Below are 50,048 nucleotides of genomic sequence, written 5' to 3' on the forward strand. Positions count from 1 at the left end.
CTGCATCAGTGAAGTCGCTGGAATACGCCATTAGCATTGGATTTTAGATGCTGAGGAGTACCTTAATTCAAAACCTCATAAGATGTCAAATGGGTTCTATATCGATACTCGTTAACACAAAACTGTGTCGATGTTTGCTTAACAGGTTTGACTAGACGCGAAGAAATTGATGCGGCGATTGCTGGAGTCCAACAAGGGAAGCTAACAGACACTGAAGTTGAATACTTAAACCTTTACGGTGATTTACATCGTAACAAGCTCAAAATTCCAGAAGTTTCACCTGAACAACTACTTTACCGAACTTAGAAGAAATTGCAAATGACAAACATTAAGATATTCAATTTTAAAGGAACAACAAACATATGACCGAAATTTTAGAAAAAAACGCCAATTTGCTGAATGTGGGGAACCCCTACAAGGAAGTAGCTGCGGAATTAGATTCCACAGAGAAATTTGTACTGCCAGAAATTTCCCTAGCGACAAATGAAGAAATTATTGCTTACCTGCGTCATTCTTATAAAATTGCTGAAATTGCAGTTTTAGCTGAACGCGATGAATTGGTTTTAAGTATGTGTGAGCAGTTTGACATCACTATTTCCGATGAGGAATTGCAAGCAGCAGGAGATACATTTCGCTTAGAACACAAGTTGCTAGGAGCTTCTGAAACCTTAGCTTGGCTTCAAAAGCAGCGAATCACTGTAGAAGATTGGACTCAAGGTATCAGAATGTCACTACTTACAAATAAGTTAAAAGAACATTTGTTTGGAGATAGTGTAGACTCTCACTATTTGAGCAATCGTAATCATTATAAACGTGTTGCTCTATCCCAGATTTTAGTTAGTAATCTAACAGATGCACTCAAAATTATCCATGTTATTAGAGAAGAAAATGCGTCCTTTTGTGCTTTAGCTCTGGAACACTCAAAAGGCAAACATTCAAAAGAAAATGGTGGCTTTGTAGGCATTCGTTTTGTATCAGAATTAATGCCAGAAATTGTACAGGCTATTGCCCAAGCAAAAGAAGGTGAAGTGATTGAACCTGTCCAAACAAAATTAGGGTACCACATCTTGAGAATTGAAAAATGGTTTCCTGCTGAATTAAATGAAATTAGAGAACAAATTTTAGAATTACTCTTTCAAGCTTGGATAAAAGCAGAAAGCATCTCCGTTTATCATACTGAACGGCATCAATAAGATGGTCAATTTCTAACAGAATTATTAATTGTAAATTTTGAACTTAAATAAAATTGCTACTCAAGCTTTTGCTCCATAGTAGTCAACAAAAAAGCTGTTTAATATAACTTTTGTACTTGCGGCTAATACCATTTCACTAAAAAAATTATGCAGAGAACGCCTGATTGCCATGCATTTAATCAGCACTCAGAGGGTGGATAATCATAAAAGGTAGTTTATATCGAAAGAAAAGAGCAATTTCATTGTTTTAGAGTGCAGCAATCTAATGTTGGTTTAGTGACAAAATTATTTAAACCAACAGCTTGTAATAGCATTTCCCAAGAAGTATCTCGTGGATTTTTCCGACGCAGTTCCTCAGCTTCGCTCAACGCGTCATGCCAAATACCATTGGCAGCATAAAGAGTTACACGCTGGCTTGGCGATGCCTTTTCCAATTTAGTTTTAAGAGTAGAATTCAATTGTTCTCGTTTTATATCTCCTTCCACATACGCAATAATTTGCCGATCGCTCTTACAGTAAATATTAAAATACCAATGATATTGTTTGCCTACTTCCAAAGGTTTTGCGCTTGATGGTAAGTCAAAACTAATCACTCCTGGTGTATTTGGCAAAGAAGCTTTATAAATAGACTGATTTTGTGCCTCATCTTCCAGGACAAACTCTCCATCAGCAAAAGAAGACAAATAAGGAACATAAAACCAAAAGCGAGGATGTTCTGTGCTTGCAGTTGCAAATACCACGTCTGACTTTGAATAAACAGGTACTAGGGCTGTAAGATGTTCTGACGCAGCAGAAGTTGAGGGTTGATTAATGTCTTGTTCACAACCACGACTACCTGCTTCCGCTCGCTTACCCGGTTCACCAACGCCTTTTGGTGGGGGTGGTGCAGTGAATATTAACGAGCGGTTTATTTGTGCTTGCACTTGTGTTTGGCTAAAAAATATTAAAATTATTAGAAAAAGTGGAATTTTATCTAAATAAGATTTCATGATTTTTATACCTCAATTTGTAGCAATTAATTGTTGCTGAGTTTGTGGTGACTTGAAGTAAAATACACTGCTTCCCGCAGTGATTACTAAAACCAATAGTGACGGAACAAAAGGAACCCAAACGCCAAAGTAAAAGAAAATTAAACAAAGCAAATATAAAATACTAATAGCACCGCTACTCAGTAATAATAGACGTATTCCTGAGCGATGCCTACGGCGGGCTGCGCCAACGCCCACTGCAATTACACCACCAATCACAGCCCAACTCCAAATCCATAACACTTCACCCCAAACAGGCCAAACAACTAATATAGACCGTCCATCTTTCACCGCACTCACAAGTTGGCTGACCATCTGTGCTTGCAAAATTACTCCAGGAATTTCCAGGTGAGAACCATCCTCATCTAGATAAGGAGTAGAAATATAATCGCGGAAGCTTTGAGCAGTAGTTCCAATCAGGACGATTTTATCTTTGACTTGAGCAGGATTTACTTTTCCTTGTAGTACATCTGTCAATGTGACTATAGGAGCAATCTTTAAAGGAGAATCCCCATAAGAACCGTAATTAAGTAGTATTTGATAGCCTCCTGTATCGGCTTGTTGATAACCGCCTTGATGCAGTTGCACTCGTTGAAAAAGAGTATTCCCAATCTGTAAATCCCCAGATTTTGTATACCGAGCAGAAATTCCTTCCTGCTGTAGATAGTGAAATGCTAGTTGAGCATTTAGGGCATAGTGTGCAGTGCAAGAGGATGTAGGTTCTGCTGGTTGCATTGCTAGTAAATGGCGACGCATCACCCCATCTGCATCTAAGACAATATCACTAAACCCTTGACGTTCTTGTGGTATCCCTAAAGGTGCTGGAATTCCGGGACGCTCTTTTGTGGGTTCTTTAACTTTGCAAATCGCAAACAAATTGCGCTCGGCAAAAGTTGCTGGATTAAGTTTAGATGGCTGATCACGATAGATGTCTAAACCAATAGTTCGTGGTTTTAATTGTGCAAGTTTCTCTAATAGTCGAGCTAGTGCTACATCGGATAAAGAACCGCTTCTTAACTTCTGTTCTGGTAGTTGAAAATCTTCTTCAGTGACAGTAACTATCAATAACCGCGAATCTTGCTTTTCTTGAGGACGCGATTCTCCAAAGGAGACACTTCGTGAACGCACTAATTGGTCATAAGCTTGCAATTCCCATGTCTGCAAAATTCCTTGATATCTTAATCCTAATACACCCAATGTACTCAACAAGCTCAAAATTAATAAATTCCTGAAGCGATAAATATTAAAAAATTTTCGCGGGTTGTTCCACTTCATCGGCACTATACCAGGATGTTCACAAATCACTGGCAACCAAGTAGCACCAGGATATTCTTTTTCTAGTCCAGCAAGCCGTTCTCTAGCAATGCGAACCGCCGCGTATATAGACTGTCCCGAAGAAAAAGCTTCGAGAAAATGTTTCAAAAATTTCTGAGCGACTAAATCTGGTACTGGCTCCCGCATAACAATAACTTGCGGAATTTGCAAATCTTGTAACTCTTTTGCTAAACCTAATCCATCACAAGAGTTAAAGATTGCTAACTGCAACCCTTGAGCAACAGCTTGTTTCAAAGCATACTTGAGGTCGGTAATTGTAATACTATCTGTGGCATTAATATAGATGCGACCAGTATCACCTTCTGTTTTACTATGACCTGCGAAAAATAAAATATTCCAGGGTTGTTTCCACAATTGGTCGTTAAGGTCTAAACGCTGAGGGGCTACTAAAAAAGTTGTAGTAGCACTAGGTAATTTCGTTAGTAATTGACGGTCTTGCTCAATATCAATACCTTCACTATCGCCCAAAATCGCTAAAATTTTAACTTTCTTTTGACGAGAAAATGATTGTAAGCCTGATATTATTTGCTCTGATTCTGGAACGCTCAAAGCAACTTCAGCTTTTGGATAATCCCTATCTACTAAATCCCATAAATGCCAAGGAAGTTTATTCAGTTGTGAACAAGCCGTGCGGATTAATATTCTAACTTCATCCTCTGGCATTAAGTGCTTCAGCCATTTTTCCCGCACGGGACGAAAAGATTCACAAAGTAACCATTGATTTAAATGCGATCGCAACTGGTGAGTTAAGTTGTAGCAATCCTCGCGTCGTTGCGAAATGGAACCATCATAAACAATTTTTTTAGCTTTAATCCGAGTAAATTTCCACAAACTACTATAGGTTGATTGCCACTGATCAATTGCCTTTGCTATGTCTGGATTTGGCGGTAAATGTCCTGAGATTTCTGTAGTGGGACGAAAGCCTTCTTCTCCAATCTCTAACGTTACCCGTACTCCGGCATTTAAATTACCATCTAGCTTCAGTACAACTAACTTTCTCATGACAGAACCTTTGTATCCGCTTTAGATGGCAAAATTTTCTATAGCACTAGTATCTTCCAAAACTAGTTTAACGCTGAAATGTTCTCCTATTTCACCGCTAAATTGTAATTGAATATTCTTATTAGTATTTCTGGTTTGGGCTTCCATAACACACACTCCCTCAAAGTCCAGAATCTGGAGTTGCAAATTGGCAGGTAAATACAGTTCTTTTTGTGTGGGATGTATTTCTACTATAATGTCAACTTCTTGTTCCGATTCTGGAGTCAAGGTGACAACTAAAACTACTTTTGGAGCGGTATCTCCTTGCCCCAATTCAACTAATTTACCTCGGCTTATAAAAGTGCTGCTAGTATTTCTGAGACTGCTATCTGCATAAATAGCTTGGCTACCTAAAAGATATTCAATTTCTTGCCAACCAGTATCAACAATATTTTCCAACCACTTTCGCAAGTTTACTAAGGAGTTATTTATTGGAGATTGAATGGCTGATTTTGCTATATTCAAGCCGTTTAAATATTCTAAATAGCTTAATAAATTTTCTAAAGAGCTTAATTGGCTAATTGCTAATAAATTAGTTGATGCTTCTTGAACAAATCCTAGCAGCTTTGCTTCTCGCAATGATTTATGAATTTGCACGACCACATAGCCAATTCGGTTAGTTAGTGCTTCGGGTGGCACATAGACAAACTCTTCCCCTTCTAACACCGGACGGCATTCTAAAGAACCTATATTTTTTATTGATAGATCAGCTACATCCATAAGTAACTGCTCTACAGGATTCCAAGAGTCACTTGCTTCTAAATTTGTCTCAAAGCCCATATATTGTAAATATGAATTTACAAAGCCTACAGCCAAAATATTTAAACAAACTTGTTCACCTTTTTGTGGTGTAGCTTGTTGACTAGATAATTTTTGTGCTAACTTGCTAGCACTGAGAGGTATAATCCCGGAATAAGTTAAAAAAGCTGTTTGGTTCCTCATAATTTTTCCTGTTTCGATGAAATGGAAGAAAATCTATACATATTCTTTTAATTTAGGGGCAAATTTTTTAACACATCTTTGAAAGAAAGTATTTAAGGTTGTGATTCCAATCCCCCATTCTTCCGATATATCTTTCCAGGAAACTCCAGAGTACCTTCTTTTCGCTATTGATTGAAAATTTACTTCTGGACGATTTTTTATGTGTTCTTTGGTAAAAATGCCTTCGGGATCATCTTCAATACATTGAATAATTTGTTCAAATATAGATACAGATTCAGAGGAGGAAAGATTCTCTATATGACTCTTTTCCAAAGATATTTCAGTTTTTTTCCCAATAATTTTAGGTATAGCTTCTGGGAAAAACCGTTTGCTAAGTAATACATTCACCCATGTTAAAAATTCTCCCCGCTCTGGATCGTATTTACTAATATTGTCATCTTGACAAAGGTAAAAGAATAAGTTTTGTACTGCTTCTTCATAAATATCTTCATAATTCATTAAAAATTGACCGCTATAGGGGTGACAAAGTTTACCTGATAGCCAAATGGTACTAATTAGTTGTGTTAAAGCTATGCGTCTCTCTTTGCTTAACTTTGAATGTTGTTGAGCAAAAAGTGCTAATTCTTTTAGTTGTTCATCTAGCTGTTTTCTTGACGAGTCGTTACTCATAAGCGGCCTCGAATACTATCGCACCCAGTAGCGAATCTCTATTTCTCTCTGCTATAAGGCGCAATTTTTACACAAACGATTGATAAATGTTACAAAAATATATATTTAGATAATTACCTACGCCCGCCCCAACGAGGCTGGTATCGAGCGCAGTTGTTGGGGCTGTATTTCCCCTACACCCCACACCCTACACCGCCCCTTTGGGGCTTGGTCAAAGCCAATTCCCTAACAAAACGTAAGGGGCCCAATATAGAGGGCGTTTATACTGTGGATTTTGTAAAAGAGCTAATTGAGCGCGTCGGAGAGCTTCAGCTTTAGTTATTTTTTTATTTGCCAGTTCTTGGTAAAATTTCCCCATTAACAGCGCAGTAGATTCATCATCCAAATTCCAGAGAGAAGCAATTGTACTGCGCGCTCCTGCTTGAAAAGCAACACCCGCAATTCCTAGTGCGGCTCTTGCGTCTCCAGCAGCAGTTTGGCAAGCACTTAAAACAAGTAATTCAATTGCTTCTGGTTTGTTTTGCTCTACAGTGCGGAATAAATTATTCAACTGTTTGACGTAAATGCGATCGTCCCAAGCTAGAATAAATGTTTCTTCAGCTTTAGAACTGAATTGACCATGAGTTGCCAGATGCACTACTGGGAAAGGTAGAGAATTAATGAGGTCTTGCAAAGACTTGCTAGTAAATTCTTGATTAAGAAGAATGCTGCTAGGTAACTCAGAACGAATTGTCTCTAATTCTTGTTTTACGTTTGGTAATGCAGAAAATCCTGAGCGTGATTCACTTAATCCCGCAGCGATGATTTTTAAGTCTTTCTGCAATGGTTTGGGTTCAATTAGATTCTGTCCAGGACTCAGGGCAACTGCATACTTCTCAATTAGATACTGTTTGCCATCATAGAGAGCCGCCATTGGAATATTTCGCAACCAACTATCTAAAACAAACACTAAACTAGGAATTTTATTCTCAACTAAAGCAACTTCACCAGGTTGAATCAACCAGTTATATACTTTTTGGGATAAAGATTGAACCTGTCGCAGTGTGTGGGGCTTGCGTAAATCTTCTTGGAGTTGTTTTAAAGTAGTTTGGACTTCTTGTTCATCGATAGTTGTACTGTAGTGCAACCAACGATTTTGCGGCAGATTTACTATGACTTCTACTCGGTCTGGCAAAATAAATGGATAGATAACTGCTGCTGTTTGATTTGTTTTTTTAGTTATAGTTCGAGTATTTAAACAGGTATTGCGGAAAAAGTTTTCCAGTTCTGCTATTTGCAGCAATTCTATTGTTTCGCTGGCTTTTTCGATATTTTCGGGATTGATTTGAGAATTGCCTTGGGGTTGCAATAGCAATTGTACTAGCTCTCGATATACAGGTTCGACTTCTTCTCGAAAGGAAAACCTGACTTGGGAATTTACTCTAGCTAAGTCGTATCGTAAAGCTTGGAGATAGTTAACAGCTTCAGTATATGCTGCGATGGCTGCGCCAACGTCTCCGACGAACGCTCCTTTGATATCTCCTCTAGCCTTGAGCAAACGCCCTAATTGCCATTGCCACCGATAAGCGATATCTTTAGCATCAATAGCTTGAGCCATTAACAAGGCTTGCTGAGTTAATTGTTGAGCATCATTCCACTGCTGAGTTTGTTCGTACACCCCACCCAAAACACCAACAGCATAAGATTGAGTGCGTTTATCTTCCAAGTTTTTGGCTTGTTCAATAGCAACTGATAATAATTGAGCAATATCTAACCATGAAAGAGTGTCGGTAGTATATTTTTTTTTAAATTGCGTCAGAGTTTGAGCAAAGTTGATGCGTGCAAAGATAGCTGTACGACTAGCTGGTAAATTGCTAAGTTGAGCTTGGATTTGAGATGACAACGCCGTTAAAGCTGGAATTTGCTCTGTTTCTAGCAATAGCCTCAGTTGATTAACTTGAGCTTGGATGCTTGTACTAGGGGAAGTGGCAGCATTAGCAGCTTGTTGGTAAAACTTGATAGCTGTTGGGATATCTTGTTCGGCACGGGCTGTGTTGCCTAAACTGAGTAAAATCTCAGCTACTGCTTGCTTGTCTTGTAACGATGAAGCTACTTCTAAACTTTGCTGTAATATCTGCCGAGATGTTGCTAAATCTCCAGTAACTTGTATCACATTGCCCAGACTACGTAACCCAGTGACTTTTAAAGGTGAGTTCGGTTGCTGTTGTAGAATTTGGATACTTTCTTCTAATGTCTTTTGGGCTTGGCGATAATAACCTAGTGTTTGTAAAGCTTGAGCGGAGTTGATTTGGTTACGAATAATTGCATTAGTGTCATCTATTTTTTGATAAATACTAGCTGCCTGTTGCCAAATATTTAGGGCATCTTCAGGTTTGCTTTGAGCTAATAGTAAACGCCCTTTGATATCTAATATTTGAGCTAAGACTTGAGGGTTAGGTTTTGTAGCTTTTAACAAATTCAGACTTTGAGATATGGCCTCTTCTGCGGCATTCCATTGTCCCAGTTGCTGATACGCTAATGATAAATTGCCCAAAGTCATGGCTAGTGTTAATTCATCTCCTTGAGCAAATGCAGAGATAGCTTGTTGCCAAGAAGCTGCTGCTTGGGCAAAGCGTTCAGCTTCATAATGTTTTCTTCCTTGATCCACCAAATTTTGAGCATCGGGTAAGCTTTGAACAATGGATTTTTCTGCTGTCGTATAGGCAAACGTGGGCGACAATAACCCTGTACCCAAGAGCATAACTAAAAACAGCATGATGCTAAACAGGCGTTTGATTTTACGTAATCTAAATTTTTTCCTAACCATCTTCTTGCCCTCATCTTAATTCTGACAACCAGCAGTGGGGCGAACATTAGCTATAAGAGTCACTTTACCATTGGTATCAATTATCCAATCCTGAGCGTTGACGGTAGAATTTGGTGTTGAAGAAACTGCTACTTTAGGATTAAGACTAACTAAATCTACCTGAACTGCATCAGTGTTGAGAGCTTCACCGGGGTTAGGAGGCAAGCCACCACGACCAACAATATTAAATTCGCTCTTAGCTATAGAACTACCCGCAGTGCAACCTTGGGCTATCTCTGTATCAACTGGTACTGCTGGCAAATTGACTAATCCACTGTTAGGGTCAAGGACAGGAGTGTTGAGTTCTACAGTACCTTGTGTACCAAATTCTGAACTAGCAGTAATGTCACTGAAGTTAGTTAGACTTTCACGGGGCTGAATACCATAAATCCCAAAAGCGTTGATATAAACTCTCCCACCTATGCCTGTAAAAGCATTGGCAATGATGTCACTATTTTCACCAGGCACGGCAACAATGAAGCCTGACGGGGCATCAATATTAATGTTGCCGCCGTTACCACCAGCCTGTGCTGTGCCTGCGGTAGTGGTAATTTGAGCGCCACGACGGAGAAGGAGTAAATCAGTTTGTAAGTTGATGTTACCACCGTTTCCCGATGCCGATTCGGCATCAAGTCTGCCACTGTTGTCTAAGGTAACTCTAGGTGAGGTAACTATAATATCTCCAGCAGTACCTGTCGGACTTTGGGAGTTAACGAACAAGCCACTGTTAAAGTTAGAGGCCTTGCCAGAAATGGTGAAAAAATCAGCAGCATTAACTTTAATTATGCCAGCATTTCCTTGCCCAAAAGTTTCGGCAGACAGTCCAGCACCATCTTGTAATGAGAAGGAATCAGAGTTAATAGTAATATTGCCACCATTACCAACTGTCCCTGTTTGCACCCGGCTGCGAATCCCACTGGGGAAACCATTTTTCTCTCCAGCAATATCAACAGCACCAGTAACATTAACATTGACATTCCCCGCATCTCCCCGTCCAGCTGGCTGGGTATCAGATGCACTACGAGTAAGAGTTTGCAGTTGAGCGCTATCAGTAAGTGACAGGGTTGCAGCATTGATGTCGATATTGCCTCCCTTACCTATACCTCCTCGTTCGACCGTGCTGAGGATGCTAGCATCTACAAGGGAAACAGCATCGAGTACACGCACTGTCACATTTCCTGCATTTCCTCGTCCTTGTGTTGAGGCAGAAAGTTGAGCGCGATCGCGTAATGAGAAGGAAGCAGCATCAATAGTAATATTTCCCCCATTACCTTGTGTCCCCATGCTGACAAAGCTAACAATCGCACTAACAAAACCATTTTTCTCTCCAGCAATATCAATAGTGCCAGTAACATTAACATTGACATTCCCTGCATCTCCCTGTCCTGCTGGCTGGATAGCAAATGCTTCACGAGTAATGGTTGCTAGTTGAGCACCATCTTTTAATGACAGGGTTTCAGCATTGATGTAGATATTACCTCCTTTACCTACACCAGAAGCTTCTACCGTGCTGAGGATACTAGCATCTGCAAGGGAAACAGCATCTCGTGCCTGCACTGTCACATTTCCTGCATTCCCTTGTCCAGAAGTTAAGGTAGCAAGTTGAGCGCCATCTCGTAACGAGAAGGAACCAGAATTGATGGTAATGTTACCCCCATTACCAACTGTCCCTGTTTGCACACTGCTGCTAATCCCAGTAACAAAACCATTTTTCTCTCCAGCAATATCAATAGCACCAGTAACATTAACATTGACGTTTCCTGCATCCCCCCGTCCTCCTGGCTGGGTAGCAGATGCACCACGAGTAAGGGTTTGCAGTTGAGCGATATCTTTTAATGACAGGGTTGCAGCATTGATGTCGATATTACCTCCCTTACCGACACCTCCTGCTTCCACCGTGCTGAAAATGTCACCGCTTTCAAGGTCAACAGCATCTCGTACCCGTACCGTCACATTCCCGGCATTCCCTTGTCCATAAGTTGAAGATAGAAGTCGGGAGTTATTTTGTAACGACAAGGAACCAGAATCGACAGTAATGTTACCCCCATTGCCTTGCGAGTTTAAGCGCACCAGATTGCTAACACTACTCGCAGTGCCAACAACTTTAATTGACCCGGTAGCATTCAGCGTAATATCTCCCCCAATTGTTTCAGGTGTCCCCAAACCTACCCCAATACCACCGCTTAAAAAACTTCCTCCCAATATCTCTAGATTAGAGGCATTGACTGCAATATTACCGCCACCAGCCCCTTCTACATATATACCTGCTTGATTGGTAAGAGATACCTCAGATCGCACAACATTCTCAGGAAATATCAAGCTAAGATCATTGCCATCTACACCTAACGCTACAGTACCAGGTTCCGCCAATCCCCCTAATTCAACTCGTCCACCATTAGCACTTAATTCTCCCCCATCCATGCTGACATCACCACCCACTAGCAGTAAACTTTTACCATCTGGTACTCGTAAACCAAATGCATAAAAGCCTGCTGGATCTTGTCCTGCAAATGCAACTGAGTTATTTTGAATCGCTGCGTTTTGATTAATCTGATTAAACAGCAATGCTGAAGGATTAATAGTCAACAACGGTGAAGGGATATTTTTATCAGTAGCACTAAAAAATCCGAGATTCCCAAATTGCAGTGCATTAGCTGTTGTAGCTACAAACGAACCGCCAACATCTAAACTGGCATTAAGTCCGAAAATGATGCCATTGGGATTCATCATAAATAAGTTGGCATTACCCAATACACCGAGTGTGCCTAAAATATTGGAAGGACTACCCCCTGTAACTCGGCTGAAAATATTGTTAATTCCATCTGGATTGCTGAAATAAGCTCCTCGTCCTTCATCAATATTGAATTCTCGAAAACTGTGGAATAGGTTTGCTCCTCGCTGTGCGCCACCATCAATCACGATGCTAGGAGTATTATTAATATTAACGTTGGGTGTAACGATAGAACTTTCAGAGCCTAGTGTATTATCAGGCGTAATCTGAGCTAGGGCGTAATCTGTCCAAAAAGCGATCGCTCCACTTATTGCTAAAAAGTTGAATATCCCTAATTTCCAGTCCCAAAGTTGCCAGTATTTATTTGTTCTGGACATTTTTCCCCCTTGATTAGTAGTAGTTTGCCAAACTACTACTCCTTCACGTTCAGTATGAATAAGTAGCTAACGGTGCGGTTGGCAAGCGATTATTACTAACATTTATGTTTGAACATTATCGGGAGCATCTACCGAAAGCATATCTTTGGTAGAGAGAGATTATTTTCCCTACAGATACTACAACTAATCTTTATAGTTTCCAAGTTTCTGTAGTAGTCTAATTTGAGCTATGAGCAGAGTTTTTAAGAGAATTTTTTAGAACTCCGAAGCAAACAGCAGAAATCAAGATTTTGCAAGTTGTAAGAATTCTTTAACTAATACTGAATTTTATTCCTAAGTAGGTCGTCGTGAATATTTATCGTCAGAATAAGGCAGGAGGCAGGAGGGAAGAAGCTTTTAGCTTAGTTAATCTTTCTTAACATAGTTAGGTTTTTTCTCACCGACTTACTTACACTTCATACTTCCGCCGTTTTTTTGATACGATGAAAACTCTGACCAACAGTTCTTTAAGGTAGAAACTCCCAGATTTATCTGTGGAATCAATCTCAAATCTCAAATCTAAAATCCACAATTATTTGACTCGTTACATAACGATAGACGTATGAGTAAAGGTACTTTATTTGATAAAGTTTGGGACTTACACACGGTTGGGACACTTCCTTCCGGGTTGACACAACTATTTATTGGGCTGCATTTGATTCATGAAGTCACCAGTCCCCAAGCCTTTGCTATGTTACGGGAACGGGGTTTAAAAGTTTTGTTTCCGCAACGTACTGTTGCAACGGTAGACCACATTGTCCCGACAGATAATCAGGCGCGTCCGTTTGCCGATACGGTGGCGGAAGCCATGATTCAAGCACTTGAACAGAACTGTCAAGAAAATAACTTAACTTTTTATAATATAGGTTCAGGCAATCAAGGTATTGTTCACGTCATCGCCCCAGAATTAGGATTAACTCAGCCAGGAATGACGATCGCTTGTGGTGATAGTCACACTTCTAGTCATGGTGCCTTTGGTGCGATCGCATTTGGGATTGGTACTAGCCAAGTGCGGGATGTTCTCGCCTCTCAAACCCTTGCCCTGGCTAAACTCAAAGTCCGCAAAATTGAAGTTAACGGCACACTCAACCCCGGTGTCTACGCTAAAGATGTGATTTTGCATATTATCCGCACCCTCGGTGTTAAAGGTGGTGTAGGTTACGCCTACGAATTTGCGGGAACCACCTTTGAACAGATGAGTATGGAAGAACGGATGACTGTCTGTAATATGGCGATCGAAGGTGGCGCAAGATGCGGTTATGTCAACCCCGATCAAGTCACATATAATTACTTGAAAAATAGAGACTTTGCCCCCAAAGGTGCAGATTGGGATCAAGCCGTGGCTTGGTGGGAATCAATCAAGAGTGATGCTAATGCCGAATACGATGATGTAGTCGTCTTCAACGCCGCCGAAATTCCCCCCACAGTTACCTGGGGAATTACCCCCGGTCAAGGTATCGGTATCAATCAATTCATCCCCAAAGCCGAAGAATTACCAGAAGAAGACCGCTTTGTTGCCGAAGAAGCTTATCGTTACATGGATTTGTTACCCGGACAACCCATCAAAGGCACAAAAATCGATGTCTGCTTTATTGGTAGCTGTACTAACGGCCGCATCAGTGACTTGCGAGAAGCCGCAAAAATTGCCCAAGGTCGCCAAGTTGCCGAGGGAGTCAAAGCCTTTGTTGTGCCTGGTTCAGAACGAGTTAAACAAGAAGCCGAAGCTGAAGGACTAGACAAAATCTTTGAGGCGGCTGGCTTTGAATGGCGTGAACCAGGATGTTCGATGTGTCTGGCGATGAACCCCGATAAACTCCAAGGTAGACAAATCAGCGCGTCCTCTTCTAACCGCAACTTTAAAGGACGGCAAGGTTCCGCCTCCGGCCGCACATTACTCATGAGTCCGGCGATGGTGGCGACTGCGGCAATTAAAGGTGAAGTCGCCGACGTGCGGGAATTGCTGTAGGAGGGGGCAGGAGGCAGGAGGCAAAAAGCTAATACTCAGCGTCACTCTGCGTTTACAGCTATTTTCTAGTAATCAACCCCAATCTTTTTTTATCTCACGCATTCGGCGGAAGCCGTTCTCGAAGAGTAGGCGCAAAGGCGCAAAGAAGAAAAAATTATGGACAGCAAAATTAAACAAATATCCGGGCGTGGTATACCCTTAGTTGGCGATGACATCGATACCGACCGCATTATTCCGGCGCGTTTTTTAAAAGCCATCACCTTCGATGGCTTGGGTGAAGGTGCTTTTATTGATGATCGTACAGCTTTGAAAGGCGAACATCCTTTTGATCAACCCCAATACCAAGGGGCAAATGTGTTAATTGTCAACCGCAACTTTGGCTGCGGTTCATCGCGGGAACACGCACCACAAGCGATCGCAAAGTGGGGTATTCAAGCGTTAATTGGTGAAAGCTTCGCCGAAATTTTCTTAGGTAACTGCGTCGCCATTGGTATACCTTGTGTGACGGCTGAGGCGGCTATAGTCAAACAGCTACAAGAACTAGTAGCAGCTAATCCCCAAGCAGCAGTAACAATCAATTTAGAAACCTTACAAGTACAAATTGGTGACTTTACAGCCCCAGTCTTGATTAATGAAGGTTCCAGAAATATGTTCGTTTCTGGTAGTTGGGATGCTTGCGGTCAGTTAGTTGCTAACGCTGAAAATATTCGAGAAACAGCTGCAAAGCTGCCTTATATCGGTTGGGGTAAGTTAGCCAGTTAGATTAAAGTAACTGGGTATAGAGGTATAAGGGTGTATATGTTCCACAGCCTTACATCCTACACCCTATCTGACTTTTCAAGTTATGTGGAAAAGTAAACTTGAAACCTAACCCCCTAACCCCCTTCCCTTCGAGGGAAGGGGGAACATTCAAAGCCTCTCTCCGCTTCGGGGAGAGGTTTGGAGAGGGGTTGTTCAAATCCCGTGAAAAGTCAGACACCCTTACACCTTTACACCTTTACACCCAATCTCAACAATCAGTCTGAGTGCGTAAGTTCTGTTTAATTAACTACTTGACTCCCATGAGTTCGGGGGTCAACTTGATTTGTCGGTGCAACTTGGGTGGAAACTTTAGAAGTTTTACCACTAGCTTGGGCGTAGGGTAAGGGCGAACCTGCTACTAACGCGTCTAAATTACTAGCCATGACAGTACGGGGTATATCACCGATCGCCTGGGCTATATCTTCTCCATCTTTAGATACAAATACAAAATGGGGAATACCATCTACGCGATATTTCAGCATTTCGGGTAGCCATTTAGTATTATCTACGTTCAGCATGACAAAATTCGCTTTGTCTGCATATTGCTGTTCTAATTGAGCCATATCTGGTGCCATTTTTTGGCAGACAGTACACCAGTCAGCATAAAACTCAACTATGGATGGTTTACCGTTACTTAAAGCCACATCTAGGGGTATAGAGTTTTTGCCTAACTCGGCCACAGATACAGAATTTGTCTCAGTTCGCAACCCTAAGAAGAGGGCAACGCTAAGGGCGATCGCTACAATTACAATTAAGAGGTTTCTGACTCGCGCCCCAAATGTCGATTCTGGCTTGGCGGGAGAATTAACGGGTGCTTCTTTTGACATAGCTAATTTATTAAAACTTATTAAGTATTGCCATTATTTAGTTTATCGTCTTCCTTCTGTGTAACCTCTATCTGCTAAATCTGTGAAAAAACGAGTTACTCTCACCTTTCCCAAACGCGCTATCCAAATGCCAGTAACTTATGTACTGGCAAAAGATTTTAATGTAGCTGCCAATATTATCCGCGCCCAAGTTGCCCCTAATCAAATTGGTAAACTCGTTGTAGAACTATCAGGAGATATCGATCAGTTAGATGCAGCGATTGAGTGGATGCGATCGCGTCATATCGGCGTTTCTTCTAGTTTAGGAGAAATTGCCATTGATGAAGATGTGTGTGTAGACTGTGGTTTGTGTACTGGGGTATGTCCCACAGAAGCACTCAGCCTCAATCCTGAAACATTTAAGCTGACATTCACGCGATCGCGCTGTATTGTCTGTGAACAATGTATTCCTACTTGTCCAGTACAAGCGATTTCTACCAACCTTTAACCTAATTGAAACACATCTGCGATGACGGTGCGATCGTCCACTAACCTAGCCTCGGCTGGAGAATCATACACTACCAACAACGAAGGCACTCCAGATATATCCTCAAATAACGTCATACCCTCGGCATGATCATCTCGATTTCCATAGGGAATATCTTGCACAAACTGAGGATTATTGAGCGTATTTTCTGGAGAATTAACAGCATTTTGCCAACGGTATATTTGCACTGGCCCATCTAAATCCATTGTCGGCCCAGCCAAAATTAACAAATCTTCGCCATCCAGGCAAAAATCTCGAATTCCTAACCCATTCAACCAAACAAAATGTTTTTTATATTCCTTCTTTTCCTCACCAATGAGCGTTAATTTCATCAACCCTGGCTGAGAGTCTTGTAACTCAATTTCCAGAACCATCGCCCAACCGCGCAATACAGGGCCGCGCAAACCCAAAAAAATTCGGTTTTGGTAAATAGCTAAACCTTCAATATCAAAACCATTATCCTTTCCTGGAATTGCTGCTTTAATAAACTGACCCAAATGAGCATCATTGGCTAAAGCTGTCATTAGCAAGTTGCCTTGTTTTGTCATCTCTATAACGGCAGATTTTAACTCTTTATTTGCATCTTCAGGATGAAGACAAGAACGAAATAACTTGCCATCTATCAAAGGAATCTTAGCTAAAATATAACGGTTGGGTTCTGATTCAATTTTTGCTAACCTTGCAATATTTTTCTGATCACTCTTATCCGACTTTGTTTTTTTCCGCTTATAGCTATGAGAACCAACCAGCCATAAGTAATAATCAGCATAAGCTATCCCTTCTATATCAATTTCTTCATCTTCCGATGCCGGTAAATTAATAAATTCGGCAACGCGAAATTGTTGATGATCTGTAAATTTATCTTGTGCAACTAAAGACAGCCTCTCTATTGTTGAAGTCTCATCCGAACCCAACCATAAATACTTTCCCGCCATCATCCTGACTGCTGAAATATCCGCCCTGTGTTCTTTAAAAGTATCAGTAAAAGTTAGATAAACTTTATGTAGTAAATTTTTTTCAGGCATTCTCTTACTTCTCCACCTCTAAAAGAGGTTAATTGGAATATTTTGATGTTTGATTTAATACTTAAGCTTTGAACGTTATATAAAATTTTTCTCAATTACGACGGCAAAACAAAAACAACAGCTTGTACTCCATCTTTTACAAAAGTATGAAGATGAAAAGTGAATACTAATCTATCTCACCATATTTAGAAGTTAAAAAAAAATATCAAAAGATAGATACAGATTTTTAACTAATGCTATTATGCAATAACCTAAATAAGTATGTAATTATTATCAATCATGAAATTAGATACAAAAACCGCAGTAAAAACCCTAGGAGAATACGCCTACCAAGCGATTCAAAAGCATTTTAATAAAACCTTAAAATGGGAAAAAACTGTTAAGAAAGATGAAGACCCTGAAGCACTCCACCAAATGCGGGTAGGTATGCGCCGTCTCCGCACAGCAGTTAGTAGATTTGAATTAGTCCTAGATTTACCAAAACCAGCCAGCGATAAAAATATTGGTAAAATTGGCCGTCGTCTTGGTAGTCTGCGAGACTTAGATGTATTAAAAGAAAGTTTAGAAACTGCTTACCAACCAAAATTACCTGATAAAGAACAAAAAGCTCTCCAAAAAGCGTTTCATGCTTTAGATAAACAACGGGAAGTTGCATCATCTAATGTGCAGAAGACGCTCAAAGATGAACTATACAAATCGTTTAAGCAAACATTAGAAGAATGGTTAGAAAAACCTAACTATCATCCTTTATCATCTGTGCCAATTAAGCAAGTATTGCCTGATTTATTGTTACCTGAAGTCAGTATTTTTTTCTTGCATCCAGGGTGGCTAGTCGGAACCCAAGTTGTCGAGTCTGAATTTACTATCCGCACAGACTGGAAACCAGAAAAAGTCGAGCAACATTTAAATAATAAAGGCGCAACTATTCATGAATTGCGTAAACAAGCTAAACGTGTGCGCTACCAAATGGAGTTATTTTCTGACTTATATGGAGAATCTTACGCAGCTAATATTGCAGAGGTAAAAAGTATACAAGACATCTTAGGCAGCATCCAAGATAGTGTAGTTATGGGAGAGTGGCTGACGGATGTTTTTAAATCAGAACTGCACACTCATCTGCCCACACTTGCCAATTTATTAGCAGAAAATCGTTACCAATTATGGCAGCAGTGGCAACCTATACAAGAACGTTATTTACAAGCAGAAAATAGGCAGAATTTTCATTTAGCAATTCTAAAGTATGAAGTGTGAAGTATGAAGTATGAAATTCATCTATCCAATAACAAGTGACTATCGTAAAGACAAACTAATTGGGGCTTCTAGAGATAATACATAAACACTACTTTGGGTAATTTGTACAACACGGGTATTTTCTGCTGAACGCAAGCCTGTTACTAATCCTACAGCACTGCCGAGCATGGCTCCTCGGTCAAATTGCTCTGGATCTCCTTGGTTTAAAAAGCCAAAAGTGCTGCCGCCGATTCTACCCCAAACAGAACCATTTTCAATCGCTTTTTCGTTAGCTCGCTTGTGCGTAATCGTAGTACCAGGAATCACTTGACTAGAGGCTTGAATGGAGACAATTCGACCGTTAATTACTAAAGACTGTGCCACAATTTTCGCACCCCCTTCTTTTGGTTTTAACACGATACTTACAGGTGTATTTTCTGAGGCTATCACATTACCTTGAGCATCTTTAATCGCACTAGCTAAAGGAACAGTTAGTGGATAATCTTTCTTTTGCCCAACATCTACGGTTACAGGTGCAGGAAAAGAAACGATAATTGCAGTATCTTGAGGGATAGCAATTTCTGAACTGACGGCTTGTGGTTGAGATGGTTCAGTTAGAACTGGTTGAGCATTCACGGGTAATGTAACTGCACCCAACAAGGAGATAGAACAAGCAATACTGAATAAAGTTTGTGTTTTCATAACCGTTTACCTTTTGATTTGAGTGTTTTCTTGGGGAAGTAAACCCTGCTACTCAATCAATAGGTTTGCGGTTACTGGTTTATGCAGTTTGGGTTCAACTCTGGAACTCGTCACAAAAAGCGTAGACGCGTTCGCGAAGCGTCTCCTATCGGAGAAGCGGCTTGTCGTAAGACATCGCTAACAGCAAGCATCAAGTAGTATCATAATTTACACAGCATCTTGTGCGATCGCTTTTCTTTTCTGATTGCCTATTGCCTGTGTTGCTTGAGAGCGTATTTACTTTACTCAGCACTAAGTAGATAAAACATCACACTAAATCTGTGAGCGATCTACAATAAGTTTGCTGCATTACACAATCTTATGCTGGATTTTAAGTTCTGAATTCTTCTTTAAAGGAGTCGCATCATGTCTAATATTCTTCGTGAAGAAATGCCAGTACTTTCACGCCATGAAGGTGATTGGATAGGAACATATACACTAGTAGATTTAGAAGGAAAAATTTTAGATAAACATGAATCTCATTTAAGCTGTCAGTTTCCAGATGATAGTCCTTATTCCTACTATCAAATCAATCGCTACAAATGGTCTGATGGTAAACAAGAAGAACATAAATTTCCTGGAACGTACCGTGATAAAGCAATCTGGTTTGATACAGAACGCATCGAAGGCAAAGCTTGGGAAGTAGATAATTCTACTATTATTTTGAAATTTTCTTATAAAACAGTCCCAGGCGCATACTTATATGAAATGATTCAAATTAATCCAGATAATAACCATCGCGCCCGCACATGGCACTGGTTTAAAAATGATCAACTTTACCAACGTACCTTGATTCAAGAAGAAAGGGTAAGATAGTAATTTCAATAGTTCCGAGATAATTTTTAATTTATTCTGGTGCGTTACATTGCGTTGACCAAAACTAGGGTGTAGGGAGAAAAGAAAAATTATGTCGTCGGGATACACTCTACCCACTACACAAAGGGAAGCCCCTACTGATTTCCCTACACCCTACACCCCACACCCTTCTTCTTGACGCACCATTTTATGAAAAAATAGGTAGTCCATCATATTTAATTTTAAATTGATAAAGTAGGCGCATGGCAAAGACTGACAAAATTAACTTTTCTACTCCTAGCGGTTTTCCTGAATTCCTGCCTAGTGAAAAACGCTTAGAATTATACTTACTAGATACCATCCGTAGAGTTTATGAAAGTTACGGATTTACCCCTATAGAAACTCCCGCAGTTGAAAGATTAGAAGTATTACAAGCCAAAGGCAATCAAGGCGACAATATTATTTATGGTATCGACCCTATTCTACCACCAAATCGCCAAGCAGAAAGAGATAAAGCAGGCGAAACAGGTTCAGAAGCACGCGCTTTAAAATTTGACCAAACAGTTCCTTTAGCCGCATATATTGCGCGCCACCTCAATGAATTAACCTTTCCCTTTGCCCGTTATCAAATGGATGTAGTATTTCGTGGAGAACGAGCAAAAGACGGTAGATTTCGTCAGTTTCGTCAATGTGATATTGATGTAGTTGGAAGGCGTGAACTAAGCTTATTATATGATGCTCAAATGCCAGCAATTATCACCGAAATTTTTGAAGCAGTGAACATCGGTGATTTTGTGATTCGCATCAATAACCGCAAAATTCTTACAGGATTATTTCAATCATTAGGGGTTGCAGAAACTCAAATCAAAACTTGTATTGTTATTATTGATAACCTAGAAAAAATTGGTGAAACTAAAGTAAAACAAGAATTAGAAAAAGAAGGTATTTCAGCAGAACAAACTCAAAAAATTATTGATTTTATTAAAATAGATGGTGCTGTAGATGAGGTATTAGATAAACTCAAACACCTGTCACAAAATCTCCCAGATGCCGAGCAATTTAGTTTAGGTGTTAGCGAACTAGAAACAGTAATTACAGGTGTGCGTAATTTGGCTGTTCCTGAAAAGCGTTTTTGTATTGATTTGTCTATTGCCCGTGGTTTGAATTACTATACTGGCACAGTTTACGAAACAACTCTCATCGGCCATGAAGCTTTGGGTAGTATTTGTTCTGGTGGCAGATATGAAGAATTAGTTGGGATGTTTATCGGTGAGAAAATGCCAGGTGTGGGCATTTCTATCGGCTTAACTCGCTTAATTAGCAGATTACTCAAAGCAGGAATTTTAAATACTTTACCTGCAACACCAGCCCAGGTAGTAGTAGTAAATATGCAAGAAGATTTAATGCCAACTTATTTAAAAGTTTCGCAACAGTTACGTCAAGCAGGCATTAATGTAGTAACGAATTTTGAGAAGAAGCAATTAGGTAAACAATTCCAAGCAGCAGATAAACAGGGGATTAGATTTTGTGTAATTATTGGTGCTGATGAAGCAGCAGCCCAAAAATCATCGCTCAAAGATTTGCAAACAGGCGAACAAATAGAAATAGCATTAGCCGATTTGGCTGAAGAAGTAAAACGCAGGCTAATGTAAATCCCAAATTTATCAGGGTGCTGGTTAATTAGCCTACGCTTTACAGTAGGCGATCGCACCTATGAAATGAAATATATTTTAGAATATTTACGTACTAAAATGTTTTAGCTGAAGGATTACTCCCACATCAAATGGATAAAGAAATATTAAAAGAAGCTCTTCAAATTGACTATCGATTACGCTCTACCTTTTTCTATAGAAAGTTATATGAACTGGGTTTCAATAGCTTCTTGGCTGAAATAGATAAATTAATAGAACTGTCAGAAAACTTTAACTGGGAATCTAGACACAACTGGGGAATTTCTGAAACTGCTTGGAATATTTTGGAACAGAGCGGTATCCCTAAAATTTCTGTCTTTGCCCACCCTAGAGTACTTCAAGAACAGCCAAAACTTTCCGGCTACTATCGAAGTGTTGCAGTTCTTCCACAGAAAGCCGCTAAAAAATTAGCTTTTTCCAGCATTGATTCTATAGAAGAAGGAAAGGGAAAGTTATCTCAAGACAGAGCATTAATCCTCTGTCAACTTTATAATTCACATTCAAGCCTAATTATTGAAAGTACTAATGAGTATAGCCAAACTGATATGCAGGCATTAATGTATGCATCTGCTGGCGCACAAATTAATGGTGCTTGGTTAAACAAAATTGGAGAAGAAGCGGAATTATTAACAAGGCGAATTCTTATTCGTTCTCTCATTGAAGAAGAATATATTGTTGCTGCAATTCTAAAAGATGGTTCTTCAAGATTAGATGCGGAATATTTAGAAGATCTAGTTGATAAAGTAGATTTACTTTCTGGTGTGCGCCTAAAAAATCAAACTAGTATTCTTTTTTCTAGCGAACCGGACTTATCCTTATTAAATTCTGCTGGTGAAGCAGTAGCAGTTATTGAAGTAAAAGGTGGAAAAGATACAGCAGGGGCTTTAGAGAGATATGGTGCAGCCAAAAAGAGCTTTGAACAAGCTAAAAGAATTAACTCTAAAGTTGTTACAATACTTCTAGCTAGTTGTATAACTGATGAAGTTTATCGACGTTTGCAAAATGATGAAGCTGTTAATCATGTTTATAATTTAACGCAAGTTATTACTAGCGAAGACACTAGATATCGCTTTGCTTCTGATGTGCTTAGGTTTATAGATATTCATATAGAAATTAATAATAATATTCAGAGCAGTAACTCTAGCAAGATTTCAAAAAAAAAAGTGAAACAACTAAATCTCCCAGTTGAGGTTTACACAAAATCTAGCTCGAATTTGAAAATAATAAATTTTTCCAATGAACAAGTTTGTAATGAATCAGCTAGACTTGATTTAGAGAACCGATATGCTGAACTTCTGGAGGAAACTGAAGATTTTAATCGTAAGTTAGTAAGTTACCAGGGCAATAAAGGAGAAATTGCTCATGGTTGGATTCGATATAAAGAAGGATTTTCATTTAAACTAGTGGAAACTTTAATAAAAAAATTTGGAATTCAGCAGAGCGATACAATACTAGAACCTTTTTCTGGTTCTGGTACAACCTTACTTGTATGCAAAACTTTAGGAATTAATGCCTTGGGTTTTGAAATTCTTCCTGTATGCCATTTAATGTGGGAAGCAAAATATTATCTTGATGAGTATAATATCGAGGAGTTAATGTATCTCTTCGAGCAACTGAAAGAAACTAAACCTGATAAAACAGAATTTACATTTCCTCATATATCTATCACTAAAGATGCGTTTTCTCAAGAAACAGAAAATGACTTGATGTTCTTCTCAAATTGGATTAATACTCAACAAGTATCAAAAAAAGCAAAAGTTTTATATCAACTATTAATAACCAGTATTTTAGAAGAAGTTAGCTATACTAGGAAAGATGGTCAATATTTAAGATGGGATTATCGCTCTAATAAAGTTCAACAGAGAAATCAATTAAGAATTTCTCAAGGTAAAACATCTATCAAACAATTTTATAAAGGAGCAATTACAACTGTTAAAGAAGCTTTATTACAGATATTCAAAACAGTACTATTGGATATAAAATCAATACGATATAGTTTACCAAGTGACAGTTTTCAGGATGTGATAAATGGTAGTGTTCTAGAAAACTTACCAAAGTATGAAAGTGAAAAATTCTCTGGTGTAATTACTTCACCACCCTATTGCAATAGATATGATTATACCAGAACTTATGCTTTGGAACTTGCTTATTTAGGCACAGATGAGTTGGAGATTCGTAAACTACGACAAAATCAGCTATGCTGTACTGTTGAAAATCGATCTAAATTACATAAGCTCGAACAGATTTATAGAGATATAGGTCGAATTGATAACTTTAAAGCTATTTGCAAAGTTATTACTGAAAATAGTGTTTTTCAAGAAATCAATTCTGCTTTGAAAATCAGACAGGAGCGTGGAGAAATTAATAACCCAGGCATACTATCTATGGTAGAAGGTTATTTTTATGAATTAACCTTTCTATTTGCTGAGATATTTAGAACTTGTAAAAAAGGTGCTTACGTTGCCTTTGTTAATGACAATGTACGCTATGGTGGAGAAATTATACCTGTTGATATGCTTTGTACAGAGATAGCAGAGACTATTGGCTTTGTCCCGGAAAAAATATATGTCTTGCCTCAACGTAAGGGTAATAGTAGTCAACAAATGGGGCGATTTGGAAAAGAATCACTGCGTAAAAGTATCACAGTTTGGAGAAAACCTTAGAAAGAAAAATAAGGGTTTGAACTAACTAGATTTTGTAGAGATTACTCTAAAAATATCTATTTGTTTTTAGTGATGCTGCATAATAATTAAGCTGATTTGGAGTGTGACGGATTATGTTTAGACCTAATAGACTGAAAAAAATGCTCCAAGCCGGTTTTCAACCAATCGGTTGCTGGATTTTTTTCTCAGATAGTGACTCAATAGAACTTCTTTCTATGTGTGGGTTCGATGCCTTTATTATCGACCACGAACATGGTGCTATGGAAATGGGCATCTTAGTAGAGCAACTCCGCGCCGCCCAAGCCACAGATGTTACCTGTATTTTGCGTGTGCCTTCGCACGATCCAGTCTATATTAAGCGAGCCTTAGACATGGGCGTGGAAGGTATACTCGTTCCGACGGTAGAATCAGCCGATGAAGCGCGAGCAATTGTCGCCGCAACCCGCTATCGACCTCATGGCGGACACCGAGGAGTTGGTTATCCTGAGAGCCGAGCCGCTAACTGGGGTTTAGCAGAGCTAGAGTATCCTGCTAATTATCGGGAGAATCTACTTGTAGCCGTGATTGTTGAAACCCGTCGGGGTTTTGAGAATGTTAGGGAAATTGCCGCAGTTGACGGGATCGATATGGTAATTTTAGGAGCAGGCGATCTGATGGCAGACATTGCAGACGATTTTGCTGCACTGACTAAGTTAGGAACTTACAATAATTCAGAACTTGACCGATTGTTAGCGGAAGCCGAAGCAATAGTTCGCTCCACTCCTGATTGCTGGCTTGGAGGTGTTAGTCGTCATGTCGCAGGAGGTCGCGAACTGTTCGCTAAGGGCTATGATTTCGTACTACCTGCTGCTGATGGCTGGTTGCTGGCTGATGCGGCGCGTTCTGTGGTCACTGCCATGAGAGGTTAAAAAAGTATACAGTAACCTTGGAAAATTAGCGGCTGAACTATTCTAATTGTGCAAAAACTGAATTACTACCTCTGCTACTTTTTCAGGTATTTGATTCATCATGCAAATTGTTCCTTCGGGAAATTCAGCTACTTTGCCATGCGGAATTGCTTGAGAAAGAAAATAGCGATCGCCAGCTTTTGCTAAACTCAATCTTTCAAATTCTTTGACATCATCCATTCCCCAAATAATTAGAGTTGGACACTTGATAGAGCGAAATCTTTCGGGTGCATCTAGACAGTAATTACCTACAGCCCAAACTGCATACAAAGGATGACCAAAACATTTTAAATCGTCTAAAACCCAACGGTGATTTAACTCAGCAGAACCTACATATCGAGAACGGGCTAACCATCTTTGCATGAGGTGAGAGCCATCTTCTTTGATTTTAAAACCTTCCTCAAACATTCTGAATAACTGTGCTTGCCCACCTTCACCAAAACCAGCTACATTTCCTAAAATCAGTTTATCAATGCGATCGCCATATGCTGCTGTGACTTCTCCAGCTACAAAAGCACCTGTATGGTTGCCCATAATGCTAGTTTTTTCTATACCTAATTCATCTAAAAGTGCGATCGCTGTTTTTGCGTAGTCGGCGATTGTATACATTCTGGGTGGTTTATCCGAATCACCAAACCCCATTAAATCCATTGCTATAACTTGTCTATGTTCAGCAAGGATAGGCATGAGTTCGCGGTATTCATCACTACTGCGGGGGTTCATGTGCAGTAAAAGCAGAGGTTCACCCTCTCCACCGATGCGGTAAAGAATTTGACCATCTTCTGTGTCTAGAAAAGCTCGTTTAATTTTTTGTGTCATATTTTTGGGCGATCGCAGTTACATAGTCCTTTAAGTGGGCATTGCCCACACTAAATTATTTATGAGTTGGCAGTTGCATAATCTTCCTTTCGGGAAGTTCTCGGCGACATCTTCAAAATCTCGCGCGCCTGTGCTGGCGTTGCAACTTCCCGACCGACAGTGTGTGCCATCTTTGCAACCATCTCAACCAACTCGCCATTATGCGGCTTGCCAAAGCGAGTGTAAGCATAATCTCCCAATCCAATGCCGACGTGTCCACCCAGAGTGATTGCCCAGGCTGCCACTTTCATCACATCACCGTTCCAGCAAAGAGCCAACCACTGATTTCCCGCAGGGACTTCTGCCACAAACGCTTGCAAACCATGTATAGTCGCCGCAGCACCAGATGGCATGACTTCTCCGGTAAAGACAAACTCCCAAAGCGTTTCCTGTGGCAGAAGTCCCATTTCTTGGAAGCAACGCGCTGTTCGCATTTGTCCTACGTCCCAACAGACTGAACTAACGTAAACATTGTGTTTCTTAAAGACTTCCAGCACTGCTCTGAGGTTCTCACGAGTATTAACGTACACTTGATTGTAAGTAGTAAACTGTTTTGCCTGGGGATTCCAGAAGTCCACGTTGAGCGATCCGAAATCTACTGGAGCCATATCAACCCGCAGCACAGGATCGTCATTTACTGCCAAGATGTGCCGGACGCGATCCTCCACCCGATTCTGTGTAATGTAACCCAGCGTCGGATGGATTAGTAAATCTGTCTGTGCGCGAATTCCCTCTATCACTTCAAGATAAAGTTCAACATCGTTGCGCGGTTTCCCACTCTCTGGGTCTCGCCCGTGCCAATGGAATATCGAAGCCCCTGCTTCCCAAGCACGAACTGCTTCTTGGATAATCTCTTTTGGAGAGTAGGGTACATTAGGATTTGCCGTGCGATCAGCTATTTCGTTACAACGACACTCAATAATTAAGGGTAATTGCTCGTTCATTGTCTTCCTCCTAAATAGGTTGGCAAATTTATTGACTAAGCAGTGATATTTTTTCTTCTCTGCTTTCCCTCTATACAAAAATTCCTAATTAATTATGTACAAGCACTTACTGCTTGTCTAAAAAATCAACTACTACTTTTAATACTTCTTCTGGCATTTGATTAACCATCCACATGGTTCCACTTTCTAGTTCAACGCTTTGACCATGAGGAATAATTTCCTGGAGCCAAGATTGATTCTCAGGTTTTGCTAAACCAACTTTTTCTAACGGTTCTAATGCTTTTTCTCCTAACAAAACTAAAGTTGGACATTTAATCAAACGAAATCTTTCTTTAGCTGCAAGACAATAGTTTGCTACTGCCAAACCTGGATATATAGGAGAGCCAAAGCACTTCAAATCATCTAAAACACAACGGTGATTTAACTCCCCATTACCTATGTAATTGACGCGAGCCAACCATTGTGCCATCAAATGAGAGCCATCTTCTTTAACTTGATACCCTTGTGAATATCTCTTGTGAATTTTGTCTTGTTCTTCTGTGTCAAATCCAAAGACATTACAGAGGATGAGTTTGTCAACTCGTTCTGGATAAGCTGCTGCAAATTCTCCGGCGATATAACCCCCAGTAAGACTACCGAAAATGCTAGTCTTTTTTATGCCTAATTCATCCAAAAGCGCGATCGCATTTTTGGCATAGTCTGCAACTGAATAAACTCTAGGAGGCTTGTCAGAATCACCTAAACCCATTAAATCCATTGCAATTACTAATTTCTTCTCTGCCAACATCGGCATCAATTCTTTAAATTCATCACTACTGCGGGGAGTCATGTGCAGTAAAAGTATAGGTTCACCTTCTCCACCGATACGGTAAAGGATTTGTCCATCTTCTGTATCGAAAAATGCTCTTTTGATCCGGTGACTCATTTTTTTATACTCCTTATCTTACTGGACTTATATAGCAAGCCTAAATGAAATATAAACACACCTATTGCCTCTTGCCTGCCCCCACGAGTAATTTGTAAATCAAATAGAATTGCTATATTCAGATTTGATATACAGAATCACAATTGTCAATTTCATGTATGCTACCAAAAATAGGAAACGCGGGTTTCTACTATTTACTTCAAAAAGCAGCATGACGCTTATGAGTGGGGTAAAAAAATGACATACTATAACTCCATAGCCCAGCAGTATAAAAAATCCAAACAGTTGTCGTTTCGTCTGCATATTGAGGCATATACATACTTTCATCTGCTTGGTAATCTGGTCGGAAAATCAATTCTCGATTTGGCTTGTGGAGAAGGATTTTACACCAGACTATTCAAACTTCAAGGTGCAGCACAGGTTGTTGGTGTCGAAATCTCAGAAAAAATGATTGAACTGGCAAAGCAAGAAGAAACTAGACAATCCCAAGACATTGAATATATTCTTTGTGATGTATTTGAACTTGGTAAAATTGGCAGTTTTGATTTGGTGGTGGCTTCCTATCTACTTAATTACGCCCAAACCAAAGAACAACTACTGAAAATGTGTCAGAACATATTTGTCAATTTAAAACCGGGCGGTCGTTTCGTTACCATCAATAATAATGAATCCCAATCTCCTTCGTCTTATCTCGCTACTGAAAAGTATGGATTTATTAAAAGCATAGATTCACCATTAATCGAAGGCACACCTATAAAATACACATTTACAATCTCTGCAAGTGACAATAAATTCAGCTTCTATAACTATTACCTCAGCCGAGCTACTTATGAGTGGGCATTTCGGAGTGTTGGTTTCCAAGAGATTCGCTGGCAAAAACCAGTAGTCTCGCCGCAAGGAATCGCAGAATTTGGTCAAGAGTTTTGGCAGGATTTTCTTAACTGTGTGCCTATAGTTGGGATTGAGTGTATTAAATAAGTGTTTATCATGAATTATTGCGATCGCTCGCAGTTTATGTGCTTATTTAAAATTTTAGAAGTGTCGAAGGGGCGATCGCTCCCATCAAATTACTCTAAAATCTTTTAATATAACGCCCAGTTGGTGAACCTAAAATCTGTCCGTTATTATAAATAAGACTTCCACGCAAAAACGTACTCTTCACTCTTCCAGTTAACTCCATCCCTTCAAAAGGTGTATAACCTTGTTGTGACTCTGACTCAGCCGCACGCACCACAAAGCTTTCATTCGGGTCTACCAACACCAAGTCTGCATCATAACCAACAGCAATATCCCCTTTTTCTAACAACCCAAAACGCCGCGATGGGTTCCAAGAAAGCAACTTAGCCATATGGTTATAAGACATTCCCCGCTTGCTACCTTCACTCAATACACCCGAAAGTAAATATTCTGTACCACCAAAACCAGACTTGGCTAACCAAATATTATTTGGGTCTTTCGCACTTCTTTTTTGTTCAGCAGAACAGCAAGCATGGTCACTCACTATCCAATCTACTTGATTATTTAGTACCGCTTGCCATAAATATTCCACATCAGCGCGGGGACGAATAGGCGGGTTAACTTTTGCCCAAGTACCATTAGGGGTATCAACATCTAATAGTAAATGTCCCACAGTAATTTCTCGCCGAAAATTGATGTGAGGAAAAGCAGTTTGCATTGTCAAAGCTGCTTCCATTGCTTTGCGCGAACTCAAATGTAACAAATTGATATTTGCACAGTTAGTTTCATGTGCTAAATAAGAAGCAATACAAATGGCTAAACCTTCCGAATGTGGTGGACGCGCTGCACTGTAAGCGTGCAGTCCACTCAAGCTAGAATCGTTTTCTACTATTTTTGTATAAGCGTTGAGAATTTCTGCAATTTCACAATGCAAACTCAAACTAATAGTATCTCGCGCAGATGGATGTTCTGCCATCAAGCGAGTGATACCGCGCATGATAAATTCAAAATGGGAGAAGTCGTAGCGTTCTTCTTTATTGATCATCAAAAACAAATTTTGGTGGTCTGAGAGACCATGCAACCCATAGCCACCATAAAACATAAAAATTTTAAATGAAGATACACCATGTTCTTCAAATAATAGAGGTATTTCATCGATATGTTGACTAGCTATAGGTGCAACGTGATAGCTGTAATCAACAAAAAAATTACCTGCGGATAATGCCAGTACCTCTGGAAAGAAATCCCGGTAAGAACCGCCTTTATTTAGATAATATTGTCCGGTACGAATGTAATTGAGACTTGTGGTTACTCCCCCCATTGCGGCGGCTTTACTTTCCGTCACTGCATCATGATCGAGGGGTTGATATATGCCAATGTGCATATGAGCATCCACAACCCCAGGAAAACCCAGCAAGTTTTTAGCATCGAATACTTCTAAGGCTTGGTTTGCGCTAATATTAGGAGCAATTTCAGCAAATTTTCCATCCTTAATGCCTAAATCAAGTAGTTCAACAGCATCATTATGAGGACGAACAGCGCGCACATTTTTGATAATTTTATCTAATACAGGAGGTTCAGACACAGTAGACCTCACACTAAAATGAGTACAGAAGCTTAAGTTCTGGTGTAATCCGGAATTTCAACATAGTACCGGAACCCAAGCTAAAACCCATTATTATGTAACAGTTTTTTATTCAATCATCTTTAGGATAAAAACAATGGAAACTTTTAATGAGTATCATCTCAACCCAGAACAATTTACTTTTCTCAACAGTCTGCAAGATAACTGGCAAGTAATTAGAGATGAGTTTACTACCTTTATTCAGCAGGCATCGAATGAAGAGATAAAATTTGCTTACGATGTTTTAGGGCCTAAGAGTAAAACGATTCAAACCAAAGGCAATTCAAAATATAGTGCTTTTGGCATTTTATTCCAAGGTTTATTTATTGAAGAATATATTCAAACACATCAAATACAATATCCTGATCATGAAACAAATGAGGCATCAGAAAAAGCACTTATCTTACGAAAAAAATACTTTTCTAATCTGGCTAATGCCATAGAGAAAGTGAACTTTCACGATGATAATATCCTGAGAAACGTTTACTTTGGTACATTTCATCCAGGCTTAGATATCAAGCTGCACGTCAACGATAATCCTCACATGAATCGAGGCTATTTAGGTTTGATTGTGCCAGAGGGTGATGTAGCTATGAAAATCTGCCATGACAAGCTTTATTGGCACGAAGGAAAATTCTTGATTTTAGATCATAGCTATCCCCACTGCCCACATAATTACACCAATTACGATCGCACTGTTTTAGTTGTAGACTTTTTCAAACCAGATAAACCTAGAGAAGAAGTAATTCAATTTGAAAAAGAGCAAGTTAAGCAGCGTATGCAAGATAATCCTTACAGCTTAGGTGTGTTTGGTAAGAGTGATAAAGCTAAAGAAGAGGATTTTATCAAGTATGGTTTAGCCCATCAATTAGAGTGGGATAAATCTTTATAAGTTTTATCTTCACCCTTTCTAAATAAAATAGTTGAGTGTAAAAAAGTTGCCAAATTTAGCTGTCAATAATTGCTGTACACTTAATTTCAATAATTAAACCAGGGGTAGATAGTCCTACTACACCAAAACCTGTCCAAGTAGGAAAGTTGTTAATAAAATAGTGGTCTTTAACTTGCATAAATAGCGGTAAAAAAGGAATTACATATGGTGATTTTGCAGAATCTTGTGCTTCTGTTTGAAGTTCACCTAGTCCTGGCCCAGCTACATGATATGTAATCATCTCGACTACATTATCAAATGTAGCTCCTCCTGCTTCTAGTACCTTTTTAACATTCTCAAAAGCTTGAACAAACTGAGCTTCTACCCCTGGAACAACTTGTAAATTTTCATCTCTGCCTACTTGTCCTGAAATATATAAGGTATTTCCAACTTTAATTCCTGGACAATAATGAAACTTTTCAAATAAAACTTCCATCCCTTTGGGAATAATGACTTGGCGAGAGGGCATAATGTATCTCCTAAATGGGAAATAAATACTCAATAAAATAAGCTGGTATGAGTTATGCTCAATAATTAAGCGTTTAAGCTAGGTGAAAGCCACCATCCACAGGCAAAGCTACTCCAGTAATAAATGCAGCTTGAGGAGAGCATAAAAAAGCTACTACTCCACCTATTTCTTCGGGAGAAGCCCAACGTTTCATCGGTACATTTTCAATCTTCTGTTTCATAGCTTCACTATCTATTCCACCACTATTTGCAGTGGCAAACTGCCAAGCTTCGGTCTTAACATAACCGGGAATAACGACATTTACTGTAATTCTTCGTGGCCCAAGAGTTTTGGCATAGTATCTGGCTAAAAATTCCACAACTGCTTTAGCTTGACCTGGCATAACATAGCTCAATTTTGGAGTTTGATTACTATTACACCCAGGTGCAGATATTGCTACTATATAGCCGTTTCCATCTTCCATGTAATTAATAGCTTTTTCTACACATCTAATAAAGCATTTAGGATAGACACTCTGATAGTAATCGTACTTTTCAAAATTATTCCATTTACCAGTTCCTAATAATTGAGTGTGATCATTAGCTGCTGAAGTAGCTTGACTAGATTCATCTGATGTTGTCAGTCCAACATATAATCCAGCATTATGAATAAATGCTGTTAGTTTACCTTGAAAATTATCCTCAACAGATTTAAATATTTTTTCAATAGTCGATTCTTCTGCTACATCCCCTTTAACCAGGCAAACTTTTTTTCCATAGGTTGATTCTAATTTAGTCTTAGCAATCGATGCAGCCTCTTCATTGGAATTAAACCCAAGTATCAGGTCATATCCATTTTGAGCTAACTGCTGTGATATTCCCCAACCAATACCACGAGTACCACCTGTAACTATTGCTAGCTTTGATATCATTTTTGCCCACTAAATAGTAAGTTGAATTAATAACAAACAGAAACTAAAAAAACTAGCAGTTGATTCTGGTATAATCAACTATCAAGTTATTAATTAACCATTAAGTAATCTTCAGTCAATTAAAGAGCAATGAAGGCAAAAGCATATAGTAAGTTTATAGCAAAACAACTCACTAAGGACAAGTATAAGCACGTTTAAACTTGGTTTCTAATTTCTGTATCTGAAAGTATTAATTTTTAACATAATATTGACTTAATTTCTTTTAGATCTAACAAAATATAAACTCAGTAATTTAATTTATTACAGTTAAAAATAATGACACAGAAATCAGAAAATACATTAAAAGTTGCTCACCAAGCATTTGAGCATTTTACACATGGTCTAGCAACTGGAGAATGGCAAGCATTCCTTGATATGCTTACAGATGATTTTACCTTTTGGTTTCCAATGGGTAAATTTCACGGTTTAAATGAGGGTAAAGAACGGGCTAAAGAATTTTTTCAATATGTTTCTGAAGCTTTCAGTCCGGGAATTACGCTAACTTCCCTCGACCGTGTTACTAGTAATGAAACAACTGTTGTTTTTGAATTTCGGGATGAAGGATTGTTATTTGGACAGCCTTATAAAAATCGTGTAGCGGTTTCTTTTGATGTGCGCGGCGATAAAATTTGTAGCTATCGGGAATATTTTGGTAGCGATAGTAAATCCTACTGAGTTTTTTAACAGTTATTAGTTATAAGTTAGTGTTAATTAAGTTCTTTTAATTCTTTACACTTAACCTCTGCGGCTTGATAGGCTGCTAAATACTCCTTACCACCTAACATTACATCACCATAATATTCATAAGGTGCTGTTCCATAAATTGGTAGGGGATCATCTTCGGGATAATCTTCTTTTGATTCTTCGATAATAGCTTTTAGTTTTTTGACACTCAAGCTTTGTGCGGGAAAATACCACAGTTCTTGGGAATTTTTTTGTAATTGTGGAAAGTTGGGATCAACAATTGAATCGCCTATCTCAATCCAACTGTGTTCTACAGGTCGATAGGGCTTACCTGCAAAAACTAAAAATCCCTGAATATAGATTGCTCCCTCTGTTGCTAATGCTGCTTTGTAGGCATTGTCAAAAGGTTTATTTGCTTTACTTTTAATTTTTTTAGCAATCTCAAGTGAAAGCTTTTCATCTAATGCTTTGTTCATTTACAAAGGGAATTAAAGCGTCAACAATCATATTTTACACTTTCAGATTGTTTATTTAGTTATAATTTATGAGTATCTCTCACTTTGCTAATAGTTGTAACAAAGTGTATATATTTTGAATTATTTATTAATATTGCAATTGGAATAAATAGTACTGTTTGAGATTTATGTAACTATCTGAAGGTAGGCATTTTTTATCTAAAAACCCAAATTTGAATGAGATAGCGATCGCCAAAATAAACTGAACAGTATCACAGCTTTCAAGTCTTGATACTGTTCAACCAATGAAATTCGGCTAGCTTGTGCTTCAGTCTGGGAACGCCAAACCCGTCCTTGGGTCGCGGATATATAATCCTAATGTCAGACTACGCAACACTTCATCCCAAACAGGCGTTAACTGCTCTGCTTGATCTGCCCAATATTCAAATGTAATTAAGCATTGAACATTCGAGCCTAAACCAATACAAATCCGTGAAAAAGCTTCCCGTGGTTCTGCTTGAGTATCAATAAATTTAATTTCTGCCCAGACAATTCTGGCAGTTTGTCGCTCTACAGTATGAATTTTGCTCTTATCAATAGGGTTACGGCTGTCTTCTTCTATGATTTTTTTTAAAGTGCGTTTTAGTGGAAACTGGCTCCAGTCATTAGGCGGCAGTTGATTAAAGGATACTTCCAAACAGCAGTCATCATTGGGCGGTTTTTTATCAAGGAACTTAAATGATTTCTCTTGTGGCTCAAAAATCCAATTCTGAGGAACATTGAAGCGAACAGCCCCCCGATTGGCGACGAAAATCTTGTAGCCTGATGGTGATTCCCAACGATGGTCAGGTTTTAGTTCCAGCGTTTCTTTAATCCACTGGAGATTGTTTTTTTTACCTTTTGCCATAGTATTTTCGTAAATCTGCTGAAGACAGCGAGTTATGTTGACTAATTACGGCTTTTTAGAGTTAGTTTAACTAGCTGCGTCAAATTTTGGATCAACTCTAAAACAGAAAGTATTAGATAAGTTATATATATGTAAAGTTAATTACCTTTAATTTATGAGCCAAATGGTGTCAGTTTATGCTTAGACAACAACTGCTAGGTTGCCAGAAATCGCTGCAAATACTACTAAGCCTCAGCCTGAGCGCAATTTATCTATTTCCAATCTTACCGTCTTTAGCACAAACATCTTCAGTTCCGTTACCTTCAGATGCGCCTTTGGAACTGGGCTTATTGAACAAACCAAACGGCAGTGTAATTACAGCCAGTACCATTAATCCACAAGGATTAACTACGCCGAGTTTATGGTTAGCTCAAGCCAATTCTGAGAATAAGTTATTGGATAATTGGATAGCTTATCCTGCTTCTGCAAAACAACCTGGGAGAGTAGACTTGATCGTAAACCAGCAAGTTTGGAGCATCCTGGACTATTTAGAACGCTATAGCTTTGTAAATCGCTTAGGTAGCGTGGCTAGAAAGGATGTTTATAACCTGCGGGTTTTTAATTATCAGCAAGAACTTTTGGCAAGTTACACCTGTAACTTTCAGACAAGCCCAACACCATGCAGAATTCAGCTAAATTCTCTGAATAGATTAGGCTTGCAGCAATCTTCAGATGAAATAGGCAAGTTGAGATAAGAAAGTAACGTTATGACTGATTAACTTGTCTTAATTTTGGTAAATAAAGATTCATACTGTTTTGCTGTTGATGTCGGTAATGCCAGCAAGAATTCACTTTTATGGAAAACTTGACGATTAGCTTGTAGCAAGCTGCGTATTGGTTCTTGCAGATCGGCGGCTGAAATTTCTGGAAAAATAGGCGAATTGGTTCTCGTCTGGAGAGTAATTTGTTTAGCTATCTCTGGTTGCCAACAAAAATCAATCCATTTGGATGATATATCGCTTTTGTTCGCTTTAGTGGGACGTACCCATAGGTCTGCCCAAATAGCCGTTCCTGACTGAGGTACGACTATACCCAGATGCGGATAACGTGCTAGCAGAGGTAATATATCACTTGACCAACCAACAGCTAACCAAGTATCTCCAATAATTAGAGGTTCTAAGTAAGTATTAGAACTGTATAGTTTTACCTGTTGGTTTAATGTTTGCAGTTCTTTTTCTAAATTTGGTACTGTATCAAGATTTTCTATGTTGTATGATTTGCCGAGCTTCTTTAACACTAGACCAATCACTTCTCTAGGATTATCTAGTAAAGAAATCCGCGATCGCAATCCCTCTCGCCACAAATCACTCCAATCTTGTGGCATCCATCCGAGTTCTTTAAATTTATCCCGATTGTATACAATTACCGTACTACCCCAACGATAAGGAGCCGCCCAAACTTTACCTTGCGGTGCTACGTAGCCTTGGTCATTACGTGTTACTAGTTGTCGCCATTTTTCGTCCAATGTAGACCAAGATTTTAATTGCTTGACTTCAGCTTCTTCTAGGGGTTGAATTAGTTTCTGCTCAATTGCTGCTTTTAACCAGTAATCTCCCAATGTTACCAAATCAACTACAGCCTTTGTTTGAGGGTTTATAAATGGAATCCACTTAGTCCAATTAGTCCAAGCTTGCTTATTGGTAGTTTTTGGTGGTTCCTGCCAATTCTGCAATTGCTTATATAAATTCTGTAATTGGTCAACTGGGGCAAATTTTAACTGCGCCTGTTGTTGCAACCCTTGGCGAAATTTATCAACTACTTGACTGGGGATAGAACCTTTCAATAACTGTACGTTGAATTTTGTCTGCTTGTTGTTACCACAACCAACCAGCAGTTGTGAAAACGCCAATCCACTGATACTTAGCAAAAAAGACCGTCGATCCATTGATTTTGGATATGTAAAGTTAGATTCTAGACTATTCTCTTACAAGCATAAATGTTGGACGAGAGTCTATATTACTGATCTTTCATTGATAGAGGTCAATACAACCTTGATAAATAGTCATTTGTTTGCTCGAATCTTCATAAAGCGCAGCTTATAGTCGAAAAGCTTCTACAATAAGCATTTTCCTTTTTACTTTGTACTTTTTACTGAAAAAATGAAGCATCCTGTCAGTTATCCATAAAGTTATCTAATATAAAAATGATTGTCATAGATTTATGAATTATGAGTAGATTAGTTAGTTGACACAATCTCTGTTCATGCTTGAGTTGAAGGTAACTGCTGCTGTAATTTTCTTGAAAATCTAACCAGCCAAACTCAACAACTGTTTGTGAGTTGAGCAGAGTAAAAACCATTTAAAGCTAAAATATCGGCAAAAAGTTGCAATATTTAGCAAAAATGCCAATTTAATATCTACATCTTTATCTAGGAACATTAAAGTTTTTTCTAAAAATAAATTACACTAACTTAATATTTTGCAATATAAAGCTAGATTATAACTGCAATAGATAGTTGAGAAAGATTGATAATTAATGACTTAGACATAACATTTCAACTTAATATTTGAATAATTAAATAATTCATAAGTATCCTTAACGTTGCCAATAAATTGAATAACATGGAGAAAATATACTGACGAGGGTATTAGATGGAGCCACTACAAAACCAAATCCTGACTTTGAGCCATAAATTGGATGCCCTCTACCAGGTAATAGAGCAGCTTGACATGAAAGTAGCTCAAGCTTTCTCAGAGTGCTCCTCGGCGAATACACAAGCAAAAGATAACTATCAAGACAATAGTCAAAATTTTCCCTATCAATTCAAAGGGCAAATCAGTTTTAATCAAGAATTGGAACACAAAGATGTTTTAACAGATGGCGTTTATTTAGATATGAACCGTCAAAGTGGGGATAAGGTTTTAACGCCAGAAATTCAGATACAACGACTTACAGCGCAATTAACCGCAGCATACAATCGCATTGCGGCATTAGAAGAACAATTACTCCGAGAAAGAATTCATTAATGGTTCAATAGTCAGCATTTTAAGGATTTACCGGAGCTTTTTCAGTCCGGTATTTTTGTGTTTAGAATTGACTAAGCCGCTTTAATTGGTTTTCGATCGCTGCTAAAAGTTGATATTGTTGCCAATTTTGATAGAGATACGCTGCAACACAAGCGGCTCCAGCACCTACGCCTTCTTTAACAAAACCTTGCTCATAAGCTTGGAGTTGTGGATAGCACGAATTGGCAAAATTTAGCTGTGTGGCTACTAAAGAAGGGATAATTCCCTGATGAGTGAAGCTTTTATCTAAGCTGAGGGCTAAATCAACTGTTCCACCTGTGGGATCTTCTGCTACCCAGCGAGTTGTGCCGACAATTATTTCTGCGGGTTGCCAAAATAAATCATAAGCTTGAGAAATTGCTGTAATTAAAGCGTAAACTGCCAGCATTTGTGTACCACCCGCCAGCATTACACCACAACTACGACTAGCTGCGATCGCCATTCCTGCTACTACCACTTGCATAGGATCGCCCACCGCAACTAATAATTTAAGCGGATTTAAATCAATAGGTGTTTTGTTTAATCCAGCCTGTACGACTTCCCACTTTTGCTGATGGTTACAAATAGGATGGCTACTGTTGACTTTGCCTACTGCATCTATTCCCAAAGCAGTGAGAATAGCTAAAGCGGTAGTAGTACCGCCAACAACACACTCACTTAAGATTACATAACTTTGCCCAACTTGCGCCGCCAAGCGATCGCCCCAAATTAAACCTTGTTCTAGCAAATGTTTAACAGTTGCTAGCTCCATTGCATTACCTGTACTAATACACCTAGCAGGCGAACCTCCTAAATCAATCGCTGGTACAGCAGGAGGTTGAGGTAATCCAGCATTAAACAAATAAATTGGCATATTTAGTGCTTCAACCACAGCACGAGAAATTAGTACAGGTGATGCTCCCGCCGTTAGTGGTGGTAAAGGATACTGCGGTTGATGTTCTGCGCCGTAGTATAAAAATTCCGCATCCGCACAAGCAGTGTACTTCCTGTCTTCTGGCGTGCTACCAGCTGCCGAAATCCCTGGAATCAAAGCAGTTTCTGTAAAACCTAAAATACAGGCAAAAATCGGTAAACAACCTTGGTACTTAGCCAGCCATGCCTTGCTTTGTTCTATTTGAGTGTAAATCCGAATTGAGTCATTAGTCATTGGTCATTCGTCCTTAGTTAAATGTATTGAATCAACAACAAATGACAAATGACAAATAACTACCCATCATAATCCAGCAGCACTTGTACCCATTGTGGTGGACGGGGAATCGGATTACCTAAACGATCTAATAACAGCCATGCAGCTATGTGTACGACAAACAGATAGACAAAGTTGTTAAGTACAACCAAGGCTAAAGCCCCGATTTGAATCCAAAATACACTCGGACTGGTTAGTAATCCCAACTGTAAAAATATCCACTCAGCAATTTCAGTGACTTGGTTGATTAAATAAATCCATAAGTCTTCACCGGATAATATAGACAGCAACCACATCCGGAAAAAGAAGCCCAAACTCCCTAATAAACTAGCCAAAGTGATAGACACAATCCAAGGAACACGACGATACCAAGTTGCTCCCAGGAGTACCCCCATAAAAGCATAAGGCATAACAAAAAGTAGACTGCGAACAGGCCCCATGAGTACCGATAACAACAAACCAGAAGTGACTGCTGCCATCCATGCAGCGCGATGACCCCAACGCAGGTAAACTAGAGCGATCGGTACAGGGAAAAATATTCGCAAAAGTGGCCCTAATGGGAAGTAGAAATTAATAAACCAAATTAAACTAGCAGTGCTGGCTAAAAATGCCGTTTCTACGAGCCTCAAAGGTGCGCCGGCTTTCAATTGCGGAGGTTGCAACTTGCTGAAATTTCCAGAATCCTGTGAATTATTGCGATCGCACCCTTGACTTTGGGAAGATGGGGACTCAGAAGTTGGGCTTTCCTCTGGCTCTTCGGGCAGAGAATTTACAATACTCATTTGAGAAATTTTTAAACTATCATTTTTTCCAGAGCTAACACATCAGGAATGCAAATACTGTCTTGATCCCGCTTAATTAACCCTTTCTTTTCTAACTTAGTTAAGACTCTTGTTACTGTTTCTCGCGCCAGTCCACTCAAACTACTCAGTTCTCTGTGAGGTAAATTCGGAATTTCAGTCTCTCCTGTTTGCGCTTTTTTTCCCTGTCCCTCTGCCAAAAACAACAAAGTATCTGCTACTCGTGATTGACTATCAGATTCTCGCAACCGCAGTCGCCGGTTTACTTGCCGCAAGCGTCTAGCCATTAGTTGTGATAATCTGACTCCTGCCAAGGGTTCTGTTTGTAGTAACTTGACAAAATCTTGAGATGGCATACTTCCAATTACCGTAGCCGTGAGGGTAATCACATCGGTAGAGCGAGGCACTTCATCTAAAGCTGCCATTTCACCAAATAGTTCGCCTTTACCTAAAATATTGAGAGTTACTTCTTTACCTTCTAAATTATAAGTACGAATTTTTACCCAACCTTCAAATATAAAATAGACAGAACCACCCCAATCATTTTCTAACAAAATTACCTGATTCGCTGGGTGGGTACGGGTAACAAGGTGGGTAAGTGCCAGTTCCACAACCGCGTCAGGCAACCCTTGAAAGAAGGGAGTCGATTTGATCCAGGGATTATGAGGTTCTTGCAAGCTATATCGGTCTCCCATTACAAAATTTTATTAAAACTGCGACTTCTAAAATCAACAATCCTGCTATATTCAGCCTTAGCTAACAAAACAATCTAAACTTCCGCTCAGTAGATAAAATAACAATATAAGCATTTGTCAGCACAGTCTCTATTTAAATAAAGCAAAATTTATGCCATAACTACCTAAATGCCTCTGGAATAGTTGTGCAGAGACTAGTATTATTGCCAAAAACTTTACTTAAAAATATAGACAAACAACATTAATGATACTCAAAGTAGTTGATTTTTGCTAATGCCAAGTTTTCAGCTATGGCCTTGGTTAGCAAAATATTCCTTTAACTGTGTATTTTAGGTATTACGTTGTAATACTAGAGCTAGTGATTTTGTGTGATGCGATCGCCCTTAGTGCAGTCTCCGTCGGTTAAGAGAAGACGTTGCTGGAGGCATTACTAAAGTAACATAAAATACAAATTAGTCGCTATTTACATCGCTTACTTGCCATTAACACACTCGTTAGCTAGATTAATGGGCGCGTGTGGATGTAAAGTGGAGGGAATTTGCCTGGGATATGTTTTATATGTAACTGATGCTAGTCGGAATAAGCCTACTGACTGATTTGTTGCATTTTTTTATGTTTTTGCTAGTCAAGTCCCAGAGGCTGTAACATCGCCTGTATGGTGAGGGGCAAAGTACCTAGTCAACCACTTTGGCTGACAACTACGGAATATTTTTTGTATCCTTGTACTTCAATTAGCACCCAAGCTAATTACCGCGATGCCTAGTCATCATAAAATTGCCACCAGGAATCTGAAGGGCAGTTTCTCCGGTTAATAACTTTGATAAGCGTAAAATTTCTCACACAAGTTAAAATCCAGTTCTAGCTAAGGTAATTCAAAGTGACTTCCCGCGCTGATGAAATTCAAAAACTGATTGCAGACATTGATAACTTACTGACTAACAATGGTAAGCGACTGCCAAAGCTGCTGTCTGCCCAAGCACCAGAGGCAAAAGAGGTTTTAGAAAGAGTTCGCAACTTCCTCGTTAAGTTAAAAGAAACGGAGGAGTCACAGGGCAATATTTCCCAGCCAACTGGAAAAATACAACCATCACCTTTATTAACGAAATTTGCTGAACAAGTTAATCCGCCTTCAGATCAGCAGCAACCTGAACCGACAGAGAACGCTGTTACTAGCAGCCAACTCAAAAGTGAATTGGCGACCTTAATACAACCGCTACAAGCAGAATTAACAGCACTATTACAAGAACGCTCTACATTGATGCAGGAAATTAGGCTGTTAGAGCAGAAGCGACTGCAAAATTACTCTATAAGTCAGCAGTTGGCTAATCAAGAACAGATTATTGGGGAATTTTTGCAAGTACTGATGGGTCGTCTTGTCCCTACTGTTGCGCCGCATATTAAAGAAAATGCTGCTCAGGATACTCCTGTTGCCAGTACATTTAACTACAGTAGCCCAGAACTCACGCCCTCTAGTATTCCATATTCATTAGAATCATCAGCCCAGGTAGAACGGTTAAGTCAGTTTGCCAAGGAACTGGATCAACGTTTGCTGTCTCTAGATGGAACGCTGAATTTTGTCTTTGAGGCACTACAGCGTAACATTAATACTTATCATGAATCTTTGTCTCAAGCGCTGGCAAAAATGCACAGTACGGGATTGCAAGGCGAACAGTTGATGGTCAGCTTCCTCAACAATTTGACGCAGCATTTACAGCAACAAACTTCTATTATTCAATCAGAGGCTGTTGGGGTTGCTAGAGAAACACCACCGCGATCGCTATTCCCAACTAAAGACAATACAACTACTCTAGAATCTATCAAACCTGCTAACAAAACTCCTGAGATAGCCACTTCATCAGTAGAATTACCAGAATTAGGGTTAGAACCTGTACCTGTAAATAATCCACCAGAGGATGTGGCAGCAAATGATCTCGATGCGATGCTCTTAGAGCTGACTGGCAATTCTCCTCAACCTGAAAATACACCTGAGCCTGCCATTGAACTAGAATTTGCCGATTTAGAATTAGGTATTGGCAACTGGCAAAACTTAGAACAACCATCATCTGAAGCATTTTTTATGGAATCTCCATCAGTTAGCTCTGAGGTAGCGATTCCTTCTCAAAAAGCTTCTACTAATTTGCTCGACTCATTACCGCCACCTATAGAATTACCCGAAGATTCCGAATTAACTGATGAAGTCGATCAACTTTATGCCAGTTTATTTACTATTACTCCTATTCCAGAACCGAGCGTTGATGTTACCCCCACAGAACAAACAGAGGATTTTTTCACATTAAATACAAGTGATACCCAATCTTCCACTCCTTTTTTAGAAGAACAAGAACAAACAGCAGATTTATTTGCAGTTGATCCCAGCGATGTAGCCCAAACCCAAACATCAAACGTAGTCCCGCCAGATAATACAGTTCAGGAAAGTTCTCTATTCACACCAAATGCGGAAGATGAACCACACTCGGTGACAGAGAAGTTGCCTACTACTGAACCTGGAAATCAAGTAGATAACATTTTTACTCAGTCAGATGCAGGTTTATTGGAACTTGGTAACCTTCACCCACAACAACCTACTGTATCCTCTCAATTCCCAGATTTATCATCAGATTTTCAACAAGAATTGTTTTTTGAGGAAGAGTCTACATTACCAGCCACTACACTCAGCTATTCTCGTGCAGATACAGATAAAATCTCACTACAGCCATCTCATACAGATACTATTAGTTCCCTGACTGAGCTTTTCGCTGAGGTGAGTAGTGAAGAGCAATTATGGCCTGGCTTGTCTCCTTCAGAAATATTAGTCACCCTCGATGAACCCAGCCCGGACGCAGCTATCAAAGCCGAGACACACGAGCATTTCTCGGATACTTATATCGCTGCTTTACCCCAGGAGAATTTGCTATCCCCAGAAATAATTCAGTCGGCAAATGTACCAGAGATTTCTTTTAATGAAGAACAGTTGCAGCAATTGAATCAAGATTTAGCCAACTTTGATGAGTTGCTCAACTACCAGCCGCCCCTTGAGCCTAATTTATACAGTTTAGAGGATAGTCAGGAAGCCCAGAATGTGGCTGTTCCTAATCCTCAAACAATCGACAACGCACCAAATGTAGCTTTTTCTCGTCCGGCTGTACCACCAGTTGCACCGATATCGTTGCCACAAACTGAGGTTGATTTAAACTTTAGCCCCACAAACGAAAAAAAAAAGGAAGTCACAGTTACTGGTTCCGGTGCGGAAAACCAATTAGAAAATCCTATCGATGTGGATGATTCGGTTTGGTATTTAGGAATTGATTTAGGTACAACAGGAATTTCTGCGGCTTTGTTGAATCGTTCTCAGTCGGTTGTCTATCCAATATATTGGTCAGCCGAAAATATACCAGGAGCTACTTCTTTTCAACAACATTCGTTTCGCTTACCTGCGGAAGTTTATCTACCTACGGCTACTAGTACTCAAGCAAAAGCTGCGCAACAAAAAATTAGCCCATATTCCGCGCAGTTAAAACCTTATTTACAGGTTGCTATCCCCTACAAGAGTGAGCAACAGAAGTGGGAACCGGTGCTGCAATTTAATGAATTTTCAGCTGGGCCATTAATTTGGGTAGTGCGATCGCTCTCGAAATTACTTTTAACTTTAAAATCAGATCGGCAAAGTACAACTCAAGGTTTAGTTGCTACCGCAGTTGGGATCGATCAGCCAGCGTTCCACACAATTATTAACAAAATCGCTGGTGTAATTTGCACTTCCCCCTCAGGCTGGCCAGAACAATATCGCTTTAATGTCCGGGAAGCTTTGCTGACAAGCAAAATTATTCAGCATCCCCAGCAAGTATTTTTTATTGAAGAAGCGATCGCCAGTTTAATTAGTTTATTTGATCAAAGTAACGGCGAAATCATTCAAGTGAGCGATCGCGACGGCTTGCAACCAGTTAAAACAACCGAATCTTTACTAGGTAGTACTTTAGTGATTAATATTGGGGCAACCGCCACCGAAATGGCCTTAGTTGATATCCCCGAAAATCTCCTGCAATTAGCGCACCATGACTTCATGCTGCATAGTTTTGCCTACGCTAGTAAAGGTATTGAACAAGATATTATCTGCCAATTACTCATTCCGCCCAAATACCGACAACCACGTACAACAAATCAAGAAGATAGTTCAAGCAATACCAGTAACCTGTGGCATTGGCAACCTACCTTTCTCGAAGTTGACAAAATGCAGTGGCAGAGTTTGGAATTAGATAATTTAGACTTACCCAGAGCCGGAGAAGCGGATTTAGGCGTGCGTATTCGTTTACAGCAGCGTCTTGAAAGTTCCCTGTTAGGACAAGCTCTATTAGAAGCGGCCCTAGCTTTAAAGTTAATTTTGCAACATCAAGAAACTTTTACTCTGACCTTAGCAGACCAAAGGTGGGTACTGCAACGGCGAGACTTAGAAAATCAAGTATTCATCCCCTTTGTGCGGCGGCTTAACCGCGAACTTAACAAATTATTAGTTGCGCGGGGTATTCCCACCGAAGCCATCAATCAAGCTGTCTTAACTGGTGGAGTTGCGTCCTTAGGAGTAGTCCACCATTGGCTACGGCAAAAATTCCCCAACGCCAAGCTTATTCAAGACGCGTATCTTGGTGAAAATGGCGCACCCAATTGCAGCCGAGTTGCCTATGGCTTGGCGATGTTACCCCTGCACTCCCAGATTTTAGAAGAATCAAGGCAACAATACACAGACTATTTCTTATTTACTGAATTGCTACGACTATTACCAGAACGTACCTTATCTTTTAATGAAGTTCTTCAATTATTCGAGGCACGGGGAATTAATACCAGTATTTGCCAGCAAAGATTATTAGCGTTCTTAGAAGGTGAATTACCGCCAGGTTTGATCCCTTCACTACCTGAGTCTGCATGGTTAACGCAAAACTCACATGATAATTTAGATTATCAGGCGATCGCATCCGCACCCCTTTTTGAAAAGCAAGGTAATCTTACCTATCGTCCCAATTGCCAACAATTATTAGTGTTACGCCGCTATTTAGAAGCAGTCAAAGCCAGTACCCAGCAATCATTAGAAGAACCATACATAGTTAATTTTGCTCAAGTTCAAGCCTCTGCTAAGTAGCTCAACCTAAAAAATAAAATGTAGGGGAGGCAGTTGCGTGGGCGGGTACAAGCGCCAGTCGCTACAACGGAGGTAACCTCCGCAACGCGCTGGCTCAACTGGAACTGGCGTTGTGTTGTCGCACAGCGCAACGCACTATGATGGTATTCGCATATCTTATGGTTGCAACCTTTTGAACCCAGATTCCGCAGGTGCGCTCATAAATGCTGTATTTTTGAAAATGACCTAAATGCTGCATTTTAGAAGCATGACAGCATCACCATTAGATATCAGAGTACAGGATATTGACCACTGCGGCATAGTTGCAGGCATCTGTGATGAGATGAATCTAGTGGGTCATTTGGCATGGTCATAGCCATAGAAAAAATTTAATGGCAAATTAAAAATATGAACTGTTAAATCTAAGGAGGGCAATGTAAATATGTCACGTTGTCCAAAAAATCCACTACGCCCCTTGACTGAACAAGGTGTTGAAACTTGCCCTAATGCTGTTTTACACGCTTGGCTCAAACAACAATTGAGTGATATTATCCAGTCTTTGCCACAAAGTGCAACAGTTTTATCTATTCAGGATAACCACGCTTTATGGTCAAGTTGGCGGCAAGGATTAAAAGTTAAATTTACCTTACCTGAAGAACTCCCACCTTTGCGGATGCTACTGGTGTGTGACAATTTGGTTGGCCATAAGACTCCTGATTTCGTGGTTTGGCTATGCCATCAAGGTATTCTCCCCTTGTATACTCCTTTGGGTGGCAGTTGGCTTAACATGGCAGAGTCTATTCAACGCATTCTTAAACATCGCGCACTCGATAGCCAACATCCCAAAACCTCTGGGCAAATTATTGACTGGCTAGAAACTGTCGTACATTTTTGGAATCAAAACCCAACTCCATTTTCATGGGCAGGTAAACGATCCGCTCGTCGTTAACTTACTCGTCGGCGATCGCACCAACATCGATTAGGCGGTTCCGGAGCTTGTATTATTCGACATATTAGAACTCCTAAAACTATTTTGCAAAAATGGCTATGACCATGCCAAATGACCCACTAGTGTCAGTCTTTGAAAACTGACCCTTGCTTCATTGATCAAACAGTAAGTTTTTACACAAGTTAGTAGACGCGTACTGCTTCGCAGAACCCGCAGAGTAGCGGCTTGTCGTCAGATATTAACATTTCGTAACCCAGAGTTGGAAATTAGGAAGCCAGCAAGGATACGATCTTAATTAGGAACTCTGATGAAATCAACTTTTATGTCTAGTTCGCTCACAGAAAAAATTCTTTCCCAATTACCTGGTGATGTTTTGCAAGGTTTGCGTCGCACGGATGACATTCTGAGATCGATTCGAGAGAACACTGCACCAACACCAACAGTAGTCAAAGACAATCAACAAAATTTAGGCGATGTAGATTGGGATGTAATCATCTGTGGCGGGACTTTAGGCATTTTAATTGGTTGTGCCTTAGCTATACGGGGATGGCGTGTGGCCTTAATTGAAAGAGGAATCCTCCGAGGCAGAAAGCAAGAATGGAATATTTCACGGCAAGAATTAGTAGTGTTCTTACAGTTAAACCTGCTGACAGAGGAAGAATTAGAAACAGCGATCGCAACTCAATATAACCCAGCACGAGTTAGTTTTTGCGGAGGTACAGAAGTTTGGGTAGAGAACGTTCTGAATATTGGTGTTGATCCTGTATATCTGCTAGAAATTTTAAAAACAAAATTTCTGGCTTCTGGTGGACAGTTATTAGAAAATACACCTTTTAATGAAGCAGTAATTCACCCTGATGGCGTGAGAGTAAATAACCAATTCAAAGCTAGGTTGTTAATCGATGCAATGGGACATCTTTCTCCTATTACTAAACAAGCACGTCAAGGCAAAAAACCCAATGCCCTATGTTTAGTTGTAGGAAGTTGCGCCCAAGGTTTCCCAGACAATAACTCCGGTGATTTATTATTATCGTTTACATCATTGCAAAATCAATGCCAATACTTTTGGGAAGCATTTCCCGCTAGAGATGGCAGAACTACTTATTTGTTTACCTACATGGATGCACATCCACAACGTTTGAGTTTAGAAGATTTATTTGAGGAGTATCTGCGTCTTCTCCCAAAATATCAAGGTATTGAATTACATCAATTAAAATTTCAACGCGCCTTATTTGGTTTCTTTCCTAGTTACCGCGAAAGCCCACTAAAACTACATTGGAATAAGATTTTACTAGTGGGAGATAGTAGTGGCAATCAATCCCCCTTGAGTTTTGGTGGCTTTGGGGCAATGCTGCGACACCTGAAGCGTTTAACTTTTGGGGTTGAAGAAGCATTACAAACCAATCAGTTATCAGCGAAAGCTGTATCATTACTGCAACCATATCAACCAAGTTTGAGTGTGACTTGGTTATTTCAAAAAGCGATGAGTGTAGGTATAAATCAAAATATCAGCCCAGAGCAAATTAATCAACTGCTTTCTGCGGTATTTACACAAATGCAACAGTTAGGTGAACCAGTACTCAAGCCATTTTTGCAAGATATAGTTCAGTTTTCAGCATTAACAAAAACACTTATCAAAACGGGATTATCTCATCCAGTATTAGTTGCTAAAATAATTCCGCAAGTTGGTATACTAAATTTACTTGATTGGACAGTGCATTACAGTAATTTAGCTGCTTATACAACTTTATTTCATCTCAGTCCAATGTTAGAAAATTGGATTAAAAATCAACCAAATTCACAACAATATTATTGGCATCGCTTAATAGATGCTTGGAAATATGGTTCTGGCTCTGATTACTACAATTAATTCAGTGCTAGCAGTTTGTCTTTTATCCTGAAATTTTCATACTCAAATCCAACCATTTAGACTGAGTAATTGGCGCACTACTAGATATATAGTTAACACCTGTCTCCGCCACAGCACGAATAGTCTCTAATGTCACGTTTCCTGACGCTTCAATTTTTACCCTACTATCCTGCTGGCGAATTAACTGCACTGCCTCACGCATTAGCTCTGGCGACATATTATCCAACATAATAATGTCTGCTTTATATTCTAAAGCCTCTTTCACTTGCTCTAAATTTTCCGTCTCTACTTCGATCGTTAAAGGATAAGGGATTTTGGCGCGAATTCGAGTAATAGCTTCTCCAATTCCACCAGCCGCCGCAATATGATTGTCTTTAATCATCACCGCATCATCCAAACCCATCCGGTGATTAATCGCGCCGCCTAAAACAGTTGCGTACTTTTCCAGTAATCTTAACCCAGGCGTAGTTTTACGCGTATCCACAAACCGAGTAGGTAAATCAGCAATTTCTTTTACATATTTATTAGTTAAGGTTGCAATCCCACTCAAACGCATAGCTAAGTTGAGAGCAACCCGTTCTCCCATAAGCAAAGCATCTAATGAACCATGCATTTCAGCCACTACTTCTCCTTGTTCACAGAATGATCCTTCATCAGCAGTAGCTACAAAGCTCACGTTTTCATTCAAAAGTTGAAATACTCGTGCTGCAATTGGTAAGCCAGCAATTATTCCTGGTGCTTTGGCTATCCATTTAGCGGTTCCTGGCGTAACATCTGCGGCTAAAAGACTATTTGTAGTGCGATCGCCCCGACCAACATCCTCCAGTAACCAGCCACGTAACAGAGGATCTAATACTAACCAAGGCGGCAAAACACCCAAATTGCTCACGACTTTCTATATTCTTCAGTAACTTCAGAAAATACTATAGCCCATAACCCTTACTCACCAAGGATTACATAAGACAAAAACAAAGATGTCAAAAAAAGATGGGAAAAGTGTTGACACTTCAGTGGAGCTTCGTTATATTAGATAAGTGCCTGAGAAGCGGACGCAAAAAAGCGGCGCGGTCAGGAACCGAACCTAGAAAATATTATAGTTTGAAAGCCATTATAAAACAAGCCTGCGTCAAGTAAATAAAAGAACCAGGCTAAGGTTAAAAAAGCGTAGCCAAAGGAATCAAAACGGAGAGTTTGATCCTGGCTCAGGATGAACGCTGGCGGTATGCTTAACACATGCAAGTCGAACGGAATCTTTAGGGATTTAGTGGCGGACGGGTGA

General features: G+C 39.6%; 40 protein-coding genes and 1 rRNA gene. 19 read left to right on the forward strand and 22 right to left on the reverse strand.

Features of this window, described 5'->3' with window-relative positions; translation table 11 throughout:
• Positions 1-147 precede the first annotated feature (147 nt).
• Positions 148-306: a hypothetical protein gene (locus H6G76_RS24845; protein ID WP_313934829.1), complete on the forward strand. Its 159-nt coding sequence runs from the start codon at positions 148-150 to the stop codon at positions 304-306.
• 56 nt (positions 307-362) lie between these two features.
• Positions 363-1,193 (forward strand): peptidylprolyl isomerase, encoded by an 831-nt coding sequence (locus tag H6G76_RS24850; protein WP_190707032.1) that lies wholly within the window; start codon positions 363-365, stop codon positions 1,191-1,193.
• A 239-nt stretch (positions 1,194-1,432) separates the two neighbouring features.
• Here H6G76_RS24850 and H6G76_RS24855 read toward each other — a convergent pair whose 3' ends face one another.
• From H6G76_RS24855 to H6G76_RS24880, 6 genes are all read right to left on the reverse strand, one after another.
• The gene (locus tag H6G76_RS24855) at positions 1,433-2,182 is read right to left on the reverse strand and encodes a DUF928 domain-containing protein (protein WP_190707035.1); all 750 of its coding nucleotides are present in this window, start codon (positions 2,180-2,182) and stop codon (positions 1,433-1,435) included.
• Positions 2,183-2,194: 12 nt separating this feature from the next.
• Positions 2,195-4,558, reverse strand: coding sequence for a CHASE2 domain-containing protein (locus H6G76_RS24860; RefSeq protein WP_190707038.1), 2,364 nt, complete (start codon positions 4,556-4,558; stop codon positions 2,195-2,197).
• A gap of 21 nt (positions 4,559-4,579) precedes the next feature.
• Entirely contained in the window at positions 4,580-5,539 is a 960-nt protein-coding gene (locus H6G76_RS24865) for a DUF1822 family protein (protein ID WP_190707041.1), read from the reverse strand.
• A gap of 33 nt (positions 5,540-5,572) precedes the next feature.
• Positions 5,573-6,208, reverse strand: coding sequence for a sigma-70 family RNA polymerase sigma factor (locus H6G76_RS24870; protein ID WP_190707043.1), 636 nt, complete (start codon positions 6,206-6,208; stop codon positions 5,573-5,575).
• A 211-nt stretch (positions 6,209-6,419) separates the two neighbouring features.
• Positions 6,420-9,014, reverse strand: a complete 2,595-nt coding sequence (locus H6G76_RS24875) for a CHAT domain-containing protein (RefSeq protein ID WP_190707046.1) — start codon at positions 9,012-9,014, stop codon at positions 6,420-6,422.
• A gap of 15 nt (positions 9,015-9,029) precedes the next feature.
• Positions 9,030-12,161 (reverse strand): filamentous hemagglutinin N-terminal domain-containing protein, encoded by a 3,132-nt coding sequence (locus tag H6G76_RS24880; RefSeq protein ID WP_190707049.1) that lies wholly within the window; start codon positions 12,159-12,161, stop codon positions 9,030-9,032.
• Positions 12,162-12,762: 601 nt separating this feature from the next.
• Here H6G76_RS24880 and leuC point away from each other — a divergent pair.
• Positions 12,763-14,166 carry a 3-isopropylmalate dehydratase large subunit gene (gene leuC, locus H6G76_RS24885; protein WP_190707051.1) on the forward strand — a complete coding sequence of 468 codons (1,404 nt, stop codon included), beginning with the start codon at positions 12,763-12,765 and terminating at the stop codon, positions 14,164-14,166.
• A 156-nt stretch (positions 14,167-14,322) separates the two neighbouring features.
• On the forward strand, positions 14,323-14,928 hold the full coding sequence (gene leuD / locus H6G76_RS24890; protein WP_190707054.1) for a 3-isopropylmalate dehydratase small subunit: 606 nt from the start codon (positions 14,323-14,325) through the stop codon (positions 14,926-14,928).
• A gap of 278 nt (positions 14,929-15,206) precedes the next feature.
• Here the strand turns inward: leuD and H6G76_RS24895 are convergent, their stop codons facing one another.
• Positions 15,207-15,794 carry a thioredoxin family protein gene (locus tag H6G76_RS24895; RefSeq protein ID WP_190707057.1) on the reverse strand — a complete coding sequence of 196 codons (588 nt, stop codon included), beginning with the start codon at positions 15,792-15,794 and terminating at the stop codon, positions 15,207-15,209.
• 82 nt (positions 15,795-15,876) lie between these two features.
• Between H6G76_RS24895 and H6G76_RS24900 the strand changes: the two genes are divergently transcribed.
• Positions 15,877-16,281 (forward strand): NIL domain-containing protein, encoded by a 405-nt coding sequence (locus H6G76_RS24900; RefSeq protein ID WP_190707059.1) that lies wholly within the window; start codon positions 15,877-15,879, stop codon positions 16,279-16,281.
• Here H6G76_RS24900 and H6G76_RS24905 read toward each other — a convergent pair.
• A complete protein-coding gene (locus H6G76_RS24905; protein WP_190707062.1) occupies positions 16,278-17,345 on the reverse strand; it encodes a DUF3616 domain-containing protein in 1,068 nt (355 codons plus the stop codon). The genes H6G76_RS24900 and H6G76_RS24905 overlap by 4 nt on opposite strands.
• 279 nt (positions 17,346-17,624) lie before the next feature.
• Here H6G76_RS24905 and H6G76_RS24910 point away from each other — a divergent pair, with 279 nt between their 5' ends.
• Positions 17,625-18,596 (forward strand): CHAD domain-containing protein, encoded by a 972-nt coding sequence (locus tag H6G76_RS24910; protein ID WP_190707066.1) that lies wholly within the window; start codon positions 17,625-17,627, stop codon positions 18,594-18,596.
• A 39-nt stretch (positions 18,597-18,635) separates the two neighbouring features.
• Here the strand turns inward: H6G76_RS24910 and H6G76_RS24915 are convergent, their stop codons facing one another.
• Positions 18,636-19,277 (reverse strand): hypothetical protein, encoded by a 642-nt coding sequence (locus tag H6G76_RS24915; protein ID WP_190707068.1) that lies wholly within the window; start codon positions 19,275-19,277, stop codon positions 18,636-18,638.
• A 405-nt stretch (positions 19,278-19,682) separates the two neighbouring features.
• Here H6G76_RS24915 and H6G76_RS24920 point away from each other — a divergent pair, with 405 nt between their 5' ends.
• From H6G76_RS24920 to H6G76_RS24935, 4 genes are all read left to right on the forward strand, one after another.
• Positions 19,683-20,132 (forward strand): DUF3598 family protein, encoded by a 450-nt coding sequence (locus H6G76_RS24920; protein WP_190707071.1) that lies wholly within the window; start codon positions 19,683-19,685, stop codon positions 20,130-20,132.
• A 242-nt stretch (positions 20,133-20,374) separates the two neighbouring features.
• Positions 20,375-21,763 (forward strand): histidine--tRNA ligase, encoded by a 1,389-nt coding sequence (hisS, locus tag H6G76_RS24925; RefSeq protein ID WP_190707074.1) that lies wholly within the window; start codon positions 20,375-20,377, stop codon positions 21,761-21,763.
• A gap of 131 nt (positions 21,764-21,894) precedes the next feature.
• On the forward strand, positions 21,895-24,465 hold the full coding sequence (locus tag H6G76_RS24930) for an XcyI family restriction endonuclease (protein WP_190707076.1): 2,571 nt from the start codon (positions 21,895-21,897) through the stop codon (positions 24,463-24,465).
• Between the two features lie 140 nt (positions 24,466-24,605).
• Positions 24,606-25,373, forward strand: a complete 768-nt coding sequence (locus H6G76_RS24935) for an HpcH/HpaI aldolase/citrate lyase family protein (protein ID WP_199337522.1) — start codon at positions 24,606-24,608, stop codon at positions 25,371-25,373.
• A 42-nt stretch (positions 25,374-25,415) separates the two neighbouring features.
• Here the strand turns inward: H6G76_RS24935 and H6G76_RS24940 are convergent, their stop codons facing one another.
• The 3 genes from H6G76_RS24940 to H6G76_RS24950 form a co-directional block, all read right to left on the reverse strand.
• Positions 25,416-26,231: an alpha/beta fold hydrolase gene (locus H6G76_RS24940; protein WP_190707081.1), complete on the reverse strand. Its 816-nt coding sequence runs from the start codon at positions 26,229-26,231 to the stop codon at positions 25,416-25,418.
• A gap of 59 nt (positions 26,232-26,290) precedes the next feature.
• Positions 26,291-27,214 (reverse strand): 3-keto-5-aminohexanoate cleavage protein, encoded by a 924-nt coding sequence (locus H6G76_RS24945; protein ID WP_190707084.1) that lies wholly within the window; start codon positions 27,212-27,214, stop codon positions 26,291-26,293.
• Between the two features lie 106 nt (positions 27,215-27,320).
• Positions 27,321-28,139: an alpha/beta fold hydrolase gene (locus H6G76_RS24950; RefSeq protein ID WP_190707087.1), complete on the reverse strand. Its 819-nt coding sequence runs from the start codon at positions 28,137-28,139 to the stop codon at positions 27,321-27,323.
• A gap of 237 nt (positions 28,140-28,376) precedes the next feature.
• Here H6G76_RS24950 and H6G76_RS24955 point away from each other — a divergent pair, with 237 nt between their 5' ends.
• Positions 28,377-29,117: a class I SAM-dependent methyltransferase gene (locus H6G76_RS24955; protein ID WP_190707090.1), complete on the forward strand. Its 741-nt coding sequence runs from the start codon at positions 28,377-28,379 to the stop codon at positions 29,115-29,117.
• 94 nt (positions 29,118-29,211) lie between these two features.
• Here the strand turns inward: H6G76_RS24955 and H6G76_RS24960 are convergent, their stop codons facing one another.
• Positions 29,212-30,681 (reverse strand): amidohydrolase family protein, encoded by a 1,470-nt coding sequence (locus H6G76_RS24960; protein WP_190707092.1) that lies wholly within the window; start codon positions 30,679-30,681, stop codon positions 29,212-29,214.
• Between the two features lie 136 nt (positions 30,682-30,817).
• On the opposite strand from H6G76_RS24960, the gene H6G76_RS24965 reads away from it, so the two are divergent.
• Entirely contained in the window at positions 30,818-31,612 is a 795-nt protein-coding gene (locus tag H6G76_RS24965) for an aspartyl/asparaginyl beta-hydroxylase domain-containing protein (protein ID WP_190707094.1), read from the forward strand.
• A 55-nt stretch (positions 31,613-31,667) separates the two neighbouring features.
• Here H6G76_RS24965 and H6G76_RS24970 read toward each other — a convergent pair whose 3' ends face one another.
• Together H6G76_RS24970 and H6G76_RS24975 are read right to left on the reverse strand one after the other, a co-directional pair.
• Positions 31,668-32,120 carry a RidA family protein gene (locus H6G76_RS24970; protein WP_190707097.1) on the reverse strand — a complete coding sequence of 151 codons (453 nt, stop codon included), beginning with the start codon at positions 32,118-32,120 and terminating at the stop codon, positions 31,668-31,670.
• 73 nt (positions 32,121-32,193) lie between these two features.
• On the reverse strand, positions 32,194-33,030 hold the full coding sequence (locus tag H6G76_RS24975; protein WP_190707099.1) for an SDR family NAD(P)-dependent oxidoreductase: 837 nt from the start codon (positions 33,028-33,030) through the stop codon (positions 32,194-32,196).
• Positions 33,031-33,345: 315 nt separating this feature from the next.
• Here H6G76_RS24975 and H6G76_RS24980 point away from each other — a divergent pair, with 315 nt between their 5' ends.
• Positions 33,346-33,744: a nuclear transport factor 2 family protein gene (locus H6G76_RS24980; protein ID WP_190707102.1), complete on the forward strand. Its 399-nt coding sequence runs from the start codon at positions 33,346-33,348 to the stop codon at positions 33,742-33,744.
• A gap of 32 nt (positions 33,745-33,776) precedes the next feature.
• Here the strand turns inward: H6G76_RS24980 and H6G76_RS24985 are convergent, their stop codons facing one another.
• Together H6G76_RS24985 and H6G76_RS24990 are read right to left on the reverse strand one after the other, a co-directional pair.
• A complete protein-coding gene (locus H6G76_RS24985; RefSeq protein WP_190707104.1) occupies positions 33,777-34,229 on the reverse strand; it encodes a hypothetical protein in 453 nt (150 codons plus the stop codon).
• 307 nt (positions 34,230-34,536) lie between these two features.
• Positions 34,537-35,115, reverse strand: coding sequence for a hypothetical protein (locus H6G76_RS24990; RefSeq protein WP_190707107.1), 579 nt, complete (start codon positions 35,113-35,115; stop codon positions 34,537-34,539).
• 176 nt (positions 35,116-35,291) lie between these two features.
• Here H6G76_RS24990 and H6G76_RS24995 point away from each other — a divergent pair, with 176 nt between their 5' ends.
• The gene (locus tag H6G76_RS24995; RefSeq protein ID WP_190707110.1) at positions 35,292-35,849 is read left to right on the forward strand and encodes a hypothetical protein; all 558 of its coding nucleotides are present in this window, start codon (positions 35,292-35,294) and stop codon (positions 35,847-35,849) included.
• A gap of 20 nt (positions 35,850-35,869) precedes the next feature.
• Here H6G76_RS24995 and H6G76_RS25000 read toward each other — a convergent pair whose 3' ends face one another.
• Positions 35,870-37,039: an extracellular solute-binding protein gene (locus tag H6G76_RS25000; protein ID WP_190707113.1), complete on the reverse strand. Its 1,170-nt coding sequence runs from the start codon at positions 37,037-37,039 to the stop codon at positions 35,870-35,872.
• A 706-nt stretch (positions 37,040-37,745) separates the two neighbouring features.
• Here H6G76_RS25000 and H6G76_RS25005 point away from each other — a divergent pair.
• A complete protein-coding gene (locus tag H6G76_RS25005) occupies positions 37,746-38,120 on the forward strand; it encodes a hypothetical protein (protein ID WP_190707116.1) in 375 nt (124 codons plus the stop codon).
• 61 nt (positions 38,121-38,181) lie between these two features.
• Here H6G76_RS25005 and cobT read toward each other — a convergent pair whose 3' ends face one another.
• Genes cobT through H6G76_RS25020 form a run of 3 tightly spaced genes read right to left on the reverse strand, consistent with a single transcriptional unit; the run spans position 38,182 to position 40,840 of the window.
• Entirely contained in the window at positions 38,182-39,306 is a 1,125-nt protein-coding gene (gene cobT / locus H6G76_RS25010) for a nicotinate mononucleotide-dependent phosphoribosyltransferase CobT (protein WP_190707119.1), read from the reverse strand.
• A gap of 59 nt (positions 39,307-39,365) precedes the next feature.
• A complete protein-coding gene (locus tag H6G76_RS25015) occupies positions 39,366-40,127 on the reverse strand; it encodes a DUF2232 domain-containing protein (protein WP_190707122.1) in 762 nt (253 codons plus the stop codon).
• Positions 40,128-40,138: 11 nt separating this feature from the next.
• Positions 40,139-40,840 (reverse strand): Crp/Fnr family transcriptional regulator, encoded by a 702-nt coding sequence (locus H6G76_RS25020; protein WP_190707124.1) that lies wholly within the window; start codon positions 40,838-40,840, stop codon positions 40,139-40,141.
• 877 nt (positions 40,841-41,717) lie between these two features.
• On the opposite strand from H6G76_RS25020, the gene H6G76_RS25025 reads away from it, so the two are divergent.
• From H6G76_RS25025 to H6G76_RS25035, 3 genes are all read left to right on the forward strand, one after another.
• Complete coding sequence (locus H6G76_RS25025; protein ID WP_190707126.1) at positions 41,718-45,971, forward strand: hypothetical protein; 4,254 nt, start codon at positions 41,718-41,720, stop codon at positions 45,969-45,971.
• Between the two features lie 421 nt (positions 45,972-46,392).
• Positions 46,393-46,899, forward strand: coding sequence for a hypothetical protein (locus H6G76_RS25030; protein ID WP_199337523.1), 507 nt, complete (start codon positions 46,393-46,395; stop codon positions 46,897-46,899).
• Between the two features lie 322 nt (positions 46,900-47,221).
• Positions 47,222-48,769 carry an NAD(P)/FAD-dependent oxidoreductase gene (locus H6G76_RS25035; protein WP_190707130.1) on the forward strand — a complete coding sequence of 516 codons (1,548 nt, stop codon included), beginning with the start codon at positions 47,222-47,224 and terminating at the stop codon, positions 48,767-48,769.
• A gap of 22 nt (positions 48,770-48,791) precedes the next feature.
• On the opposite strand, the gene nadC is transcribed toward H6G76_RS25035, so the two are convergent.
• Entirely contained in the window at positions 48,792-49,658 is an 867-nt protein-coding gene (gene nadC / locus H6G76_RS25040; RefSeq protein ID WP_190707128.1) for a carboxylating nicotinate-nucleotide diphosphorylase, read from the reverse strand.
• 290 nt (positions 49,659-49,948) lie between these two features.
• On the opposite strand from nadC, the gene H6G76_RS25045 reads away from it, so the two are divergent.
• Positions 49,949-50,048 (forward strand): 16S ribosomal RNA (locus tag H6G76_RS25045); the annotation flags it as partial.

The sequence above is a fragment of the Nostoc sp. FACHB-152 genome (assembly GCF_014697475.1).
Taxonomy (GTDB): Bacteria; Cyanobacteriota; Cyanobacteriia; order Cyanobacteriales; family Nostocaceae; genus Nostoc_B.

What these genes read in the sequence shown, in the direction of transcription:
- H6G76_RS24970 (WP_190707097.1), bottom strand. Translation starts at nt 32,120, where the DNA reads ATGCCCTCTCGCCAAGTCATTATTCCCAAAGGGATGGAAGTTTTATTT.
- H6G76_RS24980 (WP_190707102.1), top strand. Translation starts at nt 33,346, where the DNA reads ATGACACAGAAATCAGAAAATACATTAAAAGTTGCTCACCAAGCATTT.
- H6G76_RS24965 (WP_190707094.1), top strand. Translation starts at nt 30,818, where the DNA reads ATGGAAACTTTTAATGAGTATCATCTCAACCCAGAACAATTTACTTTT.
- H6G76_RS24935 (WP_199337522.1), top strand. Translation starts at nt 24,606, where the DNA reads ATGCTCCAAGCCGGTTTTCAACCAATCGGTTGCTGGATTTTTTTCTCA.
- H6G76_RS24915 (WP_190707068.1), bottom strand. Translation starts at nt 19,277, where the DNA reads ATGAAAACACAAACTTTATTCAGTATTGCTTGTTCTATCTCCTTGTTG.
- H6G76_RS24940 (WP_190707081.1), bottom strand. Translation starts at nt 26,231, where the DNA reads ATGACACAAAAAATTAAACGAGCTTTTCTAGACACAGAAGATGGTCAA.
- leuD (WP_190707054.1), top strand. Translation starts at nt 14,323, where the DNA reads ATGGACAGCAAAATTAAACAAATATCCGGGCGTGGTATACCCTTAGTT.
- H6G76_RS24895 (WP_190707057.1), bottom strand. Translation starts at nt 15,794, where the DNA reads ATGTCAAAAGAAGCACCCGTTAATTCTCCCGCCAAGCCAGAATCGACA.
- H6G76_RS24855 (WP_190707035.1), bottom strand. Translation starts at nt 2,182, where the DNA reads ATGAAATCTTATTTAGATAAAATTCCACTTTTTCTAATAATTTTAATA.
- H6G76_RS24995 (WP_190707110.1), top strand. Translation starts at nt 35,292, where the DNA reads ATGCTTAGACAACAACTGCTAGGTTGCCAGAAATCGCTGCAAATACTA.
- H6G76_RS25030 (WP_199337523.1), top strand. Translation starts at nt 46,393, where the DNA reads ATGTCACGTTGTCCAAAAAATCCACTACGCCCCTTGACTGAACAAGGT.
- H6G76_RS24905 (WP_190707062.1), bottom strand. Translation starts at nt 17,345, where the DNA reads ATGCCTGAAAAAAATTTACTACATAAAGTTTATCTAACTTTTACTGAT.
- leuC (WP_190707051.1), top strand. Translation starts at nt 12,763, where the DNA reads ATGAGTAAAGGTACTTTATTTGATAAAGTTTGGGACTTACACACGGTT.
- H6G76_RS24850 (WP_190707032.1), top strand. Translation starts at nt 363, where the DNA reads ATGACCGAAATTTTAGAAAAAAACGCCAATTTGCTGAATGTGGGGAAC.
- H6G76_RS24865 (WP_190707041.1), bottom strand. Translation starts at nt 5,539, where the DNA reads ATGAGGAACCAAACAGCTTTTTTAACTTATTCCGGGATTATACCTCTC.
- hisS (WP_190707074.1), top strand. Translation starts at nt 20,375, where the DNA reads ATGGCAAAGACTGACAAAATTAACTTTTCTACTCCTAGCGGTTTTCCT.
- cobT (WP_190707119.1), bottom strand. Translation starts at nt 39,306, where the DNA reads ATGACTAATGACTCAATTCGGATTTACACTCAAATAGAACAAAGCAAG.
- H6G76_RS24990 (WP_190707107.1), bottom strand. Translation starts at nt 35,115, where the DNA reads ATGGCAAAAGGTAAAAAAAACAATCTCCAGTGGATTAAAGAAACGCTG.
- H6G76_RS25035 (WP_190707130.1), top strand. Translation starts at nt 47,222, where the DNA reads ATGTCTAGTTCGCTCACAGAAAAAATTCTTTCCCAATTACCTGGTGAT.
- H6G76_RS25000 (WP_190707113.1), bottom strand. Translation starts at nt 37,039, where the DNA reads ATGGATCGACGGTCTTTTTTGCTAAGTATCAGTGGATTGGCGTTTTCA.
- H6G76_RS25015 (WP_190707122.1), bottom strand. Translation starts at nt 40,127, where the DNA reads ATGAGTATTGTAAATTCTCTGCCCGAAGAGCCAGAGGAAAGCCCAACT.
- H6G76_RS24975 (WP_190707099.1), bottom strand. Translation starts at nt 33,030, where the DNA reads ATGATATCAAAGCTAGCAATAGTTACAGGTGGTACTCGTGGTATTGGT.
- H6G76_RS24860 (WP_190707038.1), bottom strand. Translation starts at nt 4,558, where the DNA reads ATGAGAAAGTTAGTTGTACTGAAGCTAGATGGTAATTTAAATGCCGGA.
- H6G76_RS24910 (WP_190707066.1), top strand. Translation starts at nt 17,625, where the DNA reads ATGAAATTAGATACAAAAACCGCAGTAAAAACCCTAGGAGAATACGCC.
- H6G76_RS24880 (WP_190707049.1), bottom strand. Translation starts at nt 12,161, where the DNA reads ATGTCCAGAACAAATAAATACTGGCAACTTTGGGACTGGAAATTAGGG.
- H6G76_RS24985 (WP_190707104.1), bottom strand. Translation starts at nt 34,229, where the DNA reads ATGAACAAAGCATTAGATGAAAAGCTTTCACTTGAGATTGCTAAAAAA.
- H6G76_RS24875 (WP_190707046.1), bottom strand. Translation starts at nt 9,014, where the DNA reads ATGGTTAGGAAAAAATTTAGATTACGTAAAATCAAACGCCTGTTTAGC.
- H6G76_RS24930 (WP_190707076.1), top strand. Translation starts at nt 21,895, where the DNA reads ATGGATAAAGAAATATTAAAAGAAGCTCTTCAAATTGACTATCGATTA.
- H6G76_RS25005 (WP_190707116.1), top strand. Translation starts at nt 37,746, where the DNA reads ATGGAGCCACTACAAAACCAAATCCTGACTTTGAGCCATAAATTGGAT.
- H6G76_RS24955 (WP_190707090.1), top strand. Translation starts at nt 28,377, where the DNA reads ATGACATACTATAACTCCATAGCCCAGCAGTATAAAAAATCCAAACAG.
- H6G76_RS25020 (WP_190707124.1), bottom strand. Translation starts at nt 40,840, where the DNA reads ATGGGAGACCGATATAGCTTGCAAGAACCTCATAATCCCTGGATCAAA.
- H6G76_RS24950 (WP_190707087.1), bottom strand. Translation starts at nt 28,139, where the DNA reads ATGAGTCACCGGATCAAAAGAGCATTTTTCGATACAGAAGATGGACAA.
- H6G76_RS24870 (WP_190707043.1), bottom strand. Translation starts at nt 6,208, where the DNA reads ATGAGTAACGACTCGTCAAGAAAACAGCTAGATGAACAACTAAAAGAA.
- H6G76_RS24945 (WP_190707084.1), bottom strand. Translation starts at nt 27,214, where the DNA reads ATGAACGAGCAATTACCCTTAATTATTGAGTGTCGTTGTAACGAAATA.
- H6G76_RS24920 (WP_190707071.1), top strand. Translation starts at nt 19,683, where the DNA reads ATGTCTAATATTCTTCGTGAAGAAATGCCAGTACTTTCACGCCATGAA.